54 protein-coding genes and 1 tRNA gene (2 of these 55 only partly in view) are annotated in these 55660 nt (G+C 65.3%); 23 read left to right on the forward strand and 32 right to left on the reverse strand.

Annotated features, from left to right (window positions below; all coding sequences use genetic code 11):
• Together BM075_RS06640 and BM075_RS06645 are read left to right on the forward strand one after the other, a co-directional pair.
• A protein-coding gene (locus BM075_RS06640; RefSeq protein WP_093359853.1) for a glycosyltransferase crosses the window boundary here: on the forward strand, positions 1-501 show its final stretch. Its footprint begins 516 nt before the window's first position; only the last 501 of its 1017 coding nucleotides appear in the window; its start codon lies beyond the left edge, outside the window; the stop codon is at positions 499-501.
• 23 nt (positions 502-524) lie between these two features.
• Positions 525-1454 (forward strand): sulfotransferase family protein, encoded by a 930-nt coding sequence (locus BM075_RS06645; RefSeq protein WP_177208266.1) that lies wholly within the window; start codon positions 525-527, stop codon positions 1452-1454.
• On the opposite strand, the gene BM075_RS06650 is transcribed toward BM075_RS06645, so the two are convergent.
• From BM075_RS06650 to BM075_RS06660, 3 genes are all read right to left on the reverse strand, one after another.
• The gene (locus BM075_RS06650; RefSeq protein ID WP_093359855.1) at positions 1436-2755 is read right to left on the reverse strand and encodes a capsular biosynthesis protein; all 1320 of its coding nucleotides are present in this window, start codon (positions 2753-2755) and stop codon (positions 1436-1438) included. The two genes, BM075_RS06645 and BM075_RS06650, sit on opposite strands and share 19 nt — an antisense overlap.
• A complete protein-coding gene (locus tag BM075_RS06655; protein ID WP_093359856.1) occupies positions 2752-4233 on the reverse strand; it encodes a GumC family protein in 1482 nt (493 codons plus the stop codon). The genes BM075_RS06650 and BM075_RS06655 overlap by 4 nt, the downstream gene beginning before the upstream one ends.
• Positions 4234-4347: 114 nt before the next feature.
• Positions 4348-4962, reverse strand: coding sequence for a response regulator transcription factor (locus BM075_RS06660; protein WP_093359857.1), 615 nt, complete (start codon positions 4960-4962; stop codon positions 4348-4350).
• 273 nt (positions 4963-5235) lie between these two features.
• On the opposite strand from BM075_RS06660, the gene BM075_RS06665 reads away from it, so the two are divergent.
• From BM075_RS06665 to BM075_RS06675, 3 genes are all read left to right on the forward strand, one after another.
• Positions 5236-6645: a WecB/TagA/CpsF family glycosyltransferase gene (locus BM075_RS06665; protein WP_093359858.1), complete on the forward strand. Its 1410-nt coding sequence runs from the start codon at positions 5236-5238 to the stop codon at positions 6643-6645.
• A gap of 129 nt (positions 6646-6774) precedes the next feature.
• On the forward strand, positions 6775-7299 hold the full coding sequence (locus BM075_RS06670) for a putative pterin-binding protein (protein ID WP_093359859.1): 525 nt from the start codon (positions 6775-6777) through the stop codon (positions 7297-7299).
• A gap of 21 nt (positions 7300-7320) precedes the next feature.
• Positions 7321-9930, forward strand: a complete 2610-nt coding sequence (locus BM075_RS06675) for a hybrid sensor histidine kinase/response regulator (RefSeq protein WP_093359860.1) — start codon at positions 7321-7323, stop codon at positions 9928-9930.
• Between the two features lie 52 nt (positions 9931-9982).
• Here the strand turns inward: BM075_RS06675 and BM075_RS06680 are convergent, their stop codons facing one another.
• From BM075_RS06680 to BM075_RS06690, 3 genes are all read right to left on the reverse strand, one after another.
• A complete protein-coding gene (locus BM075_RS06680; RefSeq protein ID WP_093359861.1) occupies positions 9983-11938 on the reverse strand; it encodes a multiheme c-type cytochrome in 1956 nt (651 codons plus the stop codon).
• Positions 11939-12282: 344 nt separating this feature from the next.
• Positions 12283-12358 (reverse strand) — tRNA-Thr (locus BM075_RS06685).
• 268 nt (positions 12359-12626) lie between these two features.
• Entirely contained in the window at positions 12627-12908 is a 282-nt protein-coding gene (locus tag BM075_RS06690; protein ID WP_093359862.1) for a DUF2312 domain-containing protein, read from the reverse strand.
• 138 nt (positions 12909-13046) lie between these two features.
• Here BM075_RS06690 and BM075_RS06695 point away from each other — a divergent pair, with 138 nt between their 5' ends.
• Positions 13047-13262: a hypothetical protein gene (locus tag BM075_RS06695; RefSeq protein WP_093359863.1), complete on the forward strand. Its 216-nt coding sequence runs from the start codon at positions 13047-13049 to the stop codon at positions 13260-13262.
• Between the two features lie 6 nt (positions 13263-13268).
• Here the strand turns inward: BM075_RS06695 and BM075_RS06700 are convergent, their stop codons facing one another.
• Positions 13269-15305: a 3-hydroxyacyl-CoA dehydrogenase family protein gene (locus BM075_RS06700; RefSeq protein ID WP_093359864.1), complete on the reverse strand. Its 2037-nt coding sequence runs from the start codon at positions 15303-15305 to the stop codon at positions 13269-13271.
• Between the two features lie 107 nt (positions 15306-15412).
• Positions 15413-15742: a TraR/DksA family transcriptional regulator gene (locus BM075_RS06705; RefSeq protein ID WP_093359865.1), complete on the reverse strand. Its 330-nt coding sequence runs from the start codon at positions 15740-15742 to the stop codon at positions 15413-15415.
• A 125-nt stretch (positions 15743-15867) separates the two neighbouring features.
• Between BM075_RS06705 and BM075_RS06710 the strand changes: the two genes are divergently transcribed.
• Positions 15868-16296: a protein tyrosine phosphatase family protein gene (locus BM075_RS06710; RefSeq protein ID WP_093359866.1), complete on the forward strand. Its 429-nt coding sequence runs from the start codon at positions 15868-15870 to the stop codon at positions 16294-16296.
• 172 nt (positions 16297-16468) lie between these two features.
• On the opposite strand, the gene BM075_RS06715 is transcribed toward BM075_RS06710, so the two are convergent.
• From BM075_RS06715 to BM075_RS06735, 5 genes are all read right to left on the reverse strand, one after another.
• Positions 16469-17617 (reverse strand): FliM/FliN family flagellar motor switch protein, encoded by a 1149-nt coding sequence (locus BM075_RS06715; protein WP_093359867.1) that lies wholly within the window; start codon positions 17615-17617, stop codon positions 16469-16471.
• 108 nt (positions 17618-17725) lie between these two features.
• Entirely contained in the window at positions 17726-20428 is a 2703-nt protein-coding gene (locus BM075_RS06720; RefSeq protein WP_093359868.1) for an ATP-binding protein, read from the reverse strand.
• Positions 20425-20844 (reverse strand): hypothetical protein, encoded by a 420-nt coding sequence (locus BM075_RS25090; protein ID WP_342741235.1) that lies wholly within the window; start codon positions 20842-20844, stop codon positions 20425-20427. Before BM075_RS25090 ends, BM075_RS06720 begins: the two co-directional genes overlap by 4 nt.
• A gap of 10 nt (positions 20845-20854) precedes the next feature.
• Positions 20855-21238, reverse strand: a complete 384-nt coding sequence (locus BM075_RS06730; RefSeq protein ID WP_093359869.1) for a response regulator transcription factor — start codon at positions 21236-21238, stop codon at positions 20855-20857.
• A gap of 77 nt (positions 21239-21315) precedes the next feature.
• The gene (locus tag BM075_RS06735; RefSeq protein ID WP_093359870.1) at positions 21316-22629 is read right to left on the reverse strand and encodes a helix-turn-helix transcriptional regulator; all 1314 of its coding nucleotides are present in this window, start codon (positions 22627-22629) and stop codon (positions 21316-21318) included.
• A gap of 213 nt (positions 22630-22842) precedes the next feature.
• Here BM075_RS06735 and BM075_RS06740 point away from each other — a divergent pair, with 213 nt between their 5' ends.
• The 5 genes from BM075_RS06740 to BM075_RS06760 all read left to right on the forward strand — a co-directional run bounded on the left by BM075_RS06740 (position 22843) and on the right by BM075_RS06760 (position 28223).
• Positions 22843-24234 (forward strand): substrate-binding protein, encoded by a 1392-nt coding sequence (locus BM075_RS06740; protein WP_093359871.1) that lies wholly within the window; start codon positions 22843-22845, stop codon positions 24232-24234.
• 102 nt (positions 24235-24336) lie between these two features.
• The gene (locus BM075_RS06745; RefSeq protein WP_093359872.1) at positions 24337-25368 is read left to right on the forward strand and encodes a branched-chain amino acid ABC transporter permease; all 1032 of its coding nucleotides are present in this window, start codon (positions 24337-24339) and stop codon (positions 25366-25368) included.
• Between the two features lie 3 nt (positions 25369-25371).
• The gene (locus tag BM075_RS06750) at positions 25372-26595 is read left to right on the forward strand and encodes a branched-chain amino acid ABC transporter permease (protein WP_093359873.1); all 1224 of its coding nucleotides are present in this window, start codon (positions 25372-25374) and stop codon (positions 26593-26595) included.
• Between the two features lie 13 nt (positions 26596-26608).
• A complete protein-coding gene (locus tag BM075_RS06755; RefSeq protein ID WP_093359874.1) occupies positions 26609-27364 on the forward strand; it encodes an ABC transporter ATP-binding protein in 756 nt (251 codons plus the stop codon).
• A gap of 103 nt (positions 27365-27467) precedes the next feature.
• Positions 27468-28223, forward strand: a complete 756-nt coding sequence (locus BM075_RS06760) for an ABC transporter ATP-binding protein (protein ID WP_093359875.1) — start codon at positions 27468-27470, stop codon at positions 28221-28223.
• An 834-nt stretch (positions 28224-29057) separates the two neighbouring features.
• Here BM075_RS06760 and BM075_RS06770 read toward each other — a convergent pair.
• The 9 genes from BM075_RS06770 to aptA form a co-directional block, all read right to left on the reverse strand.
• The gene (locus BM075_RS06770) at positions 29058-30041 is read right to left on the reverse strand and encodes an ABC transporter substrate-binding protein (protein WP_093359877.1); all 984 of its coding nucleotides are present in this window, start codon (positions 30039-30041) and stop codon (positions 29058-29060) included.
• A gap of 51 nt (positions 30042-30092) precedes the next feature.
• Positions 30093-30944 carry an ABC transporter permease gene (locus BM075_RS06775; protein WP_093359878.1) on the reverse strand — a complete coding sequence of 284 codons (852 nt, stop codon included), beginning with the start codon at positions 30942-30944 and terminating at the stop codon, positions 30093-30095.
• Positions 30941-31873, reverse strand: coding sequence for an ABC transporter permease (locus tag BM075_RS06780; RefSeq protein WP_245758768.1), 933 nt, complete (start codon positions 31871-31873; stop codon positions 30941-30943). The genes BM075_RS06775 and BM075_RS06780 overlap by 4 nt, the downstream gene beginning before the upstream one ends.
• A gap of 71 nt (positions 31874-31944) precedes the next feature.
• Positions 31945-32769, reverse strand: a complete 825-nt coding sequence (locus BM075_RS06785) for an ABC transporter ATP-binding protein (RefSeq protein ID WP_177208267.1) — start codon at positions 32767-32769, stop codon at positions 31945-31947.
• A 63-nt stretch (positions 32770-32832) separates the two neighbouring features.
• The gene (locus tag BM075_RS06790) at positions 32833-33264 is read right to left on the reverse strand and encodes a VOC family protein (protein WP_093359880.1); all 432 of its coding nucleotides are present in this window, start codon (positions 33262-33264) and stop codon (positions 32833-32835) included.
• Complete coding sequence (gene hydA, locus BM075_RS06795; protein ID WP_093359881.1) at positions 33261-34712, reverse strand: dihydropyrimidinase; 1452 nt, start codon at positions 34710-34712, stop codon at positions 33261-33263. Before hydA ends, BM075_RS06790 begins: the two co-directional genes overlap by 4 nt.
• A gap of 107 nt (positions 34713-34819) precedes the next feature.
• The gene (locus BM075_RS06800) at positions 34820-36070 is read right to left on the reverse strand and encodes a Zn-dependent hydrolase (protein ID WP_093359882.1); all 1251 of its coding nucleotides are present in this window, start codon (positions 36068-36070) and stop codon (positions 34820-34822) included.
• Between the two features lie 14 nt (positions 36071-36084).
• Positions 36085-36456, reverse strand: a complete 372-nt coding sequence (locus BM075_RS06805) for an ACT domain-containing protein (RefSeq protein ID WP_093359988.1) — start codon at positions 36454-36456, stop codon at positions 36085-36087.
• Between the two features lie 42 nt (positions 36457-36498).
• Positions 36499-37824, reverse strand: a complete 1326-nt coding sequence (gene aptA, locus BM075_RS06810; protein ID WP_093359883.1) for an omega-aminotransferase AptA — start codon at positions 37822-37824, stop codon at positions 36499-36501.
• Between the two features lie 175 nt (positions 37825-37999).
• Between aptA and BM075_RS06815 the strand changes: the two genes are divergently transcribed.
• Together BM075_RS06815 and BM075_RS06820 are read left to right on the forward strand one after the other, a co-directional pair.
• Positions 38000-38638: a TetR family transcriptional regulator C-terminal domain-containing protein gene (locus BM075_RS06815; RefSeq protein ID WP_093359884.1), complete on the forward strand. Its 639-nt coding sequence runs from the start codon at positions 38000-38002 to the stop codon at positions 38636-38638.
• An 86-nt stretch (positions 38639-38724) separates the two neighbouring features.
• Positions 38725-40119, forward strand: a complete 1395-nt coding sequence (locus tag BM075_RS06820) for a CAP domain-containing protein (protein WP_093359885.1) — start codon at positions 38725-38727, stop codon at positions 40117-40119.
• A 38-nt stretch (positions 40120-40157) separates the two neighbouring features.
• On the opposite strand, the gene preA is transcribed toward BM075_RS06820, so the two are convergent.
• Positions 40158-41462 carry an NAD-dependent dihydropyrimidine dehydrogenase subunit PreA gene (gene preA, locus BM075_RS06825; RefSeq protein WP_093359886.1) on the reverse strand — a complete coding sequence of 435 codons (1305 nt, stop codon included), beginning with the start codon at positions 41460-41462 and terminating at the stop codon, positions 40158-40160.
• A 13-nt stretch (positions 41463-41475) separates the two neighbouring features.
• Positions 41476-42837: an NAD(P)-dependent oxidoreductase gene (locus BM075_RS06830; RefSeq protein ID WP_093359887.1), complete on the reverse strand. Its 1362-nt coding sequence runs from the start codon at positions 42835-42837 to the stop codon at positions 41476-41478.
• A 318-nt stretch (positions 42838-43155) separates the two neighbouring features.
• Between BM075_RS06830 and accB the strand changes: the two genes are divergently transcribed.
• From accB to aat, 3 genes are all read left to right on the forward strand, one after another.
• Positions 43156-43650, forward strand: coding sequence for an acetyl-CoA carboxylase biotin carboxyl carrier protein (gene accB, locus BM075_RS06835; protein WP_093359888.1), 495 nt, complete (start codon positions 43156-43158; stop codon positions 43648-43650).
• Positions 43650-44996, forward strand: a complete 1347-nt coding sequence (gene accC / locus BM075_RS06840) for an acetyl-CoA carboxylase biotin carboxylase subunit (protein WP_093359989.1) — start codon at positions 43650-43652, stop codon at positions 44994-44996. Before accB ends, accC begins: the two co-directional genes overlap by 1 nt.
• A gap of 70 nt (positions 44997-45066) precedes the next feature.
• Positions 45067-45702: a leucyl/phenylalanyl-tRNA--protein transferase gene (gene aat / locus BM075_RS06845; RefSeq protein ID WP_218152819.1), complete on the forward strand. Its 636-nt coding sequence runs from the start codon at positions 45067-45069 to the stop codon at positions 45700-45702.
• Here aat and BM075_RS06850 read toward each other — a convergent pair.
• The 5 genes from BM075_RS06850 to BM075_RS06870 form a co-directional block, all read right to left on the reverse strand.
• Positions 45666-46022, reverse strand: a complete 357-nt coding sequence (locus BM075_RS06850; protein ID WP_342741236.1) for a DUF2155 domain-containing protein — start codon at positions 46020-46022, stop codon at positions 45666-45668. The two genes, aat and BM075_RS06850, sit on opposite strands and share 37 nt — an antisense overlap.
• Positions 46019-46471: an outer membrane lipid asymmetry maintenance protein MlaD gene (gene mlaD, locus BM075_RS06855; protein WP_093359891.1), complete on the reverse strand. Its 453-nt coding sequence runs from the start codon at positions 46469-46471 to the stop codon at positions 46019-46021. Before mlaD ends, BM075_RS06850 begins: the two co-directional genes overlap by 4 nt.
• A gap of 53 nt (positions 46472-46524) precedes the next feature.
• On the reverse strand, positions 46525-46911 hold the full coding sequence (locus tag BM075_RS06860) for an NADH:ubiquinone oxidoreductase subunit NDUFA12 (protein ID WP_093359892.1): 387 nt from the start codon (positions 46909-46911) through the stop codon (positions 46525-46527).
• A 190-nt stretch (positions 46912-47101) separates the two neighbouring features.
• The gene (locus BM075_RS06865) at positions 47102-47485 is read right to left on the reverse strand and encodes a RidA family protein (protein WP_093359893.1); all 384 of its coding nucleotides are present in this window, start codon (positions 47483-47485) and stop codon (positions 47102-47104) included.
• 132 nt (positions 47486-47617) lie between these two features.
• The gene (locus tag BM075_RS06870) at positions 47618-48553 is read right to left on the reverse strand and encodes a hydrogen peroxide-inducible genes activator (protein WP_093359894.1); all 936 of its coding nucleotides are present in this window, start codon (positions 48551-48553) and stop codon (positions 47618-47620) included.
• A 251-nt stretch (positions 48554-48804) separates the two neighbouring features.
• Between BM075_RS06870 and BM075_RS06875 the strand changes: the two genes are divergently transcribed.
• Together BM075_RS06875 and BM075_RS06880 are read left to right on the forward strand one after the other, a co-directional pair.
• Positions 48805-49032: a YdcH family protein gene (locus tag BM075_RS06875; protein ID WP_177208268.1), complete on the forward strand. Its 228-nt coding sequence runs from the start codon at positions 48805-48807 to the stop codon at positions 49030-49032.
• 54 nt (positions 49033-49086) lie between these two features.
• Positions 49087-49335 (forward strand): hypothetical protein, encoded by a 249-nt coding sequence (locus tag BM075_RS06880; RefSeq protein WP_093359896.1) that lies wholly within the window; start codon positions 49087-49089, stop codon positions 49333-49335.
• 50 nt (positions 49336-49385) lie between these two features.
• On the opposite strand, the gene clpX is transcribed toward BM075_RS06880, so the two are convergent.
• The 3 genes from clpX to BM075_RS06895 all read right to left on the reverse strand — a co-directional run bounded on the left by clpX (position 49386) and on the right by BM075_RS06895 (position 52282).
• Positions 49386-50648, reverse strand: coding sequence for an ATP-dependent Clp protease ATP-binding subunit ClpX (gene clpX / locus BM075_RS06885; protein WP_093359897.1), 1263 nt, complete (start codon positions 50646-50648; stop codon positions 49386-49388).
• Positions 50649-50827: 179 nt separating this feature from the next.
• A complete protein-coding gene (locus tag BM075_RS06890; protein WP_093359898.1) occupies positions 50828-51460 on the reverse strand; it encodes an ATP-dependent Clp protease proteolytic subunit in 633 nt (210 codons plus the stop codon).
• A 309-nt stretch (positions 51461-51769) separates the two neighbouring features.
• Positions 51770-52282: a DUF2267 domain-containing protein gene (locus BM075_RS06895; protein ID WP_342741237.1), complete on the reverse strand. Its 513-nt coding sequence runs from the start codon at positions 52280-52282 to the stop codon at positions 51770-51772.
• Between the two features lie 322 nt (positions 52283-52604).
• On the opposite strand from BM075_RS06895, the gene BM075_RS06900 reads away from it, so the two are divergent.
• The 4 genes from BM075_RS06900 to BM075_RS06915 form a co-directional block, all read left to right on the forward strand.
• Positions 52605-53072 carry an SRPBCC domain-containing protein gene (locus BM075_RS06900; RefSeq protein WP_245758759.1) on the forward strand — a complete coding sequence of 156 codons (468 nt, stop codon included), beginning with the start codon at positions 52605-52607 and terminating at the stop codon, positions 53070-53072.
• An 86-nt stretch (positions 53073-53158) separates the two neighbouring features.
• Positions 53159-53521, forward strand: a complete 363-nt coding sequence (locus BM075_RS06905; protein WP_093359900.1) for a cupin domain-containing protein — start codon at positions 53159-53161, stop codon at positions 53519-53521.
• Between the two features lie 1211 nt (positions 53522-54732).
• Positions 54733-55461, forward strand: a complete 729-nt coding sequence (locus BM075_RS06910) for an ABC transporter ATP-binding protein (RefSeq protein ID WP_093359901.1) — start codon at positions 54733-54735, stop codon at positions 55459-55461.
• A protein-coding gene (locus BM075_RS06915; protein WP_218152820.1) for an ABC transporter permease crosses the window boundary here: on the forward strand, positions 55458-55660 show its start. Its footprint extends 2170 nt past the window's final position; the window shows 203 of its 2373 coding nt (coding positions 1-203); its start codon is at positions 55458-55460; its stop codon lies off the right edge, out of view. The genes BM075_RS06910 and BM075_RS06915 overlap by 4 nt, the downstream gene beginning before the upstream one ends.

Here is a 55660-nt window from a genome sequence, read left to right on the forward strand (position 1 = left end):
GACGAACAGAAGGGCTTCGACATCCTGATCCGGGCCTTTCGCGAGACAAGAAACCCCGACATCCGCCTGCACCTAATCGGCGACGGCGCGGACAGGGTGGCCCTGGAAGCTCTGGCTGCAGGGGACGACAGGATCTCCTTCCAATCGTTCAGTCCCGATCCCGCCAGCGTGATGAGCAAGCTCGACCTGATCGCCATGCCCTCGCGGTGGGAGGCTTATGGCCTCGTGGCCCTCGAGGCGCGCGCTGCCGGTCGGCCACTTCTGGTATCGCGGGTCGACGGACTGGAGGATCACGTGGCAGCCGGGGCCCGGGCCGTTTCGTCCAACACGGTCGAGAGTTGGCGGGAGGCGATCGCGCGGGCCGTGGAGGCCGGCCCGGCGCTGCACATTGGCACCGCTCGGGCGCGCGAGGAAGCGCAACGACGCCAGCGCGAGACGCCCCGGCTGTGGAACGCCCTGATCGACGGAGCCCGCGGGGCGACGTCCCGCGACGCGGCATGAGCGGCGCTGTAACGAGCCCGCGCATGGGACCCGATGTCATCGTCGCCGGGATGCCCAAGGCCGGAACCACCGCGCTTTGGGCAGCCATGGCGCGTCACCCGTCCGTCTTCATTCCCGAACACAAGGAGCCTGGCTATTTTGCCTTCGCGGGCACCGATGCGCGGCCGAAAGCGGGTCCGTTCGATCCGGACTATTTCGACAGGATCGTCACAGATCCTGGCGACTACGCCCGCCTCTTCGCCGGGGCCGGCGCGCGCCTTGGCCTGGACGCCTCTCCCGTCTACGCATTGGACCCGACCGCACCCGTTCGCATCGCGGCAGAGGTGCCTGATGCGAAGGTGCTGCTGATCTTGCGTGACCCGGTGCGGCGGGCGTTTTCCCAGTTCGCCCACCATGTCCGTGACGGATTGGAGACGACAGCCGATTTCGGCGAGGCGCTTGCTCGGGAAGGCGACCGCCTTGCGAATGGCTGGTCGCCCTTCTTCGGCTATGCCGCGGGCGGCCGCTATCGGCGGATCATATCCCGCTTCGAAGCGGCGGTCCCCGAAGATCGGCTTTGCGTTCTTTTTCATGAGGACATGGAGGACGACCCCGCGGCCACCCTCGCCCGTGTCGCGGCGTTTCTCGGGCTGGATGCCGGGCCGGAAGGCGCCCTCGACGAGCGGCACAACCTCGCCTCAGCTCAGGCCAACGCCGCCCGGTTCCCCGGCTTGCGCCGGATGCTGTCACACCCCGGAAAGGCGACCCGCGTAGTCTCGCGCCTGTTGCCGAAAGCCGGCCGACGGAGAGTGAAGGCGACGCTCGAGCGGATCAACGCAGGCCGCAGGCCGGTTCTGGACACGTACGTCGCGCGACAACTTGCCCGATCGCTGGAAGAGGATATCGCATGGGTCGAGCAACGGTTCGACCGCGACCTCGCCCACTGGCGCCACGATCAGGTGGCAGCGGCCTGAGACAGGCGGGTCGCGAGCCGCGCGAGCTGTTCGTCGGCCAGCTCGCGGGCGTGTATGCCCAGAACGAGCAGCCCGGGCCACATCATGTAGGCTTCGATCTCGACGTTCTCGCCCATCGACAGGAGGACCAACGTCATCACGATGCCGAGCGGCAACCGCCCGCGCGGCCCGCGCGCGGCGTCGAGCAGTGCCAGGCAGGTCTGCCACACGAGCGGAACGAGGAGTGCAAGGAACCCGACCAGACCCTTCACGAAAAGCAGCCCCCACCAGGTGTGATGGCTGCCGATGGGCATGTACTCGACCAAATGCGGCCCCGGTTGCACGGTGCCGTGTCCGAACCAGAAGGCCTCGTTCTCCCAGCGTTCGCCGGCAATGCGCTGGAGCGTTTCCCGCACCCGGGTGCTGTCGGCGCGCGCGCCCTTGAAGGCCGCCACCCCGTCATGAAGGCCGCGCAGGAGCGCGGGGCCGAGCACGGCCAGAGACGCGGCAAGCCCCGCCACCACCTGCCATGCCCAGCCGCGCAGGATCAGCGGCAACATCCGCGGGCCGATCGTGCAGGCGACGAGCCCCACCAGCCCCATCCGCGATTTCGACATCAGGATCATTGCCACGCCCGCCGCGATCCCGGCGGCGCGCCATTTGCTGTCACGCTCCTCAAGGGCAAACAGCACCATCACCACCCCGAGCAGGGCGGCGAAGGGCGACCAAGGGGCGAAGAACTGCCAGCGCGGGGTCCAGCTGGCGGGATCGAACGTGTAAAAGTAGACGCTGAAGTACTCCGGCCCGGGCCCGCCCACGGCCTTGAGGGGCGAGGTGAAGATGCGCTCCGGAAGGCCCGCATAGGGCGCGACGGCAAGAATCGGCAGCAACGCCAGCGTCCAGACGCCCACGATGCATTGTCCGCGGGACAGGATCTCGCGGCGGATCGGCAGAATGGCACCGACAAGCGGGAAGAGCGCCATCAGCGCCCAGCCCTTGGCCCAGCCGATACTCGATTTGATCGTCTTCTTGAGACCCAGCCCCCAGTCGAGGTGCCCCACCCAGAGCGCCACCAGCATCACCAACATGCCGAATATCCACGCCCAGACGACCGGCGGGATCGCCCCGGTCGCGCGCAAGTCGGCCCGGATCGCCGGGCCGAGGTAGAGCGACAGCATTGCAAGTCCGCCAAGCGACCAGGCCAGAACCGGGCCGACAACGTAAAGCGCGCCCAGGAAATAGAACGGCCATGTCCAGGCGAGCGTGCGGAGCACCAGGGCCTCAGCCGGATTGGCGGGTTGGAGCGGGGCCGGCCGGTTCATGCCGTCACCCCGGGGTCACCTTTGCCGGCCGCCAGCAGGCGGTCTATGAGGCGCCTGCGGATCCAGCCGAGCGTCAGCCCCATCAGCAGAAAGAGCGTCGCCGCGACACCCGCCGCGATGGCCAGCTTGCGCTTGGGCGACGAGGGCGCCTCGGGCAACGAGGGGTTTTCCAGAACCTGCACCAGCGGGTAGGACGCGAAAAGATCCACCTTGGACGTTTGGGATCGCGCCGTCGTGGAGGCGAAGACCGCCTCGGCGACGGAGAAGTCGCGCTGCAGGTCCTCCAGCCGCGCGGCCGGTTCGATGAGGTCGAGAACGCGGGCCTCCAATCCGGCAAGCTGCTGTTCCAGCGCGGCCAGTTCAGCCGCCTGCCCGGCACGCTCGCTGTCGTACTCCACCAGCCGTGCCAGCAACTCCGCCCGCCCGCCGACCGGCGAAAGGTCGAGCCGCGCCACCTCGGTCGCGGACATCCCGGTAATGCGGACGGCGGTGTCGAGCGCCCGCAGACGGGTGGCGTCCAGGCTCTCCCGCGCGGCCTTCAGGGAGGGGTGGTTCGGACCGTACCGTCCCTCCGCCTCGGCCACGCTCGCGGCATGCCGGCTCATCTCCTCGATGATCTGATTGAATTCGCTGTCGGCGTGCAGCTTCAGCGTCGCGGAGGCGGCCTCGGGGCTGACGGCGAGTGTCACCCTCAACGCCTCTGTTGCCTCGATCCGTTCCGTCAGCTCGCTGGAAAGCTGGGCGATCGTTCCGCGCAACACGTCGGTTTCCCGCACGAGTTCCTCGTATTGGCCGGCATTGATAAGCCCCGTCTCCCGCTGAAGTCGGCTGATTTCGCTGCGGGTCGCGGCAACGGAACGGCGGTATTCCTCCAGCGCCCCACGTCCGCCGTCCTCGCGCACCGTCAGTTCGTCGCTGCGAAGCGCGTCGACCTCCGAATAAAAGGCCACGAGCAGCGCATCGCCACGCGCCTGCGCGTCCGCGGGCGAATTGCCGGTCATTTCCACATGAATGAGGCCGGTCTGGTCGACCAGCGTCACCCGCGGTTCGCCGAAATCCGCCCGCACCATATCCAGCGTCGCGGCCGCGGCGTCCCGGATCCGGTCGGCCGCGAGAAGGCGCTTGTACGTCTCCGTGGGGCTTACGGAGCTGCTGGCGAAGGGCGAGTTGGCGAAGGAGGACGCTTGACCGATACGATCGAGATTGACGGACGCGGAAGCCCCGGAGCCGGGCAGGATCAGCGACATAGACGAGGTGTATCGCAGCGGAGCGGTCTTCAGATACCCTGTGATTGGCGCCCAGACGAGGGACGCGCCCAGCAGGAACAGGAAGGTGTAGCGCGGAAGCCGGCCGGCATCGTTGACCCGCCCACCGCGAAAGATGCGCGCGACTGACAGGTCCCGCAGTGGCATGCGCAGGAACCTGAAGCGACGCGAGGGGGTGGCCGTCTCGGGTGGCAGGGCGGTGCAATCGGTCATGGCGGCTCTCCTTTGCCGCCAAATCTATCGTTATGCGACCGTCACCGCTGCGCCGCCGAGGGATAGCCGTCAGGGCATCGGGAGACCGACCTATCCTTTCGGATGGGGTGCGGCTCAGAAGAGACCCGCATCCTTTGCCACCATCGCAGCCTGGGTGCGGTTGGCCACACCAATCTTGCGGTAGAGCGTTTTGACGTGGAGCTTGACCGTCGGCTCCTGCACGTCGAGATCGCGGGCGATCTCCTTGTTGGACTTGCCCTGCGTCAGCCCCTCCAGCACCTGCAACTCGCGCCGAGACAGCTTGTCGGCCAGCGCGTTCTTCGGCGCTTCCACCTCGGCGGTCATGAAGTCGAGGGGGGCATATTGTTCCCCCATCGCCATGAACCGCACCGCATTGACCAGGGACTTGGCCGAGAGCGTCTTTGGCAGAAAGCCGGCCGCGCCGAGAGCCAGAGCCTCTTCCGCCACATCCCGCGCCGCCATGCCCGATACGATCGCCACCCGTTGCCCCCGCCCGGCATCCATCGCGCGCTTCAATCCGTCCAGGCCGCTCATCCCCGGCATGTTGTAATCCAGCAGGACAAGATCGAAGCTATCGTCCCGATCTATGGCCTCCAGCGCCTCGTCGAGGGTGGAGGCGCTCGCGGTCTGAATGTCGCTCTCGTTTTCCAGGAAGGCCACGAGCGTGTCGCGGAGCAGGTCGTGATCGTCCGCAATCAGTATCTTCATCTGCGCCTCCCGCCGTTCTGGCGAGGAAATCATAGCGTTACGCCATGTTTTGTCACGGGTGGAAACGGCGCCCATCCAAAGGGAGGACCTATCCCAAGGGAGTGCGCCCCGTCACGCGTGGGCAGGACGACCTCACCTTCCGGATGGCGGCGAACTTCGGGCGGCGAGGCGGAGAGCCGTTGTTCCCCGCGCCCTCTCCGTCCGCTTCGTTGTCAGACGGGACGCCGGACGCAACCTTTCTGGGCAACCGAAACCCCGTTCACGGAGCGTCCGATGACCCTCGCCATCTCCCCCCAAAGCTATATCTCACCCGCCCCTCAGCAGATCGCCCGCCCAGCCACAACGGCTGCGCCCAGTGTCGGAACCGTGCAGCTCTTTGGATTGGACGTCGCCGATGCCGATCCGGCCTCCGTCGTCCGCCGCCTGCTCGATGGCGGCAAGCGCCGGGTGGCATTCCTCAATGCCCATTGCGCCAATGTCCTATCGCGGGACAGCGCCTATGCCGAGGCGATGGCAACGGCGGACACGATCCTGCCGGACGGTATCGGCGTCGACCTGGCCGCACGGATGACCGGGCGGCGCCTGACGGCGAACCTCAACGGCACGGATTTCACCCCTCGCCTCCTGCGCGAAGCGGCCCGGCGCGGGATGTCCGTCTACCTGATGGGCGCCGAACCGGGAGTTGCGGACAAGGCGGCCGATCGGCTGTGTCTCGACATCCCCGGCCTGCGCATTGCAGGCACGCGGGACGGCTATGCCGGTGCGGCCGATACCGACGCTGCGATTGCCGCGATCAATGCCTCCGGTGCCGACATCCTGATCGTCGCCATGGGGGTGCCCCGTCAGGATATATGGCTGGCCCAGAACGCCCACCGTCTTGCCCCGCGCCTGAGCCTCGGCGTCGGCGCCCTGTTTGACTTCCTGGCCGGCCGCGTCCGCCGGGCACCCGAAATTGTGCGTCGCTCCCGCATGGAATGGGCGTGGCGCCTGGCGATGGAGCCCCGGCGCATGGCCGGCCGCTACCTTGTCGGCAATGTCACCTTCATGGCGCGCGCTGCCCGCCATGCGATTGCGGCCGCAGACGGCAACGCCGCGATCAAGCGGTCCATGGACATAACGCTTGCGGGTACGGCGCTGCTGGCGCTCTCTCCGCTCCTGCTGTTGGCGGCTCTCGCCGTCAAGCTCAACAGCCGTGGGCCGGTGTTCTTCCGCCAGACCCGGATCGGGCGCGATGGACGGCCGTTCAAGATGTTGAAGTTCCGCTCCATGTACATCGACGCCGAGGCCCGCCGCGCCGCCCTGCTGGCCGGCTCCGACCGCGATGGCATCTTCTTCAAGTCCCGGCGCGATCCGCGCGTGACCCGCGTCGGCCGTTTTTTGCGCCGGTATTCCATCGACGAACTGCCGCAGATCATCAACATCGTGAAGGGCGAGATGTCGGTCGTGGGTCCGCGCCCCTCCCTCCCACAGGAAGTCGCGGCGTTTCCCGAGCGCGCCCATGGCCGTCTGTCGGTGCGCCCGGGTCTGACGGGCCTGTGGCAGGTCTCCGGGCGAGCCGAGATCGGGGCGGAGAAGATGTTCGACATGGACCTCGCCTACGTCGCCTCGCGGACCTGGCTCCTGGACATGGCCTTGATCCTGATGACGTTTCGCGCCGTCCTCGCCGGGCGCGGTGCCTACTGATCCGCGGCGGTACCACGCCGCCAGTCGGGCGACCTATCCGATCGTATAGGTCGCTATACCATTAACCCTCTGATCCGCTCGGTCCTCCATGGTATTGATTGAGCGGTCTGAACGCGAAGGGATGAGGATATGATTGCGACATTGGCCAGATTGACCGGAACAGCCACCCTCGCGGCGCTCGTGTCATGGCCCGGCACCGCCATCGCCGGGGAGCTTGCCCAACCCGAAGGCGAGGTCGTTCTTACGGTCAGCGGCAATATTTCGGAGACAAATGGCGACGGGGTCGCCCGGTTCGACATGGACATGCTCACCGCCCTGGACGGCCGCACCATCGATACCACGACGATCTGGACGGATGGGGACCAGCAGTTCACGGGCGTCGGGCTGGACACGCTGCTCGATCACCTCGGGGTGGAGGGCGGAACGCTGGCGGCGACCGCGATCAACGACTATTCCGTCACGATACCCGTGGCCGATGCCACGCCCGACGGGCCGATCATTGCGTACAAGCTCAACGGAGAGGCCATGGGCATTCGCGACAAGGGGCCGCTTTGGGTGATCTATCCCTACGACGCCAACCCCGATTTCCAGTCCGAAACGATCTACGCACGCAGCATCTGGCAACTCGACCGGATCGAAGTGATGGCCGAATGACGGGAGGGGGATCGTCCGAAAGTGCCTGAGGCTGGCATCAGCAAGCGCCGCCGCATCGGGATCGCGGCGCGGGGCGGCCGGCTGGTGCTGGCCGCGGTCGTCCTGGGGGCCTTCGCCGGCGCGATCCTCAGCCTGACGATCCAGGTCAGCAGGCACCTGAACTCCCTGAACGTCGCCCGCTCCGACAACGTTCAATGGACCCTATCGCAGCTCGAGGTGGACTACCTCCTGCTCCAGATGGCGCTGCGCGAAGCGGAAGATGACAGCGCGGCCTCGCTGGCTCAGGTCCGTCGGCGGTTCGACCTGTTCTACAGCCGACTCGCAACCATCGACAAAGGCACGGCCTACACACCGCTCAAGTCGGAGTTTTCCTTTTCGCAGGATCTCCAGCCGGTTCAGCAGTTTCTTGAAGACACCTTGCCGCTGATCGACGGTCCCGACGCGGCGCTCAGATCGGAACTTTCAGCCCTTGAAACGACCGTCTCGGGCATGAGGGAAAATGTCCGCGGGCTTGCGCTGCAGGGCCTGACACAATTCGCGAAGTATACCGACGAGCGGCGCAAGGACGTCGCCGACACACTCGTGAGTCTGGCCTGGATCATCACCGCGCTTGTCGTGCTCCTGCTGGCGCTGGCCGCGGGCCTGAACCGAATGAACCGCAGCGTGGCGCGCAGTGCCGCCGAGCAGAAAACGCTGGCGGCCCGGATGCGGGCGATTGTCGGCAGTTCGCTCGACGCGGTGGTCGTGATCGACGAAAGGGGGATCGTTCAGGAGTTCAACGGCGCGGCGGAACGGGTCTTCGGCTACACCAGACCCGAGGCGCTCGGCCGGCCAATGGTGGACCTGATCGTTCCCAAACAATACGCGGCGGCCCACAAGGCGGGCATGAACCGGCTGCTGGAAACGGGCGAGCGACGGGTGGTCGGCAGCGGACGGATCGAACTGGAGGCACAACGGAAATCCGGGGAGATCTTCCCGGTCGAGGTGTCGATCGAAATGACGGAAAGCGAGGAGGGCAAGAGTTTCGTGTCGTTCCTCCGGGACATCACCGCAGAGAAGCGCGCGGAGCGGGAACTCGTGGAGACACGGGACAAGGCGCTTGCCGGGGAGAAGGCCAAGGCGGATTTCCTGGCCATGATGAGCCACGAGATGCGCACGCCGCTGAACGGCCTGCTCGGAACCATGACCCTACTTCGCGAGACCGACCTTACGGACCGTCAGGCCACGTATCTCAACAACATGGACGCCTCCGGGCATCTCCTGCTGCACCACGTGAACAGCGTGCTCGATATCTCCAAATTCGAGGCGGGGCGGCTGGAGGTCTCGTCCGTGGCCTTCGATCTCGGCGCCCTTCTGGAAGAGGTCATCGCAGGGCAAAGCAGTGTGGCCACGACCAATTCCAATACCCTCCGCTGCGTCTGGCTGTCGCCCAAGCCGGGGCACGTGCGCGGCGACCCGGTTCGCCTGCGGCAGATCCTGCTGAACCTCGTGAACAACGCCCTCAAGTTCACCTACTCAGGAGAGGTGCGCCTGGAAGTCGAGGCCCATGGAGAGGGCCGCCAAGTGACCTGCGAGTTCCGCGTCATGGACACCGGCATCGGGATTACAGAGGCCGATCAGGCGCGGATTTTCGACGATTTCGAGACGGTCGATACCTCCTACGGCCGCAAGACGGGCGGCACCGGCCTCGGGCTCGGGATCGCCCGCCGCCTGACGAAAGCCATGGGGGGCGAGATCGGTGTGGAGAGCATCGAGGGGGAGGGCAGCCTGTTCTGGGTGCGCATCCCGTTCGAGGTGGTCGCCAAGACCGAACCATTGAACGCAGAACAGGTCCAGTCCCCGCGGGAACAGCCGCTGTCGATCCTGATCGTTGAGGACAACGAGATCAATCGAAGCGTCCTGCACGGCATGCTCACGCTGGACGGCCACACCGTGGCCGAGGCGGCGGACGGCAATGAAGGGGTGGCAATTGCCGGCACACGCGCTTTCGACGCCATCCTGATGGATGTGAGCATGCCGGTGATGGACGGAATTGCCGCCACACGGGCGATCCGCGCGGGCGGCGGCCCCTGCCGGGATGTGCCGATCATCGCCGTTACGGCCCATGCGATGTCCGCAGACAGGGAGAGGTTCCAGGCGGCAGGGATGTCCGGACTGGTCACAAAGCCGATCGAGAGGGACAAACTGCGGCGTCAACTCGCGTTGGTCGACACCCGCCTTGCGCCCGTCGCCCTGCTGTCCCATGCCAACGCCCCGGCGTCGCACCATGATAACGTCGTGGATCTCGATGCGCTGGTGAAAACGCTTGGCGAGAAAAAGGTGCAGACTTTGCTGGCCGCGTTCGTCAGGGAAATGGACGACATGGCAAGAGCCATTTCGTCCGACGACTTCGAGGCGCTACCCATGGAAGACCTGATCGCCGAGGTCCACAGATTGGCTGGATCCTGCGGGTGCTTCGGCGCGAAAAGTCTGCACGAAATGTTGCACCGGGCCGAGACCCTCACCAAAACTGGCGACGACGTTGGCGCACGGTCGGCCATGTTGCAGTTCAAGAACCGGTGGGAGGCCGAGCGACCGAGCTTTTCTCGCCTTCTGACTGGGGCGGAAGAGAACGCGGGGGCGGCGCAGTGAGCTTCGAAGATCGTCGTCGTGGGCTCCGGCAACGAACCTACCTACGAAAAGATCAGAGTTGCGCCGCGAGCGCCTCGAGGTTCGGATCGCCGGGGTTCACCCTCAAAGCGTCCTCGAGCGTCTCTCTTGCCGCGTCCATCCGACCCGCGGCAGCCTCGATGCGAACGATCATCGCCCACGCCTGAACCATTTGCGGGTCCATCCGAACGCTTTCGCGGAAGGCGGTTAGCGCGGCCTGCAGGTTCCGGGTGGTCAATGCAATGCCCCCCAGGACAAGCTGCGTCTCCGGGAAGTCCGCCGTCGCGGCCAAGGTCTCCTGCCATTCCGACATCGCCGACGTAAGCGCGGCTTCGTATCGCGCCGGCATACTGGCAATGGGGGCCGCCAACATTTCACGCGCGGCGGCCTGGCGCACGGCGCGGCGCGCGTCGTCCAGCAGGGGCAGCAGACGCTGAACCATGTCCGTCGGAGCGGCGGCGCGTTGCACCGTGACGGCATTGGACCGAACCATAGGGTCCGGATCCTCGAGCGCGCCCGCCACCGCGGCGGCGTGCCCCGGCGTCGCGAACGGAACAAGCGTTTCGAGAGCCGAGGCGCGGACGATTCCCGGCAGGTCGGACAGAGCAATCTCGACCAGATCGTCGGCCACCGTGCCGTCCCCCTTCCACGCAGCGGCAAAGGTGGTGGCGAAGTGGGGCGCCCGGTTTACCGGGTCCGGGAAACGCTTCTCGATCTCCGCCTGCGCCCAGTACGGACCTTCCTCGGCATGACAGTCGGTGCAGGCGTTCGGTGCGCCGGTGGCGATGGTCAGGTCCGGCCGGGGAATACGGAAGGAGTGGTCGTGCCGCCCGTCCACCCCCATGTAGACCCGTTCGATCATGTGGCAGGAGACACATTGCGCGCCCTCGCTGTCCGGCTCGTGGAAATGGTGCTCCGGCGCGTCGTACTCCGCCAACTTCACCGACGGAAAATCCGGGTTGCCGGCAGGCGAGTGGCAGGCGAGGCAGATACCGTTGCCTTCGCCGTGGTTCTGCGCGCTGTGCACATCGTGGCAATCGCTGCAGGTGACGCCCGCGGCATACATCTTCGACTGCAGGAACGAGCCGTAGACATAAACCTCGTCGAGGATCTGCCCGTCAGGATGATAGAGCCCGGGCCGGAGCGTCGAGAGGCGATAAGCGTCGTGGTAGGGCGTACCCGGAACGGGAGAACCGTCCTGCAACGGGCCGCGGCGGGAATGGCAGCCGGCGCACTGCTGGATCTCGGTTTCGGGATCGCTGGCCGAATAGTCGATTGTCAGCCCCGTCTCACCCAGTCCGGGCCTCGGCCAGTCCGGCAGGGCCGCGCCGTCTTCGTCTGCCCACTCAAGGTGCGCCGCCCCCGGCCCGTGACAGGCCTCACAGCCCACGCCGATTTCGGACACCGTGCTGGAATAGGTCCGCGTGGCGGCATAGTAGTTCCGCCAGTAGTCCGTGGCATGGCATTCCGCGCACCGGTTGTTCCAGGTCTTGTAGGGGCCGGTCCAGTGGAACGCGTCAGAGGCCGGAAGAGTTTGCTCGGCGTAGATGTGGAACCACTCATTGCGCTCTGTATCCCAAGGTACATCAAACGTCTGGTAGCGACCCGGCTCCGTTTCCACAAAATATTGCTGCAGAGGCGTGATGCCGATCACTCCCGCCACCGGCCATTTCGTGATCTTGCCGTCGGGGCCGTCACTCTCGATGAAAAGCGTGTCACCCTCGCGGGTGAAACGGCTCGTCACGCCCTTGTGCGTGAAGCTGGTGTCATTGAAGTCCGCAAGCACCGTATCGGGGTTCGGCTCGGTCCAGGCAAGATCGTGGTGCGAGCCAGTCCAGCTCTCGTGTTCCGCCTCGTGACATTCGATGCACGTCTCAGTCCCGACGTACGCGGGCACTTCGGCCGTGTCGGGACTCTCCTGCCCGAACGCCGGCGCCGCAAGGGCGGACGCGACGGCCCAAACGGCCCGGATAGAAAACAAGCGCGGCATCAAAAGTCTTCCTAAAGGCAATTTGTGGGTAGGCCCCGACCGGATATTTCAGCCAGTGCACATGTCGCCCCATGTCGCAAGGCTTCGATGCCCGGAACGTTCGAAATCAAAAAACCTGACCGCGCTTCCATCCGACGACAATGAAAGTCCGTTTCAGACCCGGCCGGGTTCCTCTGGGAGATCGCCCCCAATCCGTTCGTGACATTGGATCGTGACGGCGCCATCGCGCCGGTTGATAACGGGTGAAACGTCGCATGGCACGGTTTCGGATCGAATGGAGCTTTCAACCCGGACCGAGGTGATGCTCGCACGTATCGGCGAAAGGCAATGTCCGTTCGGGGAGATGGTGCCGGCAGAGGGATTCGAACCCCCGACATCGTGATTACAAATCACGCGCTCTACCAGCTGAGCTATGCCGGCCCAGGGTATCAACCGGTGCTTATTCGCTACGCGGCGTTCGGGCAAGAGCCTCGACGTCGAATAGGTCGGAACAGGGTGATGGAAGGGCCACGTCCGAGCGGATCGTGCACCTGCAGGAGCCGTATGAGGCGGGTATCGAGACGTTTCGCGCACGCCGTGGCGTGCGCTTCATTGGCCCGTACAGGTAGGAGATTCCCGATAGCACTGCGGGGTCACACACCGCTCAGGAGGCGTGCAGGCGCTGGCGTGACGGCCAGCGCCGATGGCCTCACATGCCGAGCGCTTCCTTGTACATCTCAAGCACCGCCTCTTCCTCGGCGATGTCGTCCGGCTCCCGCTTGCGCAGGGCGATCACCTTGCGCATCACCTTGGTGTCGTAGCCGCGTGCCTTGGCCTCGGCCATCACTTCCTTCTGCTGTTCGGCGATGTCCTTCTTCTCGGCTTCCAGCCGCTCGAACCGCTCGATGAACTGCCGCAATTCGGTCGCCGCGACCTTGTACGTCGCATCGCCCGCAGCCTCGCTGCCGATGTCGGATGTCATATCGCTCATGCTTGCCCCGCCCTCGCGTGATTTGACCCATTGGGGAAGCCTCGTCCTATCGGGCCGCGCAGCGCCCTGCAAGGGCGGTTGCGTGCGGGCCCCGGAGGCGGTAGCGCATGCGTCGACCAACGAGCGGAGGGGAGGCCGATGGCTGTGGTGATCTGGATCGGAGCGGCGATCTCGCTGCTGGGGCTTGCCGGAATTATCGGCTGCGTCATCACGGTGGTGCGCGGGCGCCGGCAAGGCCTCGACGATGCGGCGATGCGGGCGCGGCTTCAGAAGGTCGTGGCGTGGAACCTCGGCTCGCTCATGACCTCCGCCGTCGGGCTGGCCATGGTGGTCGTCGGCGTCATCCTTTCCTGAACTGTCTCAGGCGGCGGGCGCCAGGTCACCGAGCCCCGCGCCGCGCCCGACGAGGTCCTCCAGCAAAGGTGGCACGGCCCAGAACCTCGCGTCTTCACTCCGAGCCAGGTGGAGGAAGCGCTGCCGGACCGATTGCAGCCCCATCCGATCCGCCTGGAACATCGGCCCGCCGAGGCTCCGTGGAAACCCCAGCCCGTATATCGCCGCCAGGTCCACGGTGTCCGGACTCTGCGCCACCCCCTCCGACAGTGCGGTGAACCCGGCATGGATCAGGGCGAGCAGACAGCGCTCAAGGATCTCCGCGGGAGTGATCGGCCGTGCTGCGATTCCGGCCTCCCGCCGCGTGCCGTGGAGGAACTGCTCCACCGTTTTGGACGCCAGCCCCTCTGGAATGCCGTCGGGATAGTCGTAGAACCCTTGGCCGGCCGCCTGTCCCGTCCGGCCAGCGAGATAGAGTTGGTCAAGCAGCGCCACGTAGCGGTCGCGCGGATCGCGCGTCGCAGCGCCCGCGCCCCGCGCGTGGAATGCGGCGCTCAATCCCTCGCGGTCGAGCATACGGTACGGGCCAATCGCATAGCCCTCGGCTTCAAGGGCCGCGTCGACATCCGCCGGCAGCGCGCCGTCTTCCAGCAGGTGATCCGCAGCCGAACGGAAACGGTCGGTCAACAGGCCAGCAAGCGAGCGGCCCGTTCGGGCCTGCACAAACGTCCACGCTCCCAGACCTCGGAACACAGTCGCAACGGCGGCGAGGCGGTCGGGAGGCGCCGCCGCGGCAGGGACAAGTTCCACCATGCATCCGGCGCGGAAATTCTCCGTCAGGACGATCCGGATGTCGGCGCCGGACGCGCTCTCGACTGTCGCGGCCGGGTCTTCGGGTGGGACGACCGTGGCGGAAATCGTCTGATCCGCCCAAACCGGTAGCCGCGGGACGCGCCGATCGGGTGATGCGAAGCGGACGACAAGATCCGGCGAATCCCCTTCTTGAGCGATGCCGGAGGTCAGGCGAGCCAGCCGGTCCCGGCGCTCGGCCTCAGAAATACGTCCTGCGGCGAGGTCCGCACTCAACGTCGCCCCTATGCGCGACAACACATCTCCATCGTTGCCGGAGGCGATCACCGCAACCCGAAACCCGGCCTCCAAAAGCGAGACTCCGAGAGCCGCGACACTCCCGCCGCCGCCAACGAGGGTGACCGTTTCAATTCCGTTGTTCGCATCAAGCGGCGCGCCCGCGAAGCGCGCTTCGGCCGCCACTACGTGGCGAAGCGCAACGGCCTCCGGGGCCGTGTGGAGTGCCTCCGCCACTGCCCGCTCGAAGCCTAGACCAGCTTGAAAGGGCAGCACCAACGCCGCTTCCACACACTCGATGATCCGAGCAAAGGCGGTGCCACCACCGGCACCACGAGCGGCATCGACAGCGGCCTTGTACGCTGCGACATCGGCCAACCCCTCGCCCCGGTCACGCGCCGGGCGGGGTGCGACGGCAGCCTCCGCCAGCCGTTCGGCCAACGAGAGCGCCGCCTCGATGACGTCGCCTTGCACAACGCCGTCGAGCAACCCCACTGCCTGCGCGGTCCCGGCCTCTATCGGTTCGCCGCCAAGCAGGAGGCGCAGGGCGATTTCCGCCCCGGCGATCCGAGGTAACCGTTGGGTCGCCCCGCCGCCCTCCAGCGTGCCGGTCGCGATACCCGGAAAGCACAGGCATGGACCTGGGGGCGCGAGCCGAAAATGCGCGGCAAGGGCCAACTCTGCCACGGCGCCACTGGCACACCCTGCGAGCGCCGCCACCACGGGTCTCGCAAATCCCTCGATCGCGCTGCACAGGTCCGCCAGCGCCGGTGCGTCCTCCTCTCCCAGGTCCGCGCCCGTCGGGGCGTCACCCGCCGCGGGGGTCACGAGAACGACGGCGCCGATGCGCGGATCGCCATCCAGGGCATCGAGCGAGGCCAGCAGGGCCGCTCGAACCCCGGCATCCACGGCAATCGCGCCGAGGGCGAGCAACGCCACCGGCCCGATCCGTTCGAGTTGCACCCGGGGATCCGTCATCGCCTGCCTCCTGCCGGCGGCCTTTCTTTCCGGCCGCGCAGGCGCATCAAACCCGCAGGCCGCCCGACTGGCAAGTCATTCAGAGCAGTTTGGAGTGCCCTCCCCGCCTAGCGCTGAAGCTTTGTCGCGCAGGCGGCGCACAGGGGCGTGAACGGCAGGACATCCAGCCGCGCCTCGGCGATGTCGTCGCCGCACTGGACGCATTCGCCGTAGGTCCCCGCCTCGATGCGTTTGAGGGCCGCACGGATCGCCGCCATCTCGGCCTTTCCGGCACGCCCCTCGCTCTCCAGCACCTCGTCGGTTTCTCGTTCGGTTGCAAGTTCCTCCCAGTCCCGCGATTGGTGGCTGTCGAGCTCCGCATCGATCCCGCGAAGTTTCTCCTCCAGAGCCGCCAGACGGTCTTCGAGCTGGGCCTTTCGTTGAAGGACCGCGACCATCGACTTTCTCCTATGGGCAGGTTTCTGACATAACAGGCTAGTGCGCCTGCCCGGCGACGTCCTTGACGCAAATCAAGGCTCAAAACGGCGCTTGACGCCGCTCGATGGTGCAGTGATCAAGGCGCATGGATATACGACCGCTCACCGACACCTTCGCGGTGTCCCCTCAGATCACCTCAGCCGATGTCGCCGAAATTGCGGCGGCGGGCTACCGGACCGTCATCTGCAACCGCCCCGACGACGAAGTACCGCCCTTCGTGCGCGCCGCCGAGATCCGGCAGGCGGTGGAGGACGCCGGGCTGACATTCGTCGACATCCCTATCGTCTCGCGCAATATCAGCCGCTCGGATATTCGGCGCCAGCGCGAGGCCATTCTGGCGTCGGACGGTCCGGTTCTGGCCTATTGCGCCTCCGGCACCCGGTCGACGATCACGTGGATGTTCGGCGCGCTCGAGTCTTCCACACCAGAAGAGCTGATCGAGCGGGCGGTGAAGGCGGGCTATCCCTTGGGGGATCTGCTCCCGCAACTACAGACTGCCGCGAAGAGCTTTTAGGGGCGGTTCGGAAAAGGCAGGCGCTCGGCCTCTCTCGCGCTCAGCCGGCCCGATGAGACCTTCCGGGCGCTGCGACCATTGCCCTTCTTCCGCGTCGCCACCGCATCTCCTGACTGCAAGCGCCTCATCGCCGTTCCAGATACGTGCCCTCCTCTTTCCATTTATACCTGCCTCAATCTGGTTGTGATTGCGGAAGGTCCGGCAAACTATCCAGTGCCATCGGAGCAATCTCCATTTCACCCTCTGCACCGGACATCGCCAACCCGGCGCCTTGCGATGACATGGGCGTCAGCGGCGCGTTGGCATCGTCGGCACTCCCATCAAAAACCGTAGCCGCCGTGGTTCGGTTGGCGGGAATCTCATCACCGGGACCGGGAAGATCGGGCAGCGTGAAAACGGCGTTTGGAGCGGAGTCAGGGCCGGGTATCTGATCGCCGAAGGCCGAGATCCGCACTGCCCGATTGCCCCGGCTCTGACCGAGCCGCCCGACGCCGAAGGGGCCGCCGCCAATCCCGGCGAGGCGCACCCTATCGATGCTGACGGCCGGGAGCGGGATCTCGTCCCCGACCTTCAGGCGCCGGATCTGGGCAAAGGGTAGCTTGAGCCGGTGCATGATCGCCTCCAGCCGCACATCCGCCCCGCGCACCGCGGTGCCGAAGCCCTCGTGCCACGCCTCGTCACGCGGCACCTCCGGCGTGACCGTGTGGCAGTCGTGTACTCCCCCGCGTCCCTCCGCCGGAAGCGCCAGAAGCGCACGCCCCTGGCGGCGCCCTTGGTCGAGGTCCAGCTCCAGCGCGATCATCCTGTAGTCCACATCCTCCAGCAGAAGCCCCAGCGGACGCACACCCTCCACGTGGCTGCCGTATCCGAATCCGGCAGCCCAGCAAGCATCCGGCTTGCCCAGGAACGGACCCTCGAATTCCCGTAGAACGGCGTCGATCAGGTCTGCCGCCAAGGCGGCATCCGTCCGCGTGACCGGGCGCGGCGGAGGCACGGTTTTCCCGATTACACCGGTCATTTGCTTCTCGATTACGGCCGACAGTAACGCATTGTCGAACGACAGGAGGCCCTGTGCCTCCGCCGGGCCATCCAGCACGGCAAGAAGGCCGTTCTCCGGCACCGTCTCAAGGAGATCCGGCAGGCCGCCGGTTCGTTCAGTGCTGGACGCCGCCACAACCGCCAAGGACATCGCCGCCTCCGCCGCTCGGCTCAAGGCGGCGGAAAGAACCCTCGCCGGCGGGACGGGGCGGTCGGACGGACCCGCCTCCTCACCGGCGGCGGTCATTCGCCGGAGCACCGATTGCGCCTCTGACTCAGTCATCGCGACAGGTATCCTTCATCGCCGCCTGGGGGCGCGGCGAAACTGCTCGCGGGCAAGGTGCACCGAAGTCCCTTGGCAAACCGTTAACGCGAGATGGAAAACTGGTGGCTATTCGGCGGCGCGTGCCGCCCCCACTGCCAGGGGCAACGTCACGCGAAAGGCCGCCCCGCCCTGCCCCGGCAGGTATTCGATCGCCCCGCCCAGCCGCTGCATGATCTCCCGGCAGATCGCCAGCCCCAGCCCCGCCCCACCGGCTGCGGCCTGATCGGACAGGCGGGAAAATTTCTCGAAAATGATATCCTGGCTGCGTGCGGGAATACCGGAGCCGTTGTCGATGAAATCGACCACCGCCAATCCATTCTGCCGGCGGACCCGGATGCGCAGTTCAGGTGCGTCGGCATCGCAGTATTTCTTGGCGTTGCCGATGAGATTGATAAACACTTGAGTCAGCCGGTCGGCGTCGGTGATCAGGTCGATCTGCTCGTCCGTCGCATTTCGAAACACCTGCAACCCGCCCGATGCGCGCACTTCGGTCATCGCGCCCGTAGCGGCGATGGCTCGGTCGATCAGCTCGTGCAGCCGTGCCGTGCCCAGCGTCAGACTGACCTGCGCGTTTTCCAGCACGCTGAGGTCGAGAAGGTCGTCGAGCAACCGGGTGAGCCGCACCGCCTCGTCGTGAATAATGCCGGCGTAGCGCTTGTTCTCGTCCTCCGTGAGCCCTCCCTCGCGCAGGATCTCCGCGAAGGCGCGTACCGACGTCATCGGTGTGCGCAGCTCGTGGCTGATCTGGCTCAGAAAGGCGTCTTTCTGGATGGAAAGCTCGGTCAGCTTCTGGTTGGCGTCTCTGAGCTGGCGGGCGGTGCGCTCCAACTCTTCAGACTGCGCCTCCAACCGGTTGGAGTATTCGAGGATCTGCTGGGCCTCGTCGGCGACGCGGATCAGATCCTCCACCAGTACGGCCGAGGAGCCAGCGATCTGCCCAACCATCGCGTGCGCCGTCGCGCCGCCGACGCTGGCGGACAATTCCCGCTCCAGGTGGTCGAGGAACTCCGGCGTCGTGTCGGGCAGGTACCCGGCCTTGCCCTGCGCCGCCGCCTCGGACTGGAACAGCGCCTGCGCATCGTCGGAGCCCAGGATGCGTTGCGCCATCATCAGCAGATCCTCCGCCTTGGCACTGCCCCGGGACCAGCCGCGCGCGCCGAGCGTATGTTCAAAGACGTTGACGATCTGGGCTCCCTGCAGGCGTTCCAAAGGGGTCGGGAATGTGAAGATGGAAAAGCCGCAATAGGCGATTGTGTTGAGCAGGATGGACCAGAAGAGCGTGTGGATCAGTGGGTCCATCCCGGTGATGCCGAAGAGCCCCTGCGGCCGCAGCCAATAGATACCGAGCGGCCCGTCGGCCATCATCGCCGCACTGAAGGGTCCAGCCGCTCCGAAGCTCGGCAGGAACAGCGTGTAGGCCCAGACGACGAACCCCGTCACCAGCCCGGCCGCCGCACCCGCGCGGGTGCCACCCCGCCAGTAGAGCCCGCCGAGCAGCGCGGGCAGCACCTGGCTCACGCCGAGGAATGAGATCAGACCGATGGAGGCGAGCGCCTCCGTCCCGCCGGAGAAGCGGTAGTAGAGGTAGCCAAGGAGCAGCACCCCCGCGATGGAGAACCGCCGCGCCATCAGGACGACCTGCCTGACATCCCCCGCGACCGTCACCCCGCCGCTCTGGCGTGACAGGTAGAGCGGCATGACAATGTGGTTCGAGACCATCGTGGCGAGCGCCAGGGCCGCCACGATGACCATGGAGGTCGCCGAGGAAAACCCGCCGAGGAACGCAAAGACAGCCAGCCCCTCCCGCCCCTCCTTGAGCGGGAGTGTCAGAACGAAGAGGTCCGGATTGGCGTTGGCGGGCATTTCAGCGAGTCCGACGACGGCAATCGGCACCACGAACAGGCTCATGAGGCAGAGGTAGAGCGGGAACGCCCAGGACGCGGTGCCAAGATGCGCCTCGTCGGCGTTTTCCACCACCAGCACCTGGAACATCCGCGGCAGGCACAGGATCGCTGCGGCGGATGTGAAGATCAGCCCTGCCCAACGGGCGGGCACGATCTCCCAGCCGGCAATGGGCGACGCGTCGATGCGGGAGAGCACGTCCGCCGGCCCGTCAGCCAGGCCCCAGACGACGAAGGCGCCGACCGCCATTAACGCAAGCAATTTGACCACCGCCTCCACAGCGATGGCCATGACGACCCCGTAGTGCCGCTCGTTGGTATTGAGGTTGCGGGTGCCGAACAGGATCGTGAAAAGCGCGAGCCCGCTCGCAACCCAGAGACCGGTCGACGCGGGGTTCGCCGGTACCCAGAATTCGGAGTTGGGCACGGCAAAGACGCCAAAAGAGAGCGTGACCGACTGCAACTGCAAGGCGATGTAGGGTGTCGTGCCGACCACGGCCATGACGGTCACGAGGATGCCCAGCAGATTGGATTTGCCGTAGCGGGAGGAGATCATGTCCGCAATGGACGTGATCCGCTGGCTGCGTCCCACCCGGACGAGCTTACGCAGCAGCAGCCACCACCCGGTGAAGACGAGCGTTGGACCGAGGTAGATGGTAATGAACTCCAGCCCGGAGCGCGCCGCATAGCCGACGGCGCCGTAGAACGTCCAGGCGGTGCAGTAGACCGACAGCGATAGTGTGTAGACCAACGGCGAAGACAGCCAGCCACCGATACTCCGTTGCGCGCGGCGATCGGCAAAATAGGCCACCGCAAAGAGAAAGGCGACGTAGGCCAGCGAGATGGCCACAAGCGCGTTGAACGTCATTGCCGGGTCCTGCCGCCGGTCAGAGTGGCGTCGGCTTTGGGGACACGCGCGTCATCTGCGTCCCGCAGCGGTTCGGACAGGCGCCGTTGCAATACAGCGGCGGCCACGATCAGACCGAACCAGACCAGGAAGAGGTAGACGACGCCGCCGGCAGTGCCATGCCCGCGCGCCCACAGGATCGGCATAAGCAGCAGCGCTGCCCCCAGGCCGGGAAGCAGACGGGCGGCGTCCATGATACGGCGGCGACGATAAATCTCGCGCTCCACGAAGAGCGGGGTGCGATTGCGTTCGGACTTCCTCAGCGGCAGTTCGGCCCAGTCGTGCCAGCGCTCCGGGGACGGTCCGTCGGACGCAGACGGGGCCGGACGCGCCTCCGATCCGGGGGGCTTGGCCGATGGCGTGCTCTCGCCGCTCATCGCCGACGCCTCACACGCGACCGAACGCGCCCGACTTCAGCGCATTGACCGTCTTGAGCACCTCCGCATTCGCGAAGGGCTTCGTCATGAAGCAACTCGCGCCGTACCGTTCCGCCAGTTCCCTGTCCCGCCCCTGCCCCTTGGCTGTGAGCATCAGCACCGGCAACGCGGCCGTGGCCGGATCGGCACGAATTTCCTTGAGGATGTCGAATCCCGACTTACCCGGCAGCATGACATCCAGCACCAGCACGTCGGGCGGCGCGGCAACGATCCGGTCGACGGCGGTTGCCCCGTCCAGATGCGTCTCCACCGACCATCCATCGCGCGACAGAATGAAACGGATGGCCTCGATGATATTGGGCTCATCCTCCACCAGCAGAACGCGTTTCGACATACGGTCTCCCCCCCGCAGGACGGCCGACGCCCGAGCGCCGCCGCTGTCGGACACTATTGCCCCATACGGGACACGAGTCAAAATACCTCTGCCATGATCGAGGGCTCCCGACGGGCGGCGCATGCCGCGCGCGGGCAGATCCGGCAGGACGTTCCAAGCTCCAGCGGCTGCTCAGGTTCCGGCACTTGCGCGAGCTCCTGAGGCAATATCAGCATCGCCGCTTCCAGCACTTGCGGGCCGTCGAACCCGGCTGGCTGGCTGGGCTGGCACACGGCATATGCCAGGAAACGACGCGGATTGCGCCCGCCCAACTCCACCCACCGCCGCACCGGCGCCATGGGACGCGACAGTGCCTGATAAAGCGGCCAGAGCGGACAGGCCGCGGAGTAGCGTGGCAGGGGGAAGCCGTCGACTGGCTTTCGAAACGTCAAGGTGCCGGAGCCGTCGCAGCAGACAAGACCGATCTCGGCCCCCACGCGGTCTTTCGGCAAGCTCGCCATCCGCCGGAAAACCGCCGTCAGATTGACGTCGAACCGTGCCGCCAGGGCCGCCGGATCGAAGGCGGAGGCCGTCGCCGCCTCCTGAAAGGCTGCCAGGGGCATATGCTCGGCGTCCTTGCGGTATCGCGTCAGGTGGCTCACCGCCATGGCACCGGCCGCCGAACTCCGTATCGCCTCCGAGCGTTTTACCAGCGTCGCCGGCTCCATGGGCAGCGCCCGCTCCAGGTCGGCGAAGTGGAAGCCGCTTTCCCGCAACCATGTGTCCAACTCCTCCTGCGGCGTGGACGCGGTGAATTCGGTCGAACTCGCCTCGTCCAGATAGCGCACGAGCGCCTCCGCGCTTTCGGCCAGCCGGGCGGATTCCTCGGCCATGTTGCGGTGGAACCGATCCCGCCATTCCGGGTCGATGTCCCGCGTTTCGGCCAGGATCGATGCGGTGGACCGGATGGCCGTGACGGTGGAAATGACCTCGTGCAGCGACGCCGAGAGGAAGGGGTCGTGGGTCATCCGGTCGGACAGGACCTCCACCGAATGCGCCAGGTCGGTCGCGCGTTGCCGGGTTTCCGCCAGCAGCCGCGCCCAGCCGGGGAAGCGACCGACGAATTCTTCCAGCCGCGGCAACTCCTCGGTGGCACCGGCATCGTTTGCGGCCGCTTCGCGGAGCGTGGTCAGCAAGGCCGCCTCCGCCCCCTCGGTCAGCGCGGCTGGCTCGACGCCGAGTTCCCGCGCAATATCTCGAATAAGTTTGCCCCCGATTCTTCGCCGATTGTGCTCGATCAGGTTCAGATAGGACGGAGAAATACCCACAGCCCGCGCAAGGTCCGCCTGTTTTCGCCCAACCATCGTCCGCCGTTCGCGTATCCGGCTGCCTGTAAGGGACGTCCGCGCCATTGATTTTTCCCTACCATCCCAAGGGCTTTCTGCACCGCGTTGAGAAACCTTTGACATACTACAATCGAAATCTGTCTACGTCTTTACAAAAAAACCGTTTTGCGGAAAGGAGTTGTTGCCACAATTGACAATCGGCCCCGATACTCGATGCACACGTGAAAAGGTGGGCTGGTTCGGGAGGACAGTGCCGGCGCACTATTGTGGGAGGAATAGATGTCGAAGTTCACCGTGACGCGCCGTGGCGCGCTGAAGACCGGTGCAGCCGCCGGCGCGGGCCTTGCCCTGCCGACGATCTTCACTGCGGGCGCCGCGCGCGCATTCACCAACGAGCCTGGCGCGTCGTCCGTGACCCTTGGGTTCAACGTACCGCAGACCGGCCCCTATGCGGACGAGGGTGCGGACGAGCTGCGGGCGTATCAGCTCGCAGTGGAGCATCTGAACGGCGAGGGTGACGGCGGCATGCTGCAGACCTTTTCGTCGAAGGTGCTGGACGGCACGGGCATTCTCGGAAGGAAGGTCGAGTACGTCACCGGCGACACGCAGACGAAGTCGGACGCCGCCCGCGCCTCCGCCAAGTCGATGATCGAGAAGGACGGCGCGATCATGATCACGGGCGGCTCGTCTTCGGGCGTTGCCGTCGCCGTGCAAGGGCTTTGCCAGGAGGCGGGCGTGATTTTCATGGCCGGCCTCACCCACTCCAACGACACCACCGGCAAGGACAAGAAGGCCAACGGCTTCCGCCACTTCTTCGACGCCTACATGTCGGGCGCCGCGCTGGCGCCGGTGCTCGCCAAGATGTACGGCAACGATCGCAAGGCTTATCATCTGACCGCCGATTACACCTGGGGCTGGACGCAGCAGGAGTCGATCCAGGCCGCCACCGAGGCACTCGGCTGGGAAACGGTCAACAACGTGCTGACCCCGCTCGCGGCGACCGACTTCTCTTCCTACATCGCTCCGGTTCTGAACTCCGGCGCCGACGTGCTGATTCTGAACCACTACGGCGGCAACATGGTGAACTCGCTCACCAACGCCGTGCAGTTCGGCCTGCGCGACAAGCAGGTGAACGGCAAGAACTTCGAGATCGTCGTGCCGCTCTACTCGCGCCTTATGGCCAAGGGTGCCGGCGAGAACGTGAAGGGGATTTTCGGATCCACCAACTGGCACTGGTCGCTGCAGGACGAGGGCTCGCAGGCCTTCGTGAAGTCCTTCGGCACCAAATACGGCTTCCCGCCGAGCCAGGCCGCGCACACCTGCTACGTTCAGACGCTGCTTTACGCGGACGCCGTGACCCGAGCCAACTCCTTCGAGCCCTGCGCGGTCGTCGAGGCGCTGGAAGGCGGCGACAGCTCCCTGCCCGGCATCGATTCTCCGTCCAACAAGGGCTACCTGTTCGACGGCCTCGGAAACGGCCCGACGCTTTACCGCGCAGCCGACCACCAGTGCTTCAAGGACGTGCTCGTGGTGAAGGGGAAGGACAACCCGACCTCGGAGTTCGACCTGCTGGAAGTCGTTGAAGTCACCCCCGTCGACCAGGTCTGGTACGAGCCCGACCACCCGATGTTCGCCGGCGGCGACCTCGGGCAGTGCAACAACGGCGCCTGACACACTCGGAGTGACCTGCCGGCCGCGCGAAACGCGGCCGGTCTTCCCGGTGTCCCGGACGGCCGCGTCCGGGACACCCATCCATACCTACGAGGTGGGGCGATGGACGCGATCATCCTGCAAATCCTGAACGGTCTCGACAAGGGATCGGCCTACGCGCTGATCGCGCTCGGGCTCACACTCATTTTCGGCACGCTCGGTGTCGTCAACTTCGCCCACGGCGCCCTTTTCATGCTCGGCGCCTTCTGCGCGGTCACCCTGAACCGCCTGCTCACGCTCTCCTTCGAGACGATCGACGAGACCAAGACAGACTTTCTTGGCAACCCGATGAAGGTCAAGACGCCCTATGTGGAAGCCTGGTTCGGCCCGGAAACGGGCGCGGCAATCATCGACTGGGCCGTCCCGCTCTCCATCCTGTTCGCCATCCCCATCATGATCGCCATCGGCTTTGCGATGGAGCGCGGGCTGATCAAGCACTTCTACAAACGTCCCCATGCCGACCAGATCCTCGTGACCTTCGGCCTGGCAATCGTATTGCAGGAACTGATCAAGCTGTTCTTCGGCGCCAACCCGATCCCTACCCCTGCGCCAGACATCTTCCGCGGCAGCTTCGACTTCGGCGTCCTGCTCGGCTTCGACCCGAACGTCATCATCTATCCCTACTGGCGCATGGTCTACTTCCTCTTCGCGATGGTGATTATCGGCGGCGTCTTCGCCTTCCTGCAGTTCACCACGTTCGGCATGGTCGTCCGCGCCGGGATGGCGGACCGCGAAACGGTCGGGCTGCTGGGCATCGACATCGACAAGCGCTTCACCTTCATGTTCGGACTGGCGGCGGCAGTCGCGGGGCTCGCAGGCGTCATGTACGCGCCCATAAACTCTCCGAATTACCACATGGGGATGGACTTCCTCGTTCTCTCCTTCGTGGTGGTGGTTGTCGGTGGCATGGGCAGCCTCCCCGGTGCCGTGCTCGCCGGCTTCCTTCTCGGCATCCTGGAAAGCTTCGCCTCGATGACTTGGGTGAAGGACATCGTTCCCGGAATCGACCAGATCATCATTTACCTGGTCGCGATCATCATTCTGCTCACACGTCCCCGCGGGCTCATGGGCCGCAAGGGCGTGATGGAGGACTAATCCATGCTCGGTCTCGACAAGAAAGACGCGACGATCCTGCTGGTGGTGATCGCCCTGGCGCTGCTCGCTCCCTTCCTGCTGAACCCCTTCCCTTCAAACTCCGGTCTCGCACAGTTCAACGCAGGCTACCCGGACCTGATGCAGCGCTTCGTGATCTTCGGAATCTTCGCCATCGGCTTCAACATCCTGTTCGGGCTGACCGGCTACCTCTCCTTCGGCCACGCAGCGTTTCTGGGCGTAGGGTCGTATTCGGCCGTCTGGATGTTCAAGCTGCTCAGCATGAACGTTCTTCCTGCGATCCTGCTCTCCATCGTCATCGCGGGGCTGTTCTCCGTGCTCATCGGCTACGTCTCGCTGCGCCGCTCGGGTATTTACTTCTCCATCCTGACGCTCGCCTTTGCACAGATGTCGTTCAACCTCGCCTATTCCGTGCTGACCCCCATCACCAACGGCGAAACGGGCTTGCAGCTCACCCTCGACGACCCGCGCGTGCTTGGCCAGACGGCGACGGCCAGCGGCAACATCCCGGCCACGAACGTCTTCGGACTGGAAATGCGGTCGACCTACACGATGGACGTCGGCGCCTGGTCCTTCGACTTCAACGCAGGCTACTACCTCTGCGCGATCATCATGATCCTCGCCTTCTACCTGTCGCTCCGGATCTTCCGTTCCCCGTTCGGACTGATGCTGCGCGCGGTGAAGTCGAACCAGCAGCGGCTGAACTACACCGGCCTTAACCCCAAGCCCTATACGCTCGCCGCGTTCATCATTTCCGGGATGTACGCCGGGCTCGCCGGCGGTCTTCTGGCGTCGATGGATCCGCTGGCCGGCGCGGAGCGGATGCAGTGGACCGCCTCGGGCGAGGTCGTCCTGATGACCATCCTTGGCGGAGCGGGCACCCTGATCGGCCCGGTACTGGGCGCGGGCTTCATCAAGTACTTCGAAAACATCTTCTCGAAGATCAATGACAACGTTCTGCACCAGTGGTTCTCCTTCCTGCCGGAGGGGATGGAAGACACCCTCGTGTTCCTCCTGCACCCCTTCGTCGGCAAGGGCTGGCACCTGACCCTCGGCATCCTTTTCATGCTCGTGGTCACCTTCCTGCCTGGCGGGCTGGTAGAGGGCGGCCAACGCCTGTCCCGCCTCTTCCGTCGCCGCTCCCGCGACACGGACACCACGCCAGACCCGGAACACCACCCCAAGGAATCGCCCCATGTGGCCGAATGAGGAGACCTGAAAGATGGGCATTCTTGAAGTCAAAGGGGTCAACAAACGCTTCGGCGGCCTCCAGGCCCTTGGGGACGTGAATCTCTCGGTGGCCGAAAACACCGTCCACGCCATCATCGGCCCGAACGGGGCGGGCAAGTCCACGCTGCTCAACTGCCTCGTCGGCAAACTCATCCCCGACACCGGCTCGGTCATGTTCGACGGCAAATCGGTGCTGGGACGCACGCCCTACGAGATCAACCAGATGGGGATCAGCCGGGTGTTCCAGACACCGGAAATCTTCGGCGATCTGACCGTCTTCGAGAACATGGTGATCCCCGCCTTCGCCAAGCGCGACGGTGCCTTCCGGATGCACGCCTTCGAGAGCGTCGCCAACGAAAAGGACATTTGCATCCGCGCAGAACAGATGCTGGTCGACTTGAATATGCAGGACAAGATGCGCATGCATTCCGCCTCCCTCTCCCGCGGCGACAAGCGGCGGCTGGAGATGGCGATGTGCCTGCTGCAGGAGCCACGCCTGCTTCTGCTTGACGAGCCCACCGCCGGCATGGCGCGCGCCGACACGAACAACACGATCGACCTCCTGAAGGAGATCAAGGAAAAGCGCGACATCACGATCTGCATTATTGAGCACGATATGCACGTGGTCTTCTCGCTGGCCGACCGCATCACCGTGCTCGCCCAGGGCACCCCGCTCGTCGAGGACGCGCCGGAGAACATCCGCGGCAACCCCAAGGTCCGCGAAGCCTACCTCGGAGAGGCCGCATGACATCCGGATTCTCGTGTCCGAAAATATCCCCGCCGGAGGCGCCCGAAGCCGCCACCCGCGCCGCCGCCGGGCCATCGCGCCGCCGTTCCCAGGAGCCTGAGACATGAACGTCAAACCGGACTTTTCCAAGAACGCCAACATGGCGGCGACGGCGCCGGCCTTCCTGTCGATCTATGACATGCACGCCTACTACGGCGAGAGCTACATCGTGCAGGGCATTTCCTTCAACGTTCACGAAGGCGAGATCCTGGCGCTGCTCGGCCGCAACGGCGCCGGCAAGACATCCACGCTCCGCGCCGTTGCGCGAATGGATGCGCCCCAGGCGACCTATGGCGAGATCTGGCTGGACCACCAGCCGCTGCACAAGATGAAGAGCCACCAGGCCGCTCGCGCCGGCATCGGGCTCGTGCCGGAGGACCGCTCGATCATCCCCGGCCTGAGCGTCGAGGAAAATCTTCAGCTCGCCCAGATCGCCGAGCCTGTGGGCTGGTCCATTGACCGGCTCTACGACCTCTTCCCCCGCCTCGGAGAACGGCGGAAACAGGAGGGCGTGACGCTCTCGGGCGGCGAGCAGCAAATGTTGGCGATCGCACGGGCGCTGGCGCGCGACATCAAGGTGCTGCTGCTGGACGAACCCTACGAAGGCTTGGCGCCGGTGATCGTCGACGAGATCGAAAAGACCCTCATCCACATCAAGGAACAGGGCATCACCACCGTCATCGTCGAGCAGAACGCGGTGCGCGCCCTGGAACTGGCCGACCGTTCGGTCATCCTCGACACCGGCTCCATCGTCTTCGACGGCTCTGCGGCGGAGGTTCTGGAAAACGCCGAACTGCGCGCAGAGTATCTCGCCATCTGATCTTCCTCGCAGAGAAGGGAAGATCGGCAAACTGACGGGCTGCCCTGCAGCCCGTCGTTTTCATTTTGGGCAGGCGGAGACTGACTGAGGACGTGGAAACGCAATTGCAGCGGATTTGACGCAAAGTCGATGGAAGCAACTCGGCGGCGTTAATCCGCAATTCGCGCCTTGCCGGGAATCCTGGTAGCGGTGGGCGGCCTTCGTAGAGGGATCTTCCCCATGTTCTCCATCGGTCTCCGCTCCTGCCCCGACCCTGCGACGGGAATGCAATCTGCTTCCGTGCGGGACAGACGCGTCGCCCCATTTGCGAACGTTGCGCCGACCTCCGGGCTCGCGGACGACGGTGCACAGACCATTGAGGCCCTTAAGTTGGGCGCACTGGCTGTGCGACCGATCTCACAGGATGGCCCGACCGCCGCCGAGCGCACCCATTCAGAGGCGGAGCGCGCGGTTCATCAAACTGCGCCGCTATCCGACGCAACGGGAACGGCGGCCTACCCTGGACAGCCCGCCCCGGCGCCCCCACTGAGGCAGTTCGCCGAGATTCCATCCGTGACCACAGCCGAGATCCAGCGCCTGCGGGAGGAGGTGCATGATGAGGCAACCAAAACCCCGCCGAGGTTCGTGGAAGCGTCCGCAGGGTGGAACAACGCAAGCAGGGCAGCGGCCTCGCCCAACGCGCCCGCTCATGCCGTGCGACAAGATCTAGTGGCCATCCGCGAGGCGCCCGCCAGTCAGACGGCATGTCTCAACATTCAACGCTGACCCCGCCAGCGGCATAAAAAAGGCGCCGTTCCGACCGGAACGGCGCCCCTTTCTCGCAAGACAGGTCGGTTAGTTCAGAGCCTTGTCCGTGACGTCGTGGGTCCAGGCGCCCTCGGGCTCCTTGGTGATCACCGGGTCGGAGCCGCCGCCCAGAAGGGTCTCCACCGTCCGCTCGTAGTCGGCCGGGTCAAGCGCGCCGTTCGAGCCAGCGGTCAGCTTGGCCACCTCGCCCATCATCCGCTTTTGATGCGTCTCGGTCTGGGCGCCCGTCTCGTCGTTGTCGAGCACGATCATGGCCGCCTCGTCCGGGTTCTCCTCTGCCCACTTCCAGCCCTTCATGGAGGCGCGCACGAAGCGGGCCATCTTGTCCACGAATTCCGGGTCCTCGAGGTTCTCCTCCAGAACGTAAATACCGTCCTCCAGAGTGGCGACGCCCATGTCCTCGTACTTGAACGTGATCAGCTCCTCAGGTGTCACGCCCGCGTCGATCACCTGCCAGTATTCGTTGTAGGTCATGGTCGAGATGCAGTCGGCCTGACGCTGCAACAGAGGGTCGACGTTGAAACCCTGCTTGAGAACGGTCACGCCCTCCTCCCCGCCGTCGGTCGGGATGCCGAGTTTGCTCATCCAGCTCAGGAACGGGTACTCGTTGCCGAAGAACCAGACGCCGATGGTGCGGCCCTTGAGGTCTTCAGGCGTCTCGATCCCGGTATCCTTCCAGCAGGTCAGCATCATGCCCGATGACTTGAACGGCTGGGCGATGTTCACCAGCGGCAGCCCCTTTTCGCGGGAGGCGAGCGCAGACGGCATCCAGTCCAGCACGACGTCGGCGCCACCGCCGGCGATCACCTGGGCGGGCGCAATGTCCGGGCCACCGGGCTTGATGGTGACGTCGAGGTCCTCTTCCTCGTAGAAGCCTTGGTCCTGGGCGACGTAGTAGCCGGCAAACTGTGCCTGCGTGACCCATTTGAGCTGCAGCGTCACCTCGTCGGCCGCCTGGGCCCCCGAGGCCAGAGCGAGCGCGGCAACGGTGCCGGTCAGTAGTGTCTTCATGGGATGATCCCTCCTGTTGGTCGTCCTGTTGGTGTGTTTATGGTTTTGATCTCATTTTCGTCTTTGCGACGGGTGCCAGAATGTCACGAGGCTCTCTACGAAGGCAACGAACCCGTAGAAGGCCGACCCCGCGATGGCTGCGACGAGAATTTCCGCCCAGACCATGTCGAGTGCAAGCCGCCCCACCTCCGTGGAGATGCGGAAACCCATGCCGCGGATCGGAGAGCCGAAAAATTCGGCAACGATCGCCCCGATCAGGGCCAGGGTTGTCGAAATCTTGAGCCCGTTGAAGATGAACGGCATTGCAGCAGGCAGGCGCAATTTCAGCAAGGTCTGCCAGTAGCTTGCCGCGTAGGTGCGCATTAGGTCCCGCTGCATCCTGTCGGTCGCGCGCAGGCCCTCGACCGTGTTCACGAGGATCGGGAAGAAGACCATGACCACCACGACGGCTGCCTTCGACTGCCAGTCGAAGCCGAACCACATCACGAGGATCGGTGCGATGCCGACGATGGGAAGCGCGGCCATGAAGTTCCCGACCGGCAGCAGGCCTCGCCGCAGGAAGTCGCTCGCGTCGACAAGCAGCGCCACCGCGAAGGCCGCGACCGCGCCGATTACGTAACCCGAAAGCGCCCCCTTGATGAACGTCTGCACGAAGTCCTCGCGCAGGGTGCCAAGGTTGGCCTGAAAGGTCTCCCAGATCGCCGATGGCGCAGGCAGGATCACCCCTGGCACGTTGAGGCCGCGCGTGATGCCTTCCCACAGCACGAGCAGCGAGGCCCCGAATAGCATCGGCACGACAAAGCGTGTGAGCGCCTGATCGCGGCCTTCGCCGTTGGCCATGGCAACGTTCAAAGCCGAAGCGCCAATCAGAAAGGCGATGGACCAGCCAAGGATGTAGTTCATCGTGCCATCCCCATCCGCTTGAGTGTCACCCCCTGGATCGCCCCGATGATGCCGACCAGCACCGCCGCAAGGATCGCCGCCGCGAAGAGCGCTGCCCAGATCTGAATTGTTTGCCCGTAGTAGGACCCCGCCAGCAGCCGCGCGCCGAGGCCCGCCACCGCACCCGTGGGCATCTCGCCCACGATGGCACCAACGAGCGCGGCCGCCATGCCGATTTTCATCGAGGTAAAGAAGTAGGGCATCGAGGACGGCAACCGCAGCTTCCAGAACGTCTCGGATTGCGAGGCACTGTAGGTCCGGAGAAGGTCGAGTTGCATCGCGTCCGGGCTGCGAAGCCCCTTCACCATCCCGACCGTGACCGGGAAGAAGCTCAGATAGGCCGAAATCAACGCCTTCGGAATGAGCCCGGTGATGCCGATGGAGTTGAGCACCACGATAATCATCGGCGCAATGGCAAGGATAGGGATCGTCTGGCTGGCGATCGCCCAGGGCATCACTGCCATGTTCATGACCCGGCTGTGCACGATGCCGACGGCCAGAGCCACCCCGGCCACGGTACCGATAGCGAAACCGAGCACCGTGGCGCTCAGCGTCACCCAGGCGTGATAGATCAGGCTGCGCTTGGAGAATGCACGGCCGCGCAAGACCATGTCTCCGGTGGAGTTCCACAATTCCTGACCGACCTGATGCGGTGCCGGAAGGCGTGGCCGTTCCTGGCCGAAGGTCGCGCCGATGTGGTCTGAATTGCGAAAGACCAGCCCGATTGCGCTGGCGTCCCGGCGTTCGATGGCCGACGGCGGATCGATCACCGCACCGGCCCGCTCGGCCTGGGTCAACGCCTCCTTAATGTTCATCGGCACGCAGGCGACGTACCAAAGCGCGATGATCGCCGCGACGACGACGACGACGGGCACCAGCGCGGCGCTCATGCGCCGAAGTCCGGCACCGACGGCACCCCCACGGGCGTGATTGGCAAGAGCGACGTCAGCCATGGTGCACCTCAGTCGTCATACGCATGGCCCGCCCGCAGCCCCTCGCGCACGCGATGCGCGATGGCAAGGAACTCCGGCGTATCGCGAATATCGAGCGGCCGCTCGCGCGGCAGCGTGCTCTCGATCACGTCGGTGATCCGACCGGGCCGCGGCGACATCACGACGATCCGTGTGGACAGGTAGACCGCTTCCGGGATCGAGTGCGTCACGAACCCGATGGTCTTGCCCGTCCGGTCCCAGAGCTCCAGGAGTTGCTCATTGAGGTGATCGCGGACGATCTCGTCCAGCGCCCCGAACGGCTCGTCCATCAGCAGGATGTCAGCGTCGAAGGCCAGCGCGCGGGCGATGGAGGCCCGCTGTTGCATCCCGCCCGACAGTTGCCAGGGGAACTTGCCGCCGAACCCTTCGAGGTCCACCAACTTCAGCACCCGGTCCACGTGCTCGTCCTGCTCCGCTTTGGAAAAGCCCATGATCTCCAGCGGCAGCTTGATGTTCCGGGCGATCGTTCGCCAGGGATAGAGGCCCGCGGCCTGGAAGACGTAGCCATAGGCGCGCTCGCGGCGGGCCTCGTCCGGCGTCATCCCGTTGACGGTGATCGCGCCCCCGGTCGGATGCTCCAGCGCCGCCACGACCCGCAGGAAAGTTGTCTTCCCGCAGCCAGAGGGCCCGATGAAGCTGACGAAATCCCCCTTGTTGATCGTGAGGTTCACATCCCGAAGCGCCTGCACCGGCCCGTCGTTCGTCTGGAACGTCAGGTCAAGTTTGCGCGCCTCGATAACGACGGGGGACGCGGCGGCGGCCTCTGTGCCTGCCTCCAAGCTATCCGTTTGCATACCGGTTTCCATCGTCCCCATTTCTGTTGATCGACGCCATCTCGGCGTAAGATCGTCCCACGGTCATTCCAGGCCCCACAACTTGGGCTCCGCGAACTCAATGCTGTTGCCGGCGGGGTCCCTGACATACAGAGACCGTGCGCCGTTCGGCCAGGCGAAGTCGGCATCGATAGCGACCCCTTCGGCCTCGAGGTGCTTCCGCATGACCGCCTGATCTGAGGCACTCATCGCGAAACAAATATGCCCCTCCCCCGTCGCCCCATGTGTCGGCACGGGAAGCGCCCCCTCCGCAGGCGCGACGCGCGTGGCGGACGCAACGAAGGTGAGAACAACCCCTGCCCCGCAGCGAAAGAACGCGTGCCGGCCGTCGACCCGGGCGATCCGCTGCAACCCGAGAACACCCGCGTAGAATGCCTCCGTCGCGTCGAGGTCTTCGACGTAGACGGCCGACTCCAGAACACCCGATATGGCGGGAACCGCACTCACCGAGGTCATACGCCACTCGCCGGGATGCCGCTGCGCTCCACCGGACGCGGCGCCGTCAGCTCCTTCCAGGTCGACAGAGCCTTGTTGACCGTGCCGTTGGGCGCGCGCGCCACGAATTCACCGTGGCCCTCCTTCGGCTTCACCTCACCGTCTGCCACCGCAACCCGGCCCCGGGTCAGCGTATAGCGCGGCAGGCCCGTCACCTCCTTGCCTTCGAAGACGTTGTAATCGATGGCCGACTGTTGGCTGCCGGCCGAGATGGTCTTTGTCTTTTCCGGGTCCCAAACGACGATATCGGCATCGGCCCCAACCATGATCGCCCCCTTCGTCGGATAACAGTTCAGGATCTTCGCGATGTTGGTCGACGTCACGGCCACGAATTCGTTCGGCGTCAGCCGCCCCGTGTTCACGCCGTAGGTCCACAGCATCGGCAACCGGTCCTCCAGTCCGCCGGTCCCGTTCGGGATCTTGGTGAAATCCCCGACGCCATAGCGCTTCTGCTCCGTCGTGAAGGCGCAGTGATCCGTCGCCACGACCGAGAGCGAGCCGGACTGCAACCCGGCCCACAGGCTGTCCTGGTGTTGCTTGTTCCGGAACGGCGGCGACATCACGCGCCGCGCGGCATGATCCCAGTCGGTGTTGAAATACTCGCTTTCGTCCAGCGTCAGGTGCTGGATCAGCGGTTCGCCCCAGACGCGCTTGCCCTGCATCCGGGCCCGCCGGATCGCCTCGTGGCTCTCCTCGCAGGAGGTATGAACCACGTAGAGCGGCACGCCGGCCATGTCGGCGATCATGATCGCCCGGTTCGTTGCCTCGCCCTCAACCTGGGGCGGGCGGGAATAGGCGTGCGCTTCCGGCCCGGTGTTGCCGTCGGCCAGTAGCCTGGCTGATAGTTCCGCCACCACGTCGCCGTTCTCCGCATGGACCAGCGGAATGGCACCCAACTCCGCACACCGTTGGAACGACGCATAGAGTTCGTCGTCGTTGACCATCAGCGAGCCCTTGTAGGCCATGAAATGCTTGAAGGTCGTGATCCCGCGATCCACCACCTCCTTCATCTCGTTGAATACCTGCTCGCCCCACCAGGTGATCGCCATGTGAAAGGAGTAGTCGCAATGCGCCCGGGTGGACTTGTTGTCCCACATCTTCAGCGCATCCAGCAGCCCCTGCTGCGGGCTCGGAAGGGCGAAATCCACCACCATCGTCGTCCCGCCGGCCAGCGCCGCCCGCGTTCCACTTTCGAAATCGTCGCTGGAATAGGTGCCCATGAAGGGCATCTCCAGGTGGGTGTGCGGGTCGATCCCGCCCGGCATGACGTAGCAGCCGGAGGCATCCAGCACCTCGTCGCCCGCGAGATCCGGCCCGATCTCCACGATCTTGCCACCCTCGATCTTCACATCCGCTGTGTAGGTCAGGTCGGCCGTGACGATGGTTCCGTTTTTTATGACTGTGGTCATTCTCTAGTCTCCCTGCACGAGCACGGCCTGCCATCCGGCGATCCATGCTCGTTCTTGTTGGTCAAAATACCCCGGGGGTCCGGGGGCAGCGCCCCCGGCCTCTCCGCCTAGTCCACGATCTCCGCGGTCTCCAGCACCGCGTGGCACAGCACCTCCGCACCAGCGGTGGCCCAGTCCTGCGTGATCTCCTCGGCCTCGTTGTGCGACAGCCCGTCCACACAGGGGCACATGATCATCGTCGTCGGCGCCACCTTGGCCGCCCAGCAGGCGTCGTGGCCGGCACCGGAGACCAGGTTCATGTGGCTGTACCCAAGTTTCTCGGCAGCATTGCGGACATTGTCCACCAGCTCCGGCGTGAAGGTCACCGGGTCGAAGTGGCCAACCCGCTCCACCTCGCAGCCAACACCGAGAGCGTCGCAGATCTCCGCCGCGCGCGCCTCGATCTCGTCGCGCATTCCGTCGAGCTTCTCCTGGTCCACCGTACGAATATCCACCGTGAACACCACCTTGCCCGGCAGCACGTTGCGCGAATTGGGCGAGAAGGTCACCTGCCCCACACCGCCAACGGCGTTGGGCTGGGCGCGCATGGCCACCTCTTGTACCATCTCGAAAATGCGCGCCATGGCGAGCCCCGCGTTCACCCGCATCTCCATCGGCGTGGAGCCGGTGTGCGCTTCCTTCCCGGTCAGCGTGAACTCCAGCCACCACAAGCCCTGACAGTGGGTGACGACGCCAATGTCCTTGCCCTCGGCCTCCAGGATCGGCCCCTGTTCGATGTGAAGCTCGTAATACGCATGCATCTTGCGCGCACCGACTTCCTCGTCGCCGACCCAGCCGATACGCTTCAACTCGTCGCCAAAGGTTTTGCCTTCCGGGTCCTTGCGCCCATAGGCGTAGTCAAGCGTCAGTTCCCCGGCGAAGACGCCGGAGGCCAGCATGGCAGGCGCAAAACGCGCGCCTTCTTCGTTGGTCCAATTGGTCACGACGATCGGATGCTTCGTCTTGATGTCGAGATCGTTCATCGTCCGCACCGCTTCCAGCGCGCCGAGAACGCCGAGAACCCCGTCGTACTTGCCGCCAGTCGGCTGAGTGTCCAAATGGCTCCCCATATAAACCGGCAGGGCGTCCGGGTCCTCGCCCGGGCGCGTGGCGAACATCGTACCGAGCTTGTCCACACCAAGCGTCATCCCGGCGTCTTCGCACCATTTCTGAAACAGCGCGCGTCCCTCGGCGTCGGCGTCCGTCAGCGTCTGGCGGTTGTTGCCGCCTGCCACGCCGGGGCCGATCTTGGCCATCTCCATGATCGTGTCCCACAAACGGGCGCCATTGATCTTCAGGTTTTCACCGGGTGCGGCCATGAGTTTCTCCGTTCTCAGCTTTTGCCTTCCGATCCGTCGGCAAGCGCGCGCAGCACGTCCATAGCTGCATCCGCGTCCGCCTCCGGAACGAAGACGTGATCGTGATGGTGGGCGGCCACCATGTTGCAAGCAATGCCGCTCCGGGCGAGCGCCCCGGCCACAGCGGCAGTCAGCCCGACGCCATCCAGCGCCGACGGCACATCCAGCGTGATCTGCCGCATGGCGAGGGGCGCGCCGGGGTCAGCCGGAAGGATCACCGAAATCCCTTCGCGCTCCCGAAACATCCCCTGCGCCTGTGGCAGGGCCTCCGCCAGATCGGCGGCGTCGTTGAGGGTGCGGAAGGCGAAATGGCCCGGCACGAGACGCGGCGCCATGCGCCTCACCATCTCCGGGCCATCTGACACGCGTTCCGTCACCCCCTCGGCGCCTCAGTCCAGAGCGTTCAGCACATCGCGGAGCGTGCCGATCAACTGGTCGATATGTGCCTTCTCGATGATGAGCGGCGGGCTCATCGCGATGATATCGCCGGTCGTGCGGATCAGGCAGCCCTTGTCGTAGGCATCGAGGAATGCCTGGAAGGCCCGTTTCGTCGGCGCGCCCGCGATTGGCTCCAGTTCAATGGCGCCGATGAGGCCCATGTTCCGGATATCGATGACGTGCTTGCAGTCTGCCAGCGAATGCAAAGCGTCTTCCCAGTAGGGGGCCAGTTCCGCTGCGCGCTGGAACAGCCCCTCCTCGCGATAGAGTTCCAACGTGGCGATTCCGGCCGCCGACGCGATCGGACTGCCGGAATAGGTGTAGCCATGGAACAACTCGATCATGTGTTCCGGTCCGGTCATGAAGGCGTCGTGGATCTCTGCCGTGGCCAGGACCGCGCCCATCGGGATGACCCCGTTCGTCAGCCCCTTCGCCGTCGTAATGAGATCCGGCATTACGCCAAAATGCTCGGCGGCGAAGCTGGACCCGAGACGCCCGAAGCCCGTGATGACCTCGTCAAAGATCAGCAGAATGCCGTGCTTCTTCGTGATTTCCCGCAGCCGCTCCAGGTAGCCTTTTGGCGGCAGCAGAACGCCGGTGGAGCCCGCCATCGGCTCCACGATCACGGCCGCGATGGTCTCCGGGCCGTGAAGCGCGCAGAGCCGTTCCAGCTCGTCTGCAAGGTAGGCGCCATGTTCCGGCTGGCCGCGCGTCATGGCGTTTTCCGGCAGATGGGTTGCAGGCAGATGGTCCACGCCCGTCAACAATGTCCCAAAAAACTTCCGATTGTTGACGATCCCGCCGACGGAAATGCCACCGAAGTTTACCCCGTGATACCCGCGTTCGCGCCCGATCAGGCGCGTGCGTTGCCCCTCGCCGCGGGCGCGGTGGTAGGCCAGCGCGATCTTCAGCGCCGTTTCGACGGACTCCGATCCGGAGTTGGTGAAGAACACATGTTCGAACGGCTCCGGCGCCATGTCCCGCAAGGCGGATGCCAGCTCGAATGCCTTGGGATGGCCCATCTGGAACGCCGGGGCGTAGTCCAGTTCCGCCGCCTGGGCCTGGATCGCTTCCACGATCTTCGGCCGCTTGTGCCCGGCGTTGCAGCACCAAAGGCCGGCCGTGCCATCCAGCACCTGTCGTCCGTCGTCAGTCGTATAATGCATGCCGTCGGCGGCCACGAACATTCGGGGCGCCTTCTTGAACTGGCGATTTGCGGTAAACGGCATCCAGAACGCACTGAGATCGTTCGGTGCGGGTTTGCGATCGAGCGCCATGGTGTCTCCCTGCTGGCAGCCCTTCTTTCGAGGCGGCGGCGTGAATGTTTGACCAAATGGTCAGGAACACGCTACCACGGGTCAAGGGCCAGTCAAGCGTGCCGCTCCGAAGCGCGAGGGCCGACCCGGACAAGCCCCGGAAATCCGGGCAGGTTGATGGAATTTTGAGCGTAGCATGAACGAGACCGGCCCGTCTTCCCGCATTCCGACTCAGCCGCGCACCCGCATCCAGCGGCGCAATCACAAAGCGATCCTGGATGCCGCGCTCGACGTGTTTTCGGCCAGGGGGTTCCGGGGGGCCACCGTGGACCAGATCGCACTTGCCTCCGGCCTCTCGAAACCCAACCTGCTCTACTATTTTCCGAGCAAGGAAGCGATCCACCAACAGCTCCTGTCCGAGCTCCTCGATATCTGGCTGGACCCCCTCCGCGCGCTCGATCCGGAGGGCGATCCGATCTCGGAAATACTCGCTTACGTCCGCCGCAAACTGGAGATGAGCCGACAGATGCCGCGCGAAAGCCGACTCTTCGCCAACGAGGTGCTACAAGGGGGCACCCACCTTTCCGATACGCTTTCCAAGGTTCTCAAACCGCTGGTCGATGAAAAGGCCGACGTGATCCGGCGGTGGAGCGATGAGGGCCGGATCGCGGCCGTTCACCCCCATCACCTGATCTTTTCGATCTGGTCACTGACCCAGCACTACGCCGACTTCGACGTTCAGGTGCGGACCGTCCTGGGCAATGCTGAGCCGGACCCTTTCCCCGAAGCAGAAAAATACCTCGTCACGCTGTTCACGCGGCTCCTGACACCGTGATGCGGCCTACCTGCCATCCGTGATACTCTGCGCCGAGCACACCGAGGCACGGGCGAACCGCGCACCGGAAAACGGAGGCGGCCCACATGGCCCAGGCGAGCGCATTCGAGCAGTACCTTCTTGAGCAAATCAACCACGCGCGCCTTGCGCCGCAGGAAAATTTCGCCCGCTATATATCATCTTATGACCCGCTGATGTCGGCGGAACAGAGCGTTCAGACCGCACTGACGTGGTACGACGTCTCCGGCTCGGTATTGCAGCGGCAAGTGCGCGCTCTGCAACCGACCGACCCTGTTGCTTGGAGCAGCGCGCTGAACGACGCCGCGACCGGTCACAGCGAACAGATGGTCGAGACCGGCATCCAGGCGCATACGATCGGGCAGTCGACCGTGGTGTCCCGCATCGGTGCCGCCGGGTATGCGTTCACCGCCCTCGCGGAGAACGTCTGCGCTTATGCCGACTCCGCGCTCCATGCCCATGCCGCGTTCATGGTCGATTGGGGCAGGACCGATACCGGCATTCAGGACGGCGCCGGGCATCGGACCAACATAATGAACCCCACCTATCGCGAGGTCGGCATCGGTGTGGTCGAGGGCGTGGATCGGGCGTCCGCGGATGTCGGCCCCAACGTCGTGACACAGGACTTCGGCACGTCCGTCGGCCTGCCGGAGACGATCGTTCTGGGCGTGGCGCGCGACGAGACGGACGGCGACGGGTTCTATTCCATCGGCGAGGGTCGCGGCGGCGTTTCGGTGCGCATCGCCGGAGGGCAGAGCACCACGACCGCGAAGGCCGGCGGCTATCGGCTGGACACCTCAGAGGGCGAGCAAACAGTGATCTTCTCCGGCGGCGGGCTCGACCGGGCCGTCAAGGTGATCGCCGACCTGCACGCCGGCAGCGCCAAGCTCGACCTCGTCGATGGCCGCCTGCTGGAAACGAGCGTGGACCTGACCCTGGGCAAGGGCGCCCGCAACGCGGCCTTCATTGGCGACACAGGCACGACGCTCACCGGGAACGGCGCGAAAAACCGGCTGGAGGGCAACGGGCTCGGCAATGACCTCTCGGGCGGGGACGGGAATGACAGGCTTTTCGGGTACGGCGGCAGTGACAGGTTGGCGGGCGGGCGCGGCGCGGACGTCTTGAAGGGCGGCAAGGGAAGGGACGACCTGCTCGGGCACGGCGGCAACGACATTCTGGATGGCGGCACTGGAAACGATCTTTTAACGGGCGGTAAGGGCGCCGACACGTTCCGATTCGGCGGCCGGGCCTTCGGGACGGACACGATCACCGATCTCGGTGCGACCGACATGGTCGAGATTTCCGCGAAGGGAGAGGCCGAGACGCGCAGCACCTTGAAGGCCGCGTTGACGAACGGTCCGGATGGCGCGGTTTACGACCACCTTGGCGATGGCGAGAACGTCATTTTGTTTCAGGGAGTTGCCCGTGCCGACCTGGATCTCGGCCAGTTCGATTTCGGATAGAAAAAGGCCGCGCAGAGTGTACTGCGCGGCCTTTTGAGTCACTCGGCGGCTTGCGCCGTCGGGTTGTTCGGGTGGGTGGTCCAGTCCCCGAACTTCGCCGGAACCTTCTCGCCCGTCCGCTCGTCCATTTCACCGGCATCGAGGCGGCGCATGGTGATGCAGTTCTCCACCGGGCAAACGTTGACGCACAGGTTGCAGGCGACGCACTCGCTGTCGTCCACTTCGAATACGCGACCCTCCTTCATCAGAATCGCCTGGTGGGACGTGTCCTCGCAGGCGGCGAAGCAGCGGCCGCACTTTATGCACGCATCCTGATCGATCTGCGCCTTCGTGACGTAGTTCAGGTTCAGGTACTGCCAGTCCGTCACGTTCGGCACCGCACGCCCCGTCACCTCGGCCACGGAGGAATAGCCCTTGCTGTCCATCCAGGACGATAGCCCCTCGATCATCTCTTCGACGATCCGGAAGCCATAGGTCATCGCCGCGGTGCAGACCTGTACGTTCCCAGCACCGAGAGCGAGGAATTCAGCCGCGTCCCGCCAGGTCGTCACCCCACCGATGCCCGAAATCGGCATGCCAGCCGTTTCGGCGTGGCGAGCGATCTCGGCCACCATGTTGAGCGCAATGGGCTTTACCGCCGGGCCGCAATATCCACCGTGGGTGCCCTTGCCGTCGATGGTGGGCTCGGGCGCCATCGCGTCCAGATCCACCGCCGTGATCGAGTTGATCGTGTTGATCAGCGAAACGGCATCCGCCCCGCCGCGCTTGGCGGCCTCGGCAGGGTAGAGGATGTTGGTGATGTTGGGTGTCAGCTTCACGATCACCGGCATGCGGGTGTACTGCTTGCACCAGCGCGTCACCATCTCGATGTACTCGGGCACCTGCCCCACGGCGGACCCCATGCCCCGCTCAGCCATCCCGTGCGGGCAGCCGAAGTTCAGCTCGATGCCGTCGGCGCCGGTCTCTTCCACGTGCGGCAGGATCGCCTTCCAGGCCTCCTCCTCGCAGGGAACCATGAGGCTCACCACGACGGCGCGGTCGGGATAGTCCCGCTTCACCGCCTTGATCTCCCGCAGGTTCACCTCCAGCGGGCGGTCGGTGATGAGTTCGATGTTGTTCAGCCCCAGAAGCCGCCGGTCCGCGCCCCAGATCGCTCCATAGCGGGGGCCATTGACGTTGACCACCGGCGGCCCTTCGGAGCCGAGGGTCTTCCACACGACGCCGCCCCAGCCGGCCTCGAAAGCGCGGCGGACGTTGTACTCCTTGTCGGTCGGCGGCGCGGAGGCCAGCCAGAAGGGGTTGGGCGACTTGATGCCGACGAATTCGCTCGCGAGATTTGCCATTGATGCGTCTCCCTTATTCCGCCGCGACGGCGGTTTCGCCGGTCAGAACGGCATGGATGTCCTCTGCGGCGTCCCGCCCGTTGGCGACCGCGGTCACTGTCAGGTCGTCCCCGCCCGCGGCACAGTCTCCGCCGGCCCAAACATTCGGAAGCGACGTCCGGCCGGGCCCGGTCACGACGATCTTGCCTTCCTCGGTTTCCAACACCCCCGGAACGCCCGTGAGTGCCTGACCGATGGCCTTGAACACCTGGTCGGCGGGAAGGGTGAAGGTCTCCGCAGACGTCCGCAGGCCCGTCGTGTCCTCCTCGGTATAGGCGAAAGTGACCGACGAAACGGTCTGGCCATCCTCCGAATTCAGGGCGACCGGCTGCGCGTTGAGAATGATCTTCACCCCCCGCGCCGTCGCCAACTCCTGCTCGAAGGTGGAGGCGGACAGCTTCTCGCGGCCACGCCGGTAGACCATGGTCACGTTCTCCGCCCCCAGCAGCTTGCTCTGGATGGCGGCATCCACCGCGGTCATGCCGCCCCCGATCACCACCACCTCGCGGCCGATCGGCAGCTTGGACAGATCCTCCGCCTGCCGAAGCTCCGCAATGAAATCGACGGCGTCGCGGACGTGAGCGTGCTGTTCGCCTTCCACACGCAATGCATTCACGCCCGGCAGGCCGATGCCGAGGAAGATTGCGTCGTACTCTTTCTGCAGCTCGTCGAGCGTCAGCCCCTCCCCAAGCTTCTGCCCCGTCCGAAGCTCGATGCCGCCGATCTGCATGAGCCAGTCCACCTCGAAGGAGGCGTAATCCCCGGGCGTCTTGTAGGCGGCGATACCGAACTCGTTCAGCCCGCCAGCCTTTTCGCGCGCATCGTACATGACGACGTCGTGGCCCTTCATCGCCAGCCTGTGCGCACAGGAAAGGCCCGCCGGCCCCGCACCAACGACGGCAACGCGCCTGCCGGTCGACGCCGCGCGCTCAAAGGGGTGGATGCCCTGTGCCATCAGGTGATCGGTCGCATAGCGTTGCAAATGCCCGATCTCCACTGGTTTGCCCTCTGCCACCTCGCGGACGCAGGCTTCCTCGCAGAGTGTCTCGGTCGGGCAGACACGCGCGCACATGCCGCCGAGGATGTTCTGCTCCAGAATCGTGTGGGCAGCATCGTCTGGCATGCCGGACTGGATCTGCCGGATGAACATCGGCACGTCGATCTCCGTGGGACAGGCCGTCGTGCAAGGCGCATCATGGCAGAAATAGCATCGATCGGCCGCGACATGGGCTTCGTGCGCCGTGAACGGCGGGTGAAGGTCGTCGAAATTGCGGTTGTAGCTGGCCTGGTCGAGCCGGCCCGGGACGATTCCCGGCGTTCTCTGGCTGTGTTGCATCGCGCAAACCCCTGCTGGAGACATTTTATTTCTCTGACGCTGGCACAGGTCGATTTTTTTATCAAACGGTAAATTTTCGGCAGTCCCGTTTCGATACGATGGTATCACGGAGTGCCTAGTTTCCGAGCAGGATTGTCCATCCGGTGACCGTCGCAGGGACGGCTTTCTCCCAAAATGAGCCAATCCGCCGGAGCAAGCGATCAAATGTCGCCTTAAAACGCGTCAACGGAAGCGTGCATTTACGTAAAGCTCCCTTTTAACGGTCCGGCCCTTCCGCTACATGGGGGCGTAATTCGCAGAGCAAGGGCAAGGGACGAGATGGCCACGAAGAGTCAGGACGCGGATGTCGCCTTCATCGAGGCACTGGCGGAGTTGTTACGCTCCAAGGAGTTGACCGAACTGGAGGTCAAGCGCGAATACGGCGAAGGCGACAGCCTGAACGTCCGCGTATCCCGGCAGATCGCGCGGGAAGCCCCGGTCGCCTATGCCGCCGCACCCGCCCCGGCCCCTGCCTTGATTCCGGCCCCGGCGGCCGAAGGTGAACCGGCCGCCGCGCCCATCGAAGACCCTGCGCAGCTGCCGGGGGCCGTAACCTCGCCCATGGTCGGCACCATCTACATGGCGCCGGAGCCCGGCGCGTCCAACTTCGTCGAAGTCGGTGATCACGTGACCGAGGGTCAGACGATACTGATCGTCGAGGCCATGAAAACGATGAACCAGATCCCCGCGCCGCGGTCCGGCGTGGTGAAGCGCATCCTCGTCGAGAACGGCGCCCCCGTGGAATTCGGCGCCCCGTTGATGATCATCGAATGATGTTCGAGAAAATCCTGATCGCCAACCGCGGCGAAATCGCCTTGCGCGTCATCCGCGCCTGCCGCGAGATGGGAATCCGGTCTGTCGCCGTCCATTCCACCGCTGACAGCGACGCAATGCACGTACGCCTCGCAGACGAGAGCGTCTGCATCGGCCCGCCGCCCTCCTCCGAAAGCTACCTGTCCTTCCCCGACATCATCTCCGCCTGCGAGATCACCGGGGCTGACGCGATCCACCCCGGCTATGGCTTCCTGTCGGAAAATGCGGCCTTCGTGCAGATCGTCGAAGATCACGACATCACCTTCATCGGCCCCACGGCGGAGCATATCCGCATCATGGGCGACAAGATCACCGCCAAGGAAACGATGAAGAACCTGGGCGTGCCCTGCGTGCCGGGCTCCGATGGCGGCGTGCCCGATTACGAGACCGCCGTGACCGTGGCGGAGGAGATCGGCTATCCGGTCATCATCAAGGCCACCGCCGGCGGCGGCGGGCGGGGGATGAAGCTGGCGAAGACGCCCGCAGACCTCGAGACCGCCTTTCGCACCGCCCGTGCCGAGGGCAAGGCCGCCTTCGGCAACGACGAAGTCTACATTGAAAAATACCTCGGCCAGCCGCGCCACATCGAGATCCAGGTATTCGGGGACGGCAAGGGCAACGCTGTGCATCTCGGCGAGCGTGACTGCTCGCTTCAGCGACGCCACCAGAAGGTGCTGGAAGAAGCCCCCGGCCCCGTGATCGACCGGGAGACCCGTGAACGCATCGGCGGGATCTGTGCCGACGCCGTGTCGCGGATCAACTATATCGGCGCGGGCACCATCGAGTTCCTCTACGAGAACGGCGAGTTCTACTTCATCGAGATGAACACGCGCCTTCAGGTGGAACACCCCGTCACAGAGGGGATTTTCGGGGTCGACCTCGTGCGCGAGCAGATCCGCGTGGCCCAAGGCCTGCCGCTGTCGTTCGCTCAGGAAGAACTGGAAGTGAACGGCCACGCCATCGAGGTGCGGATCAACGCCGAAAAGCTGCCGAACTTCACCCCCTGCCCCGGCACGGTCGGCATGTTCCATGCCCCCGGCGGCCTCGGCGTGCGGATGGATTCGGCGCTCTACGGCGGCTACACGATCCCGCCCTATTACGACAGTCTCATCGGCAAGCTCATCGTGCACGGGCGCGACCGGCAGGAGGCGCTATCCCGCCTCGGACGGGCGCTGAACGAGATCGTCATCGAGGGCATCGACACCACGTTGCCGCTCTTCGACGCGCTCCTGGCGGAACCCGACATCCAGACCGGGAATTACGACATCCACTGGCTAGAAAAGTGGCTGGCGGCCCGGGGCGCCTGACCCGACCGCTTCGCCCCCTGCGGCGCCTGTCCGACGGGAGAGCGGAGGTCTGGCAATCGGGCGGGCGCGCATGAAGCTCACCCCCGAGGTGCTCCTGCGCGCCTATGCCTCCGGCATTTTCCCGATGGCGGAGGGGCGGGAGTCCGCGGAGGTGTTTTGGGTTGAGCCTAGAATGCGGGGAATATTTCCGCTCGACGGCTTCCGTATCTCGCGCTCGCTGCGACGCACGATCCGCAAGGGGCCGTTCACCCCCCGAGTCAATACCGACTTCGCCGGCGTTGTGACGGGCTGCGCCGACCGGCCGGAAACCTGGATCAACCCGACAATCTTCGAGCTGTACCTGAAGTTGCACGCCTCCGGACACGCCCATTCGCTCGAGGTATGGGAGGAGGATGCCTTGGTGGGCGGCGTCTACGGCGTGGCGCTCGGCGGGGCCTTCTTCGGGGAGAGCATGTTTTCGCGCCGCACCGACGCCTCCAAATTCGCTTTGGCGTATCTGGTGGATCGGCTGCGGCAGGGCGGGTTCCAGCTCTTCGACACCCAGTTCCTCACGCCGCATCTCGCAAGCTTGGGCGCCGTCGAGATCACCCAATCGGCATACCGTGAAATGCTTGCCGGGGCGCTCCGCATCCCGGCGGATTTCATGTCACCGGGGGCGCTTCCGTCGCCTCACTCCCTGTTGCAGCGGAGCAGCCAGACATCGTAGCGCGGGTGATCCAGCGCATGTAGAGCCGGTGACGAGGCGATCATCCAGCCAGAGAACGCGGGCCGGTCTATGGACTCGTCGCGAATTTCCACCCAGCCGAAGGCGTCGGAGTTGGGGTTCTCCGCGGGATAGCGGCATTCCCCCATGGTGATGCCGAGCCGGCCGAACGGCCGCGTCTCGCCACGTGACAACCGAATGTCCGTGGTCACCCCGGTCACCTTGTCGAGCAGGCGAAGTTCCCCACCGGGCGCGGAGTTCGTGGCCTGCTGCGCCATGGCGGGCGCCGCGGCGAGCAACAGCACGGCAACCCACCGCATCATCCGTCCTCGGACGACGACACGAACTTGGCGAGCAGGCCCAGAAGGCTGAGCGCGCCTTGGGTGTCCTCGATCTCGCCGCCGGGTTCGAGGTTGAAGGGCGAGCCACCCGGCACAAGTTCCACGAAGTTCCCGCCCAGAAGGCCCTCGGAGGAGATCGCGATGGAGCTGTCCTCGGGCACCTCCAGGTCGCCGTCGACGTTCAGCGTCATGTCGGCGCGAAACGTCTGCCGGTTGAGGTCCAGCCCCGTCACCGTTCCGACCTTGACGCCCGCCAGCCGCACGTCGCTGCCCACGGCGATCCCTTCGGCAGACCGAAAGCTGGCGTTCAGATCGTAGCCGTCCCGCGGGGACGTGGTGACGCCCCCACCCTGCGCGGCATAGACGAAAAAGCCGACTGCCACGGCCAGGGTCGCGGCACCGGCGATGATCTCTCCGGGGCTTTCAGACATACTTTCTCCTGCTCATCGCGCACATTGCCGCCCGCGGTCTCCGCAGAGATCCGTCATTCGGGCGACCAGGCCTCGTAATCGCGGCGCTCTGCCGGCTCGACCCAGTGGAGCGAGCCCGCGGGCTTGTAGGACAGCTCGGGGGACCAGCTCAGGTTCTCCTGGTGCGGCTTCTCCCATGGTTTGCGGGCCAGGGGCTTCTCGCTCGGCGGGTCATCGTACATCCGATGCAGCCAGCCGTGCCACTCGGGCGGCACTCGGCTCGCCTCGATCTCGCCGTTGTAGATCACCCAGCGTTTCTTGTCGTCGCTGGTGCGGTAGTAGACATTGCCCTGGCCGTCCTCGCCCACCTTTTCGCCGTGGCGCGACGTGAAAAGCTGCGTGCCATAGGTCTGCCCGTCCCACCACGTGATGGCGCGAAGCACCGAATTCAGGATGCCCATGAATGCCTCCGGATACCTGTCGGGCTCCGGTATGGACCAAGTGGAGACGGACGTCCAGAGACAGGGCGGCGCATGGGGCGACCAGGCGCGGTGTCCCACGCTGGGACGTGACGGCGGCCATTGATTCTGCTGAAAAATCTCGCCGGCATTTACCGAAACTTAACGATATCCCCACACCGCCGACGCGGCCTCAGGCGGGAATTCGCGCTGTGGCCTCGATCTCGATCCGCATCTCCGCCGCCTGCAGTCCGGCGACGATCATCGTGGCGGCCGGTCTTGCGGTGGCGAAGGCGTCCCGCGTGAGGGGCCAGCAAGCGGGCCAGTCAGCGGGATCGGGCAGGATGTAGCGGACGCGGACCACGTCATCGAGAGTCGCCCCGGCCTCCGCCAGCGCTCGGCCGATGGTGGCCAGCGCATTGGCACACTGATCCTCAATCCGCTCCGGCATGGACATGGTGGCGTAATCGTAGCCGGTGGTGCCCGCGACGAAGACCCAGCCATCGCAAACCACCGCGCGGGAATAGCCGATCTCGGCCTCGAAGGGGGAACCGGAGGAAATCTGGGTGCGAGTCATCTGGGCCTCTGAAATATCGACCGGTGACGGGATCATAGCGCGGCCCCTACAGACTGGAAGATGGCACGTAACCCCAAGGCCCTAATCGGCCCCGCCGCCCCTTGCGACGCCGGGCAAAGCCCTCCTCCGGGCTCAGCTTTCCATGCTCACCAGACCGCCGAAGTTTTCCCGCGCGACGGCCCTGATCACGTTGGCGATCTCGGCGAAGGCGGCATTTTCTCCCGCGGTCTTGCGCCAGACCAGCCCGATGGAACGGGCGAGCCGGTCACGCCGGAAGGGCACCGTCACCACATCGCCGTCGGGGACCGAAACCTCGGACTGTACGTAGAGCACCGGGAGGAAGGAAATCCCCATCCCCATCGCCACCATCTGCCGAAGCGTGTCGAGGCTGGTGCCCTGATAGTCCTGACTGAGCGTCGCGCCGACCTGTTCCGCAACATCCGCGATCTGCGAATGAAGTGCGAAGACGCTGGAAAGCGCGAGTATGTTCTCGCCGCCGAGGTCGGCATCCGTCACGCCGCGCCGGCCGGCGAGAGGGTGATCTCGGGCGACCGCGAGACGCAGCGGCTCCCGGTACAGACGCGTGACCACGACGTCCGCCGATGGAACCGGCAATTGCACCAGGATCAGATCGTGTCCACCGGAGAGGAGATCCCGCAGGAGGTCGCGTGGCGCACCGTCCCGGATGAATATTCGCAGCGCCGGGTAGAGTTCGTGCAGACGCCGCACCACCTTGGGCAGAAGATAGGGACCGGACGTGGGCGTTGAGCCGAGACGGATCGTCCCGGCAAGTCCCGTCCTGATCCGGTCGGACGTCTCCGTCAGCGCCGAGACCTCGCCGAGGATCCGCCGGGCGCGGGCCAGCACCTCCCGGCCGCCGGGCGTCAGCACCGCGCCGGCCCGGCCGCGCTCCACCAGTTGCAGGCGCAGAACCTCCTCCAGATTGCCGATCTGAAGGCTCAGCGACGGCTGGCTGATGCCGGCGCGCTCCGCCGCCTTCCGGTAGTGGCCTTCCTCCGCCAGGGCGACGAAGTACCGAAGCTGCTTCAGGGTCGGCAGACGGTCCATCTGATAGTTTTTTCCAATCGAATTATCACAAAGGATAGTCTGGCACCTTTATCCGGCCGACACCAGATCGGATCGTGTCACATCCGGCAATCGGCAGAGAGGCGCGAAATACTTGAACGGACGAAACCAGCCGCAACCCGCAGAGGTGCGGTCATCAGCGATGCTCACGCCCCCCGTCGAGCAGTTCGCGACCGGATTCGCCGGGCCGGATGTGGCACGACAAGGTTCACCCACGACGAAGGAGACGCGAAATGAAGTACAGGGACATACCCAAATCGATGTCGCAGGCGGCCCGCATCGAGTCCGTGCAGCGACGCCACCGGCAGCTTGACCTCCAGATTGCGGAGGAGCAGAGCTGTGCGTTTGTCGACTCCACACGAATTGCCCAGCTCAAGCGGGAGAAGCTGCGTCTGAAAGACGAGTTGGCGCGCCGTCAGGGCGTGCTGCGCACGCTCTCGCGGCTGTCCGCGGCAAGCTAGACCCAAGCCAGCGACGGCGCGAGCCGAACCGGCACCAAGAGGAGATCGTTAGGAATGTACGTCTTTGGTTGGAACACCGTCATGGGCGCGTCGCGCGTCTTTCATTCGAGGGACATCTCGGAACTGATGGAAGCGACCGCCCGCGGACTGGACGAGGACAGCAACGATGGCGCCGAGGCCGCGGCCCGGGTTCATCGGCCGCACCGGCAGCAAGGCACGCCAGAGCACCGAGACGGCGTTTCGGCCTTGGGAAGGTGCCGCGAACGCTCTGGCGGCGATCTGCCGCGCGATGAGATTGCCTGACGAAACAGAGCAGGCGGGCGGCGTCGGACACCGCCCGTCAACCGCGCCTGTCAGCTCGCCGAGGCGCTGTCCTGGTTCTCGGCGTAGATCAGCAGGGGCTGGGCGTCGGAGGTGACCGATTCTTCGTTCACCACCACCTCGTCCACGCCTTCCAGGCCGGGCAGGTCGAACATGGTGTCGAGCAGGATGTCCTCCATGATCGACCGCAGGCCGCGCGCGCCGGTCTTGCGCTCGATGGCACGGCGGGCGATGGCGCGGAGCGCGTCGTCGGTGAAGGCCAATTCGGTGTCTTCCAGCTCGAACAGGCGCTGGTATTGCTTGACGATGGCGTTCTTGGGCTGGGTCAGGATGGTGACCAGCGCGTCCTCGTCCAGGTTTTCCAGCGTCGCGATCACCGGCAGGCGGCCGACGAATTCGGGGATCAGGCCGAACTTCAGCAGGTCTTCCGGCTCAAGCTGCCGGAACAGCTGGCCGATGTCCTGATTGCCCTCGTCCTTCACGTCCGCGCCGAAGCCGATGGCCGAGCCCTTGCCCCGTTGGGCGATGATCTTGTCGAGCCCGGCGAAGGCGCCGCCGCAGATGAAGAGGATGTTCGTGGTGTCGACCTGCAGGAATTCCTGCTGCGGATGCTTGCGCCCGCCCTGCGGCGGCACGGAGGCGACGGTGCCTTCCATGATCTTCAGCAGCGCCTGCTGGACGCCCTCGCCCGAGACGTCGCGGGTGATCGACGGATTGTCCGACTTGCGGGTGATCTTGTCGACCTCGTCGATGTAAACGATGCCGCGCTGCGCCCGCTCGACGTTGTATTCCGAGGCCTGGAGCAGCTTCAGGATGATGTTCTCCACGTCCTCGCCGACGTAGCCCGCTTCGGTCAGCGTCGTTGCGTCGGCCATGGTGAAGGGCACGTCGAGGATGCGCGCCAGCGTTTGCGCGAGGTAGGTCTTGCCGCAGCCGGTGGGGCCGATCAGCAGGATGTTGGACTTCTGCAGCTCGATATCGGCGGATTTTCCGGCGTGGTTGAGCCGCTTGTAGTGGTTATGGACCGCCACCGAGAGCACCCGTTTGGCGCGCTGCTGGCCGATCACGTAATCGTCCAGAACCTTGCAGATCTCGGACGGCGTGGGAACGCCGTCGGAGGCCTTCAGCCCGGAAGACTTGGTTTCCTCGCGGATGATATCCATGCAGAGTTCGACGCATTCATCGCAGATGAAGACCGTCGGACCTGCAATCAGCTTGCGCACCTCGTGCTGACTCTTTCCGCAAAAGGAGCAGTAGAGAGTGTTCTTGCTGTCGCCACCGGATGAGTTCGCCATACCAATCCTCTGGGGCCTTGGCCCCTTTGTCCTGACCGTTCCCGCGTGAAAAAGGGCGAGAGCGGCTTCCTTCGCCTCGTCCGGGAAAGACTATGGCAGCCCCCTCCGGTGCACAATGCCGAAATGCGGCCGATCGCGGTGGCGGCGCGCGGCCGCCACACCGGATCGCCGCGCGGGGGTCAGTTGTCCTTCGCGGCCTCCACGGCCTTCCGGCTTTCGACGATTTCGTCGATCATGCCCCATTCCTTGGCCTCTTCGGGCGACATGAAGTTGTCCCGCTCCAGCGCCGCCTCGACCTTTTTCAGGGGCTGGCCCGTGTGCTTCACGTAAATCTGATTGAGCCGGTCCTTCAGCTTCTGCGTCTCCTGGGCGTGGATCATGATGTCGGTCGCCTGCCCCTGGTAGCCGCCGGAGGGCTGGTGCACCATGATCCGGCTGTTGGGCAGCGAGAAGCGCATCCCGGACTCGCCGGCGGCCAGCAGGAGCGAGCCCATCGAGGCCGCCTGCCCCACCACGAGGGTGGAGATCTTGGGCCGGATGTATTGCATCGTGTCGTAGATCGACAGCCCCGAGGTCACCACGCCGCCGGGGGAGTTGATATACATGGAGATTTCCTTGGAGGGGTTCTCCGCCTCCAGGTGCAGCAGCTGCGCCACGATGAGCTGGCTCATGCCGTCGTGGACGGGGCCGTTCACGAAGACGATGCGCTCCTTGAGAAGGCGCGAGAAGATGTCATAGGCACGCTCGCCACGGCTGGTCTGCTCGACGACCATCGGGACGAGGTTCATGTAGGTCTCTACGGGGTCTTGCATGGAGGTTGCCTCGTTGGGGGCGGTCGCTCGCGCAAACGCCGCTGAAATGCTGCCCAGAGTCTTAGTATCGGCCACCGGGGGCTGCAAGGGTGGCTCTGGCAGGCGTCACATAGTCCTGCCTCTTGGGCGGTGAAATATCGTTTGAAAACAGTAATGCGGAAGTTCGGCTCCGCGCCGAGATTGCCTCTTTCGTCAGAAAGGTTTGCCTCTTTCGGGCCGCGCGGCGCTCGTCAGCGTCCGAAGCTGCCGTTCAGGCAGCACGCGGCGAACGGCCGGAAGGAGCCCAGAGTGACAGATGCTGCAAAGCAGCTAGATGATCCTTTGCTCTAGCTCGGCAGGATCGGCGACATCTACTTGCCAAAAGTCGCGCGCTTCGGCCGGTAGCTTCGCTAACACTCGCTCGAAGTCTCTCCGGTTGGTGGTTCGCCGAACCGCCCATGCCGTTGCCTCAATGGCATTGTCCGGCGTTAGGTTGTGGTTCACCCTCACCGCTTTGACCTCGGAAACGAGCTTTTCGCGGTCATAAAATTCAGCGCGGGGTTCCGTAACATCCCAGTTGTGCACGAAAATCGCACGAAGAACGCTCGGCAGGACACTTGCGAATTCCAAACCCTCTTGAGCGTTCAAACGACGCCGAAACACTTGTAGGACCGCATCGACCGCCGTGTACGCCATGTTGTCGGACTCAAGGGACATGCGCTCTTTCACATCATCGAGGAAAGCGCGCCATTCCTTGGAAGCGTGTCGATAAGTCCATGGCATTGGCATGGGTAGCTGGTTCCCTTCAACGGCATCGTTTCCCACACCGATATCGAAATTCACGAGATTGGTCGAATAAACGAATGACCGTTTCGCCCCGCATAACCGACGCTCGGGCCAGCCGCAGGGAATGGCCGCTTCAGCGCAGTCGCCCGGTCAGAGGCAACGCTTCTGACGAAAAGGGCAGACCTATCTGCTCCTGTCCAGGCTCTGCGGCGGGGATTTGACAGGGTCGGCCGCCGAGGGTTACGTTTGGTAACTCACGTAGCAATCCGCTCCAGGGCTCGGCCCCCTCTGTCCGACCGTTCGGCGCTGTTTTCCGTTTTCTCGCCCCCCTTGCCTTCCCAGGCCGGCCTCTGCAGACCCATCTTTCGAGGAGGTGCCCATGCCCGCCACCCTGACGATCGTTCGCAAGTCCGTCGTTGTTCCCATCGCGCCCGATGCCGCATTCGCCCTGTTCACCGAGGGGCTGCAGACGTGGTGGCCGGTGGAGACGCATTCGATGTCGGCCTCGGAGGGCAAGCTGCCGCTGGCGCTGGACATGGAGCCGCGGCTTGGCGGGCGCATCCGGGAGACACGCCATGACGGCGAGCCGATGGAATGGGCGACGCTCACCGCCTGGGAGCCGGGGCGCCGCCTGACGCTCGACTGGTACGTGGGCCGCCACCCCTCCCAGTCCACTGAACTTGACGTGCGCTTCGAGGCGACCCCCGAGGGCGGCACGGACGTCGGCCTTGAGCACACGGGGTTCGAGCGCCTCGGGCCGGCCGGCGAAGCCTCCGCGGTCAATTACGACGAGGGGTGGGATCTGGTCCTCGGCGAGCGCTTCACGCGGGCCTGCGCCGGCCGTTAGACCGCGCCTTCCCCCCGATGCGTGCTGGACAACCGGCCGGGAGCGTGGTCACTTTCGGGCATTCATTGTACCGGGGGGAAGCGGGAATGCAGTTTTTACACCTGACAGAAGACAACGACGGGATCTCGCATTTCTCCGAGGTTCCGATCCAGATGGCCGCGACCGACTTCGCTCCGCCCGCGCCGTCCATGCCGGTTTCCCCCAGCGAGCCCGCGACGGCGCTTCTGTACCTCGTGCTGCCGGCGGGATGGAGCGGGGAGAAGCATCCCTCCCCCAGGCGGCAGGTCGCCTTTTGCCTGGCCGGGCAGCTCCGGGTCGAGGCCGGAGACGGGGAAACCCGCGAGATCGGCCCCGGCGGGATCTGGCGCATGGAAGACACCGATGGTGCGGGGCACACGACGTCGGTGATCGGGCCGGAGAACGTGCAACTGGCGATCGTCCAGCTCTAACGGTGTCGTCCCGTCCGTGTTTTTGAGATGAGCGAAGGACCGGACGCCCGCGTGGCTGGTCGGCGGGTTCAGCCGTCGACGACGGGGGAGCAACACCGCCCCGTTGCGTAGCGGCGGCTGGATGGCGCGCTTCGCCTTGCCGTTCTTTAGGCCACGTAAGGCCGTGTGAGTTTGCGAGCGAGCCTCAGAAAGCGCGGCGCGGACCCGAGACGAGCGGTGGGCATAGCGAGGGTCGGTCATCGTGCGCGGGGCCTCTATGCACCGGGTGCTAGACCAGACGCGCTGCATGATGCCTGCGGCCGTTTCTTGCGCCCATCCGGTAACACCCCGGGACCGGGCCAACCGGGGTGGGACATCGACTGCGGCCTGGACCAAATCCCCGCCCACCCCGCGCGTGCGGTAGGCCCTGCGGACGTCAGTGTGGCGCTGGCTTGGCCGGTCGCAGCACCCGAGAGCCCTCGTCCCGCGAGGAGGCTTGCCGGGGCCGCTTGTGTTGAAAGGCCGCACCGGGTCAGGCGGATGGAGTGTCGCCATCCGGCCCAGCCCGACCCCGTGTCAGCCATTGCCCCGCCGTGAAGCGCGACAGGAGAGTGCGAGAGGTTCTGGGGCGGCGCGCGCGGGACCGGAACGTTGTGATCCACCTGCGCACGGTGTGGACAGACACGAGGAAGGCCTTTGCCATCGGGGAGGCGCCTCGACCGGCGGCGATGCGGGTGGCTCTCCCAGGTCGTCTCTGGATGGTGATGCGGGCGGTTTGATCCGGCTTGGTTCGTCTCGAAAGCCGCTTGGTGGTGTGCCGCCATTGCACCCTGCTCCCTCAGCGGGTGAACGCCCTGCCGAGTTGGCACGCCGCCGACCTCCCCCCCTCGGAGTGCGACGGGGCCGGCGGGTGCTCCCGCCCGTCGTCACCGCATCGCAGATGCGGCTCCTCCCGTTGGGCCACGCCGCGCGCTGCCGCGCACGGCGGCCGGTCTTCTGGCAACGCCGCGTCAAGATACCGCCCGATGGCCCCGGTCGGACGGGCGGTGGTCGACGCCGACCGCGCCCGAAGGGCGCGTGGCCCAACAGGCGCCCAACCCCGACAGGGGGAGGGCGTCGGCGGGAGCCCTCCGTTGCCGGCCCTTGCGCCGGCTGGCAGTTGTGCACCGGGCGGGCGCGCGCCTTGTGAAGTGGCGCGTCTCCCGGTACCACTGGGTCCAGGAGAGCCGGTCATGTCTCTGCACGTCGATCCGTCATCTTTGCCGGCCTTTCGCACCGAGGGCCTGACCAAGACCTATGGCGAAGGCGCCGCCGCCGTTCAGGCCCTGCGGGGGGTCGATCTGGTGGTTCCCCGGGGGGAGCTGGTCGTGCTTCTCGGCCCCTCGGGGTCCGGCAAGTCCACGCTGCTGAACATCCTTGGCGGGCTCGACCGGGCGACGTCGGGCCGTGCGCTGTTCACGGACCACGAGTTGTCGGCGATGACGGACAGGGACCTGACCCGCTACCGGCGCGACCATGTCGGCTTTGTCTTTCAGTTCTACAACCTCATGCCCTCGCTGACCGCCGAGGAAAACGTCGAACTGGTGACCGAGATCGCCCACGCACCGATGGAGCCTGCGGAGGCGTTGCGCCTCGTGGGCCTGGGCGAGCGCCTTCACCATTTTCCGGCGCAGATGTCCGGCGGGGAACAGCAGCGGGTGGCGATTGCCCGCGCCATCGCGAAGCAGCCCGACGTGCTGTTTTGCGACGAGCCCACGGGCGCGCTCGACAGCACCACGGGACGGGCGGTGCTGAAGGTTCTGAACGACGTGAACGCGACGCTCGGCACGACGGTTCTGATCGTGACCCACGCGGCGGCGACGGCCGCGATGGCCCACCGGGTGATCCATTTCGCCGACGGGCGCATCCGGGAGGTCGTGACGAACGCGGTGCGGAGCACGCCGGAGGAGATCGCGTGGTGACCGTTCTCTCCCCGCTCGACCGCAAGCTGGTTCGTGACCTGTGGCGCATCAAGGGCCAGGCGCTGGCCATCGCCGCCGTGATCGCCGTGGGCGTGCTGATGCTGGTGATGATGACCGGCCTTGTGAACACGCTGGAGGAGACGAAGCAGGCCTATTACGACCGCTACAGGCTCGCGGACGTCTTCGCCCCGGTCGAGCG

Origin of the sequence: Tropicimonas isoalkanivorans (assembly GCF_900112335.1) — a bacterium.
In the GTDB taxonomy this organism is placed as follows: domain Bacteria; phylum Pseudomonadota; class Alphaproteobacteria; order Rhodobacterales; family Rhodobacteraceae; genus Tropicimonas; species Tropicimonas isoalkanivorans.

What these genes read in the sequence shown, in the direction of transcription:
- BM075_RS06645 (WP_177208266.1), top strand. Translation starts at nt 525, where the DNA reads ATGGGACCCGATGTCATCGTCGCCGGGATGCCCAAGGCCGGAACCACC.
- BM075_RS06650 (WP_093359855.1), bottom strand. Translation starts at nt 2,755, where the DNA reads ATGAACCGGCCGGCCCCGCTCCAACCCGCCAATCCGGCTGAGGCCCTG.
- BM075_RS06655 (WP_093359856.1), bottom strand. Translation starts at nt 4,233, where the DNA reads ATGACCGATTGCACCGCCCTGCCACCCGAGACGGCCACCCCCTCGCGT.
- BM075_RS06660 (WP_093359857.1), bottom strand. Translation starts at nt 4,962, where the DNA reads ATGAAGATACTGATTGCGGACGATCACGACCTGCTCCGCGACACGCTC.
- BM075_RS06665 (WP_093359858.1), top strand. Translation starts at nt 5,236, where the DNA reads ATGACCCTCGCCATCTCCCCCCAAAGCTATATCTCACCCGCCCCTCAG.
- BM075_RS06670 (WP_093359859.1), top strand. Translation starts at nt 6,775, where the DNA reads ATGATTGCGACATTGGCCAGATTGACCGGAACAGCCACCCTCGCGGCG.
- BM075_RS06680 (WP_093359861.1), bottom strand. Translation starts at nt 11,938, where the DNA reads ATGCCGCGCTTGTTTTCTATCCGGGCCGTTTGGGCCGTCGCGTCCGCC.
- BM075_RS06690 (WP_093359862.1), bottom strand. Translation starts at nt 12,908, where the DNA reads ATGAGCGATATGACATCCGACATCGGCAGCGAGGCTGCGGGCGATGCG.
- BM075_RS06695 (WP_093359863.1), top strand. Translation starts at nt 13,047, where the DNA reads ATGGCTGTGGTGATCTGGATCGGAGCGGCGATCTCGCTGCTGGGGCTT.
- BM075_RS06700 (WP_093359864.1), bottom strand. Translation starts at nt 15,305, where the DNA reads ATGACGGATCCCCGGGTGCAACTCGAACGGATCGGGCCGGTGGCGTTG.
- BM075_RS06705 (WP_093359865.1), bottom strand. Translation starts at nt 15,742, where the DNA reads ATGGTCGCGGTCCTTCAACGAAAGGCCCAGCTCGAAGACCGTCTGGCG.
- BM075_RS06710 (WP_093359866.1), top strand. Translation starts at nt 15,868, where the DNA reads ATGGATATACGACCGCTCACCGACACCTTCGCGGTGTCCCCTCAGATC.
- BM075_RS06715 (WP_093359867.1), bottom strand. Translation starts at nt 17,617, where the DNA reads ATGACTGAGTCAGAGGCGCAATCGGTGCTCCGGCGAATGACCGCCGCC.
- BM075_RS06720 (WP_093359868.1), bottom strand. Translation starts at nt 20,428, where the DNA reads ATGACGTTCAACGCGCTTGTGGCCATCTCGCTGGCCTACGTCGCCTTT.
- BM075_RS25090 (WP_342741235.1), bottom strand. Translation starts at nt 20,844, where the DNA reads ATGAGCGGCGAGAGCACGCCATCGGCCAAGCCCCCCGGATCGGAGGCG.
- BM075_RS06730 (WP_093359869.1), bottom strand. Translation starts at nt 21,238, where the DNA reads ATGTCGAAACGCGTTCTGCTGGTGGAGGATGAGCCCAATATCATCGAG.
- BM075_RS06735 (WP_093359870.1), bottom strand. Translation starts at nt 22,629, where the DNA reads ATGGCGCGGACGTCCCTTACAGGCAGCCGGATACGCGAACGGCGGACG.
- BM075_RS06740 (WP_093359871.1), top strand. Translation starts at nt 22,843, where the DNA reads ATGTCGAAGTTCACCGTGACGCGCCGTGGCGCGCTGAAGACCGGTGCA.
- BM075_RS06745 (WP_093359872.1), top strand. Translation starts at nt 24,337, where the DNA reads ATGGACGCGATCATCCTGCAAATCCTGAACGGTCTCGACAAGGGATCG.
- BM075_RS06750 (WP_093359873.1), top strand. Translation starts at nt 25,372, where the DNA reads ATGCTCGGTCTCGACAAGAAAGACGCGACGATCCTGCTGGTGGTGATC.
- BM075_RS06755 (WP_093359874.1), top strand. Translation starts at nt 26,609, where the DNA reads ATGGGCATTCTTGAAGTCAAAGGGGTCAACAAACGCTTCGGCGGCCTC.
- BM075_RS06760 (WP_093359875.1), top strand. Translation starts at nt 27,468, where the DNA reads ATGAACGTCAAACCGGACTTTTCCAAGAACGCCAACATGGCGGCGACG.
- BM075_RS06770 (WP_093359877.1), bottom strand. Translation starts at nt 30,041, where the DNA reads ATGAAGACACTACTGACCGGCACCGTTGCCGCGCTCGCTCTGGCCTCG.
- BM075_RS06775 (WP_093359878.1), bottom strand. Translation starts at nt 30,944, where the DNA reads ATGAACTACATCCTTGGCTGGTCCATCGCCTTTCTGATTGGCGCTTCG.
- BM075_RS06780 (WP_245758768.1), bottom strand. Translation starts at nt 31,873, where the DNA reads ATGAGCGCCGCGCTGGTGCCCGTCGTCGTCGTCGTCGCGGCGATCATC.
- BM075_RS06785 (WP_177208267.1), bottom strand. Translation starts at nt 32,769, where the DNA reads ATGCAAACGGATAGCTTGGAGGCAGGCACAGAGGCCGCCGCCGCGTCC.
- BM075_RS06790 (WP_093359880.1), bottom strand. Translation starts at nt 33,264, where the DNA reads ATGACCTCGGTGAGTGCGGTTCCCGCCATATCGGGTGTTCTGGAGTCG.
- hydA (WP_093359881.1), bottom strand. Translation starts at nt 34,712, where the DNA reads ATGACCACAGTCATAAAAAACGGAACCATCGTCACGGCCGACCTGACC.
- BM075_RS06800 (WP_093359882.1), bottom strand. Translation starts at nt 36,070, where the DNA reads ATGGCCGCACCCGGTGAAAACCTGAAGATCAATGGCGCCCGTTTGTGG.
- BM075_RS06805 (WP_093359988.1), bottom strand. Translation starts at nt 36,456, where the DNA reads ATGGTGAGGCGCATGGCGCCGCGTCTCGTGCCGGGCCATTTCGCCTTC.
- aptA (WP_093359883.1), bottom strand. Translation starts at nt 37,824, where the DNA reads ATGGCGCTCGATCGCAAACCCGCACCGAACGATCTCAGTGCGTTCTGG.
- BM075_RS06815 (WP_093359884.1), top strand. Translation starts at nt 38,000, where the DNA reads ATGAACGAGACCGGCCCGTCTTCCCGCATTCCGACTCAGCCGCGCACC.
- BM075_RS06820 (WP_093359885.1), top strand. Translation starts at nt 38,725, where the DNA reads ATGGCCCAGGCGAGCGCATTCGAGCAGTACCTTCTTGAGCAAATCAAC.
- preA (WP_093359886.1), bottom strand. Translation starts at nt 41,462, where the DNA reads ATGGCAAATCTCGCGAGCGAATTCGTCGGCATCAAGTCGCCCAACCCC.
- BM075_RS06830 (WP_093359887.1), bottom strand. Translation starts at nt 42,837, where the DNA reads ATGCAACACAGCCAGAGAACGCCGGGAATCGTCCCGGGCCGGCTCGAC.
- accB (WP_093359888.1), top strand. Translation starts at nt 43,156, where the DNA reads ATGGCCACGAAGAGTCAGGACGCGGATGTCGCCTTCATCGAGGCACTG.
- accC (WP_093359989.1), top strand. Translation starts at nt 43,650, where the DNA reads ATGTTCGAGAAAATCCTGATCGCCAACCGCGGCGAAATCGCCTTGCGC.
- aat (WP_218152819.1), top strand. Translation starts at nt 45,067, where the DNA reads ATGAAGCTCACCCCCGAGGTGCTCCTGCGCGCCTATGCCTCCGGCATT.
- BM075_RS06850 (WP_342741236.1), bottom strand. Translation starts at nt 46,022, where the DNA reads ATGATGCGGTGGGTTGCCGTGCTGTTGCTCGCCGCGGCGCCCGCCATG.
- mlaD (WP_093359891.1), bottom strand. Translation starts at nt 46,471, where the DNA reads ATGTCTGAAAGCCCCGGAGAGATCATCGCCGGTGCCGCGACCCTGGCC.
- BM075_RS06860 (WP_093359892.1), bottom strand. Translation starts at nt 46,911, where the DNA reads ATGGGCATCCTGAATTCGGTGCTTCGCGCCATCACGTGGTGGGACGGG.
- BM075_RS06865 (WP_093359893.1), bottom strand. Translation starts at nt 47,485, where the DNA reads ATGACTCGCACCCAGATTTCCTCCGGTTCCCCCTTCGAGGCCGAGATC.
- BM075_RS06870 (WP_093359894.1), bottom strand. Translation starts at nt 48,553, where the DNA reads ATGGACCGTCTGCCGACCCTGAAGCAGCTTCGGTACTTCGTCGCCCTG.
- BM075_RS06875 (WP_177208268.1), top strand. Translation starts at nt 48,805, where the DNA reads ATGAAGTACAGGGACATACCCAAATCGATGTCGCAGGCGGCCCGCATC.
- BM075_RS06880 (WP_093359896.1), top strand. Translation starts at nt 49,087, where the DNA reads ATGTACGTCTTTGGTTGGAACACCGTCATGGGCGCGTCGCGCGTCTTT.
- clpX (WP_093359897.1), bottom strand. Translation starts at nt 50,648, where the DNA reads ATGGCGAACTCATCCGGTGGCGACAGCAAGAACACTCTCTACTGCTCC.
- BM075_RS06890 (WP_093359898.1), bottom strand. Translation starts at nt 51,460, where the DNA reads ATGCAAGACCCCGTAGAGACCTACATGAACCTCGTCCCGATGGTCGTC.
- BM075_RS06900 (WP_245758759.1), top strand. Translation starts at nt 52,605, where the DNA reads ATGCCCGCCACCCTGACGATCGTTCGCAAGTCCGTCGTTGTTCCCATC.
- BM075_RS06905 (WP_093359900.1), top strand. Translation starts at nt 53,159, where the DNA reads ATGCAGTTTTTACACCTGACAGAAGACAACGACGGGATCTCGCATTTC.
- BM075_RS06910 (WP_093359901.1), top strand. Translation starts at nt 54,733, where the DNA reads ATGTCTCTGCACGTCGATCCGTCATCTTTGCCGGCCTTTCGCACCGAG.